Origin of the sequence: Microbacterium aurantiacum (assembly GCF_031625015.1) — a bacterium.
Classification (GTDB): domain Bacteria; phylum Actinomycetota; class Actinomycetes; order Actinomycetales; family Microbacteriaceae; genus Microbacterium; species Microbacterium aurantiacum.
Genome location: NZ_JAHWXH010000004.1, coordinates 1 through 56349, shown reverse-complemented (window position 1 = coordinate 56349; position 56349 = coordinate 1). Strand labels below are relative to the sequence as shown.

General features: G+C 70.2%; 57 protein-coding genes and 1 pseudogene. 48 read left to right on the top strand and 10 right to left on the bottom strand.

Annotated features, from left to right (window positions below; translation table 11 throughout):
* Positions 1-19 precede the first annotated feature (19 nt).
* The 4 genes from KZC50_RS14350 to KZC50_RS14335 all read left to right on the top strand — a co-directional run bounded on the left by KZC50_RS14350 (position 20) and on the right by KZC50_RS14335 (position 4657).
* Entirely contained in the window at positions 20-1654 is a 1635-nt protein-coding gene (locus KZC50_RS14350; RefSeq protein ID WP_310892111.1) for a hypothetical protein, read from the top strand.
* A complete protein-coding gene (locus KZC50_RS14345) occupies positions 1651-2322 on the top strand; it encodes an ABC transporter ATP-binding protein (protein ID WP_301132702.1) in 672 nt (223 codons plus the stop codon). Before KZC50_RS14350 ends, KZC50_RS14345 begins: the two co-directional genes overlap by 4 nt.
* Positions 2322-3620 (top strand): ABC transporter permease, encoded by a 1299-nt coding sequence (locus KZC50_RS14340; protein WP_310892211.1) that lies wholly within the window; start codon positions 2322-2324, stop codon positions 3618-3620. The genes KZC50_RS14345 and KZC50_RS14340 overlap by 1 nt, the downstream gene beginning before the upstream one ends.
* 92 nt (positions 3621-3712) lie before the next feature.
* Positions 3713-4657 (top strand): hypothetical protein, encoded by a 945-nt coding sequence (locus KZC50_RS14335; RefSeq protein WP_310892110.1) that lies wholly within the window; start codon positions 3713-3715, stop codon positions 4655-4657.
* Here KZC50_RS14335 and KZC50_RS14330 read toward each other — a convergent pair whose 3' ends face one another.
* From KZC50_RS14330 to KZC50_RS14315, 4 genes are all read right to left on the bottom strand, one after another.
* A complete protein-coding gene (locus KZC50_RS14330; protein ID WP_310892109.1) occupies positions 4658-5566 on the bottom strand; it encodes a TIGR01777 family oxidoreductase in 909 nt (302 codons plus the stop codon).
* Positions 5559-5984 (bottom strand): OsmC family protein, encoded by a 426-nt coding sequence (locus KZC50_RS14325; RefSeq protein ID WP_310892108.1) that lies wholly within the window; start codon positions 5982-5984, stop codon positions 5559-5561. Before KZC50_RS14325 ends, KZC50_RS14330 begins: the two co-directional genes overlap by 8 nt.
* A gap of 98 nt (positions 5985-6082) precedes the next feature.
* Entirely contained in the window at positions 6083-6601 is a 519-nt protein-coding gene (locus KZC50_RS14320; RefSeq protein WP_053547560.1) for a DUF4395 domain-containing protein, read from the bottom strand.
* A complete protein-coding gene (locus KZC50_RS14315; protein ID WP_053547559.1) occupies positions 6594-7031 on the bottom strand; it encodes a TlpA family protein disulfide reductase in 438 nt (145 codons plus the stop codon). The genes KZC50_RS14320 and KZC50_RS14315 overlap by 8 nt, the downstream gene beginning before the upstream one ends.
* A 76-nt stretch (positions 7032-7107) precedes the next feature.
* Between KZC50_RS14315 and KZC50_RS14310 the strand changes: the two genes are divergently transcribed.
* From KZC50_RS14310 to dapF, 18 genes are all read left to right on the top strand, one after another.
* Positions 7108-7917 (top strand): thymidylate synthase, encoded by an 810-nt coding sequence (locus KZC50_RS14310; RefSeq protein ID WP_301132711.1) that lies wholly within the window; start codon positions 7108-7110, stop codon positions 7915-7917.
* A complete protein-coding gene (locus KZC50_RS14305) occupies positions 7914-8444 on the top strand; it encodes a dihydrofolate reductase (RefSeq protein WP_310892107.1) in 531 nt (176 codons plus the stop codon). The genes KZC50_RS14310 and KZC50_RS14305 overlap by 4 nt, the downstream gene beginning before the upstream one ends.
* Position 8445: 1 nt before the next feature.
* Complete coding sequence (locus tag KZC50_RS14300) at positions 8446-9207, top strand: SDR family NAD(P)-dependent oxidoreductase (RefSeq protein WP_301132715.1); 762 nt, start codon at positions 8446-8448, stop codon at positions 9205-9207.
* A gap of 41 nt (positions 9208-9248) precedes the next feature.
* Positions 9249-10226, top strand: coding sequence for a 4-hydroxy-tetrahydrodipicolinate synthase (gene dapA, locus KZC50_RS14295; RefSeq protein ID WP_053547556.1), 978 nt, complete (start codon positions 9249-9251; stop codon positions 10224-10226).
* A gap of 66 nt (positions 10227-10292) precedes the next feature.
* Entirely contained in the window at positions 10293-11969 is a 1677-nt protein-coding gene (locus KZC50_RS14290) for a ribonuclease J (RefSeq protein WP_236968390.1), read from the top strand.
* An 18-nt stretch (positions 11970-11987) separates the two neighbouring features.
* On the top strand, positions 11988-12482 hold the full coding sequence (locus tag KZC50_RS14285; protein WP_310892106.1) for a GNAT family N-acetyltransferase: 495 nt from the start codon (positions 11988-11990) through the stop codon (positions 12480-12482).
* A 60-nt stretch (positions 12483-12542) separates the two neighbouring features.
* A complete protein-coding gene (locus KZC50_RS14280; protein ID WP_310892105.1) occupies positions 12543-15239 on the top strand; it encodes an FtsK/SpoIIIE family DNA translocase in 2697 nt (898 codons plus the stop codon).
* Between the two features lie 32 nt (positions 15240-15271).
* Positions 15272-15838: a CDP-diacylglycerol--glycerol-3-phosphate 3-phosphatidyltransferase gene (gene pgsA, locus KZC50_RS14275; RefSeq protein ID WP_053547552.1), complete on the top strand. Its 567-nt coding sequence runs from the start codon at positions 15272-15274 to the stop codon at positions 15836-15838.
* Positions 15835-16320, top strand: a complete 486-nt coding sequence (locus KZC50_RS14270) for a CinA family protein (protein WP_310892210.1) — start codon at positions 15835-15837, stop codon at positions 16318-16320. Before pgsA ends, KZC50_RS14270 begins: the two co-directional genes overlap by 4 nt.
* Positions 16321-16453: 133 nt before the next feature.
* Positions 16454-16762 (top strand): helix-turn-helix domain-containing protein, encoded by a 309-nt coding sequence (locus tag KZC50_RS14265; RefSeq protein WP_053547550.1) that lies wholly within the window; start codon positions 16454-16456, stop codon positions 16760-16762.
* 15 nt (positions 16763-16777) lie between these two features.
* On the top strand, positions 16778-16996 hold the full coding sequence (locus KZC50_RS14260; protein ID WP_310892104.1) for a DUF3046 domain-containing protein: 219 nt from the start codon (positions 16778-16780) through the stop codon (positions 16994-16996).
* A 240-nt stretch (positions 16997-17236) separates the two neighbouring features.
* Complete coding sequence (gene recA / locus KZC50_RS14255) at positions 17237-18286, top strand: recombinase RecA (RefSeq protein WP_053547548.1); 1050 nt, start codon at positions 17237-17239, stop codon at positions 18284-18286.
* Positions 18287-18317: 31 nt separating this feature from the next.
* Positions 18318-18992, top strand: a complete 675-nt coding sequence (locus tag KZC50_RS14250; RefSeq protein ID WP_310892103.1) for a regulatory protein RecX — start codon at positions 18318-18320, stop codon at positions 18990-18992.
* 61 nt (positions 18993-19053) lie between these two features.
* Complete coding sequence (locus KZC50_RS14245) at positions 19054-19980, top strand: ABC transporter ATP-binding protein (RefSeq protein WP_310892102.1); 927 nt, start codon at positions 19054-19056, stop codon at positions 19978-19980.
* Positions 19977-20855 (top strand): ABC transporter permease, encoded by an 879-nt coding sequence (locus KZC50_RS14240; protein ID WP_301132732.1) that lies wholly within the window; start codon positions 19977-19979, stop codon positions 20853-20855. The genes KZC50_RS14245 and KZC50_RS14240 overlap by 4 nt, the downstream gene beginning before the upstream one ends.
* 64 nt (positions 20856-20919) lie before the next feature.
* Complete coding sequence (gene miaB / locus KZC50_RS14235) at positions 20920-22461, top strand: tRNA (N6-isopentenyl adenosine(37)-C2)-methylthiotransferase MiaB (RefSeq protein ID WP_310892101.1); 1542 nt, start codon at positions 20920-20922, stop codon at positions 22459-22461.
* A complete protein-coding gene (gene miaA / locus KZC50_RS14230) occupies positions 22458-23408 on the top strand; it encodes a tRNA (adenosine(37)-N6)-dimethylallyltransferase MiaA (RefSeq protein ID WP_310892100.1) in 951 nt (316 codons plus the stop codon). Before miaB ends, miaA begins: the two co-directional genes overlap by 4 nt.
* A 10-nt stretch (positions 23409-23418) precedes the next feature.
* A complete protein-coding gene (gene dapF / locus KZC50_RS14225) occupies positions 23419-24291 on the top strand; it encodes a diaminopimelate epimerase (protein ID WP_301132736.1) in 873 nt (290 codons plus the stop codon).
* Positions 24292-24312: 21 nt separating this feature from the next.
* Here dapF and KZC50_RS14220 read toward each other — a convergent pair.
* Positions 24313-24951: pseudogene (locus tag KZC50_RS14220) on the bottom strand (class I SAM-dependent methyltransferase); the annotation flags it as partial.
* An 85-nt stretch (positions 24952-25036) separates the two neighbouring features.
* Here KZC50_RS14220 and hflX point away from each other — a divergent pair.
* Positions 25037-26557 carry a GTPase HflX gene (hflX, locus tag KZC50_RS14215; protein ID WP_053547543.1) on the top strand — a complete coding sequence of 507 codons (1521 nt, stop codon included), beginning with the start codon at positions 25037-25039 and terminating at the stop codon, positions 26555-26557.
* Here hflX and KZC50_RS14210 read toward each other — a convergent pair.
* The 3 genes from KZC50_RS14210 to lexA all read right to left on the bottom strand — a co-directional run bounded on the left by KZC50_RS14210 (position 26554) and on the right by lexA (position 30629).
* The gene (locus KZC50_RS14210; protein WP_310892099.1) at positions 26554-28515 is read right to left on the bottom strand and encodes a S9 family peptidase; all 1962 of its coding nucleotides are present in this window, start codon (positions 28513-28515) and stop codon (positions 26554-26556) included. The genes hflX and KZC50_RS14210 overlap by 4 nt on opposite strands.
* 36 nt (positions 28516-28551) lie before the next feature.
* Positions 28552-29877 carry a hypothetical protein gene (locus KZC50_RS14205; RefSeq protein ID WP_310892098.1) on the bottom strand — a complete coding sequence of 442 codons (1326 nt, stop codon included), beginning with the start codon at positions 29875-29877 and terminating at the stop codon, positions 28552-28554.
* Between the two features lie 71 nt (positions 29878-29948).
* Positions 29949-30629 (bottom strand): transcriptional repressor LexA, encoded by a 681-nt coding sequence (gene lexA / locus KZC50_RS14200; protein ID WP_053547540.1) that lies wholly within the window; start codon positions 30627-30629, stop codon positions 29949-29951.
* 277 nt (positions 30630-30906) lie between these two features.
* On the opposite strand from lexA, the gene KZC50_RS14195 reads away from it, so the two are divergent.
* From KZC50_RS14195 to KZC50_RS14170, 6 genes are read left to right on the top strand one after another with little or no spacing between them, the layout of a single operon-like run.
* Positions 30907-31275, top strand: coding sequence for a LysM peptidoglycan-binding domain-containing protein (locus KZC50_RS14195; protein WP_310892097.1), 369 nt, complete (start codon positions 30907-30909; stop codon positions 31273-31275).
* A gap of 28 nt (positions 31276-31303) precedes the next feature.
* Positions 31304-32398, top strand: coding sequence for a histidinol-phosphate transaminase (locus KZC50_RS14190; protein ID WP_310892096.1), 1095 nt, complete (start codon positions 31304-31306; stop codon positions 32396-32398).
* Positions 32395-33000, top strand: a complete 606-nt coding sequence (gene hisB, locus KZC50_RS14185) for an imidazoleglycerol-phosphate dehydratase HisB (RefSeq protein WP_053547537.1) — start codon at positions 32395-32397, stop codon at positions 32998-33000. The genes KZC50_RS14190 and hisB overlap by 4 nt, the downstream gene beginning before the upstream one ends.
* Positions 32997-33656: an imidazole glycerol phosphate synthase subunit HisH gene (hisH, locus tag KZC50_RS14180; RefSeq protein WP_053547536.1), complete on the top strand. Its 660-nt coding sequence runs from the start codon at positions 32997-32999 to the stop codon at positions 33654-33656. Before hisB ends, hisH begins: the two co-directional genes overlap by 4 nt.
* Positions 33657-33710: 54 nt before the next feature.
* Positions 33711-34457 (top strand): bifunctional 1-(5-phosphoribosyl)-5-((5-phosphoribosylamino)methylideneamino)imidazole-4-carboxamide isomerase/phosphoribosylanthranilate isomerase PriA, encoded by a 747-nt coding sequence (priA, locus tag KZC50_RS14175; RefSeq protein ID WP_053547535.1) that lies wholly within the window; start codon positions 33711-33713, stop codon positions 34455-34457.
* Positions 34441-35217, top strand: coding sequence for an SseB family protein (locus KZC50_RS14170; protein WP_301132750.1), 777 nt, complete (start codon positions 34441-34443; stop codon positions 35215-35217). Before priA ends, KZC50_RS14170 begins: the two co-directional genes overlap by 17 nt.
* 6 nt (positions 35218-35223) lie before the next feature.
* On the opposite strand, the gene KZC50_RS14165 is transcribed toward KZC50_RS14170, so the two are convergent.
* Positions 35224-35610 carry a DUF1844 domain-containing protein gene (locus KZC50_RS14165; RefSeq protein WP_053547533.1) on the bottom strand — a complete coding sequence of 129 codons (387 nt, stop codon included), beginning with the start codon at positions 35608-35610 and terminating at the stop codon, positions 35224-35226.
* 292 nt (positions 35611-35902) lie between these two features.
* Here KZC50_RS14165 and infC point away from each other — a divergent pair, with 292 nt between their 5' ends.
* From infC to KZC50_RS14075, 18 genes are all read left to right on the top strand, one after another.
* Positions 35903-36496 carry a translation initiation factor IF-3 gene (infC, locus tag KZC50_RS14160; protein WP_375294613.1) on the top strand — a complete coding sequence of 198 codons (594 nt, stop codon included), beginning with the start codon at positions 35903-35905 and terminating at the stop codon, positions 36494-36496.
* A gap of 70 nt (positions 36497-36566) precedes the next feature.
* Positions 36567-36761, top strand: coding sequence for a 50S ribosomal protein L35 (rpmI, locus tag KZC50_RS14155; protein WP_053547532.1), 195 nt, complete (start codon positions 36567-36569; stop codon positions 36759-36761).
* Between the two features lie 29 nt (positions 36762-36790).
* Positions 36791-37174: a 50S ribosomal protein L20 gene (rplT, locus tag KZC50_RS14150; protein WP_053547531.1), complete on the top strand. Its 384-nt coding sequence runs from the start codon at positions 36791-36793 to the stop codon at positions 37172-37174.
* Positions 37175-37278: 104 nt separating this feature from the next.
* The gene (locus tag KZC50_RS14145; protein ID WP_310892095.1) at positions 37279-38079 is read left to right on the top strand and encodes a TrmH family RNA methyltransferase; all 801 of its coding nucleotides are present in this window, start codon (positions 37279-37281) and stop codon (positions 38077-38079) included.
* Positions 38080-38171: 92 nt separating this feature from the next.
* Positions 38172-38966 carry an amino acid ABC transporter ATP-binding protein gene (locus KZC50_RS14140; RefSeq protein ID WP_053547529.1) on the top strand — a complete coding sequence of 265 codons (795 nt, stop codon included), beginning with the start codon at positions 38172-38174 and terminating at the stop codon, positions 38964-38966.
* A gap of 79 nt (positions 38967-39045) precedes the next feature.
* The gene (locus tag KZC50_RS14135; protein ID WP_310892094.1) at positions 39046-39918 is read left to right on the top strand and encodes a glutamate ABC transporter substrate-binding protein; all 873 of its coding nucleotides are present in this window, start codon (positions 39046-39048) and stop codon (positions 39916-39918) included.
* A 78-nt stretch (positions 39919-39996) separates the two neighbouring features.
* Positions 39997-40644, top strand: a complete 648-nt coding sequence (locus KZC50_RS14130) for an amino acid ABC transporter permease (protein WP_053547527.1) — start codon at positions 39997-39999, stop codon at positions 40642-40644.
* Positions 40641-41576, top strand: coding sequence for an amino acid ABC transporter permease (locus tag KZC50_RS14125; RefSeq protein WP_310892093.1), 936 nt, complete (start codon positions 40641-40643; stop codon positions 41574-41576). The genes KZC50_RS14130 and KZC50_RS14125 overlap by 4 nt, the downstream gene beginning before the upstream one ends.
* A 41-nt stretch (positions 41577-41617) precedes the next feature.
* Positions 41618-42682, top strand: a complete 1065-nt coding sequence (gene pheS / locus KZC50_RS14120) for a phenylalanine--tRNA ligase subunit alpha (protein ID WP_053547525.1) — start codon at positions 41618-41620, stop codon at positions 42680-42682.
* A complete protein-coding gene (gene pheT, locus KZC50_RS14115; RefSeq protein ID WP_310892092.1) occupies positions 42682-45189 on the top strand; it encodes a phenylalanine--tRNA ligase subunit beta in 2508 nt (835 codons plus the stop codon). Before pheS ends, pheT begins: the two co-directional genes overlap by 1 nt.
* A 266-nt stretch (positions 45190-45455) precedes the next feature.
* Positions 45456-46523: an N-acetyl-gamma-glutamyl-phosphate reductase gene (gene argC / locus KZC50_RS14110; RefSeq protein WP_310892091.1), complete on the top strand. Its 1068-nt coding sequence runs from the start codon at positions 45456-45458 to the stop codon at positions 46521-46523.
* Positions 46520-47677, top strand: coding sequence for a bifunctional glutamate N-acetyltransferase/amino-acid acetyltransferase ArgJ (argJ, locus tag KZC50_RS14105; protein WP_301135697.1), 1158 nt, complete (start codon positions 46520-46522; stop codon positions 47675-47677). Before argC ends, argJ begins: the two co-directional genes overlap by 4 nt.
* Positions 47674-48573: an acetylglutamate kinase gene (argB, locus tag KZC50_RS14100; RefSeq protein WP_310892090.1), complete on the top strand. Its 900-nt coding sequence runs from the start codon at positions 47674-47676 to the stop codon at positions 48571-48573. The genes argJ and argB overlap by 4 nt, the downstream gene beginning before the upstream one ends.
* Positions 48570-49802 carry an acetylornithine transaminase gene (locus KZC50_RS14095; RefSeq protein WP_301135696.1) on the top strand — a complete coding sequence of 411 codons (1233 nt, stop codon included), beginning with the start codon at positions 48570-48572 and terminating at the stop codon, positions 49800-49802. Before argB ends, KZC50_RS14095 begins: the two co-directional genes overlap by 4 nt.
* A complete protein-coding gene (gene argF, locus KZC50_RS14090) occupies positions 49799-50728 on the top strand; it encodes an ornithine carbamoyltransferase (RefSeq protein WP_301135694.1) in 930 nt (309 codons plus the stop codon). The genes KZC50_RS14095 and argF overlap by 4 nt, the downstream gene beginning before the upstream one ends.
* On the top strand, positions 50701-51813 hold the full coding sequence (locus tag KZC50_RS14085; protein ID WP_310892089.1) for a heparan-alpha-glucosaminide N-acetyltransferase domain-containing protein: 1113 nt from the start codon (positions 50701-50703) through the stop codon (positions 51811-51813). Before argF ends, KZC50_RS14085 begins: the two co-directional genes overlap by 28 nt.
* Positions 51814-51822: 9 nt before the next feature.
* Positions 51823-53253: an argininosuccinate lyase gene (argH, locus tag KZC50_RS14080; protein WP_053547517.1), complete on the top strand. Its 1431-nt coding sequence runs from the start codon at positions 51823-51825 to the stop codon at positions 53251-53253.
* A gap of 54 nt (positions 53254-53307) precedes the next feature.
* A complete protein-coding gene (locus KZC50_RS14075; protein WP_053547516.1) occupies positions 53308-53952 on the top strand; it encodes a SatD family protein in 645 nt (214 codons plus the stop codon).
* A gap of 1 nt (position 53953) precedes the next feature.
* Here KZC50_RS14075 and KZC50_RS14070 read toward each other — a convergent pair whose 3' ends face one another.
* Positions 53954-54553: a hypothetical protein gene (locus tag KZC50_RS14070; protein WP_301135690.1), complete on the bottom strand. Its 600-nt coding sequence runs from the start codon at positions 54551-54553 to the stop codon at positions 53954-53956.
* A gap of 57 nt (positions 54554-54610) precedes the next feature.
* On the opposite strand from KZC50_RS14070, the gene tyrS reads away from it, so the two are divergent.
* Positions 54611-55954 (top strand): tyrosine--tRNA ligase, encoded by a 1344-nt coding sequence (gene tyrS, locus KZC50_RS14065; protein WP_375294612.1) that lies wholly within the window; start codon positions 54611-54613, stop codon positions 55952-55954.
* Positions 55955-56349 lie beyond the last annotated feature (395 nt).

Sequence of the window (56349 nt, the reverse complement as noted above, 5' to 3'; positions counted from 1 at the left end):
CACCGGCGAACGAGCACCGATGAGCGCCCGCGACGAGGTCGGCGACGCTCCCGCCCACGAGGGCGGCGACGAGCCCGTGATCGTGGACGAGGGGATGGACGACCTCCTGAGCGCTCCCGGCGACGAGGCGGCGACGCGTCGGAACGGCTGGATGCGGGTGCTCCGGTCCAACCGACCGCTGTGGATCGTGGCCGCGGCCGCGATCGTCGCCCTCGTCGCAGGTCTCCTCATCGGCCGCTTCGTCGTGCCGGCGGATACGGCGACCGCCGACGCTCCGGCACCGGGCCTGGTCACGGTGCCGGTGGAGTTCGGCGTGCTCAGCAACGACGTGACGATCCGGGGCGATGTGGGGTACGCGGACGCGGTCGAGGTCACCATCGACACCGCCTCCCTCGGCGGTCCTGCCGTGGTCACCGGTGCCGTGCCCGAGGTGGGGACGGAGTTGGAAGCCCTTTCGGTCGCGCTCGCCGTGGCGGGACGGCCCGTCATCGTCCTGCCCGGCGAGCTGCCCGCCTATCGGACGCTGGTGTTCGGGATGTCGGGACCGGATGTGACGCAGTTCAAGCAGGCCATGGCCTCCGTCGGCATCGACGCCGGCGATCCGGCGTCGGACGTGTTCGATGCGGCCGCCGCCGCTGCGGTGACGGAGCTGTATTCGCGGATCGGGTACCCCGCACCGCCCCTGCCGGAGGGGGCGGCGGAGGGGCTGGATGGCGCACAGGACGCGGTGGCCGCGGGCGAGCAGTCCGTCGCCGCGGCCGAGGCGGAACTCGGTCGCGCATCGTCGGGCCCCAGCGCGGTGGAGATCCGGCAGGCGGACAACGCCGTCGCCAGCGCGCACCGGGCGCTCGACAGTGCGCGTGCCGCGCGTCCTGCACCGCCGGACGACTCTCCCGCCGCGGTCGCCCAGTGGCAGGCATCCGTCGGGGACGCCGAAGATGCGCTGGCGCTGGCGCAGCTGCAGCGGGATCAGCTGGGCGCGGGCGCGGACGTGTCGGCGCAGCGTGCGGCCGTCGATGCCGCGCGAGGTCAGCTCGCCGATGCGCGCGCGGCCCTCGAGAGGGCGCAGCAGGCCGCGCTCCCGACGCTCCCTTCCGGCGAGGTCCTCTACCTCACCGATCTCCCGCGCCGGGTGGACGCGGTGAACGTGGCGCGCGGTCAGGTTCTGCAGGGGGCCGCGATGGTGGTCTCGGGGGCCTCCACGACGATCGTCGGCGGGGTGGCGGCGGCGGACGCGTCACTGCTGAGCGTCGGCGACACCGCCACCTTCGATCTCCCCGACGGTGGGCTCCACGAGGCCGAGGTCACGGCACTGACTCCGGGCGCGGACGCGGGCGCCCGCTGGACGGTCACCCTCGAGCCGGCGCCGCTGGATCCGGATCAGGCCGTCCAGGTGCAGGGGCGCAACGTCCGCGTGACCATTCCGGTCGGCGCCACGGGAGGAGACGTGCTGTTCGTCCCGATCGTGGCGCTCACCGCAGGGCCGGGCGGCGAATCCCGGGTCGAGGTCGTCGACGGCGACCCGCGCGACGGGGAGGACGCGGAAACGCGGCTGGTCGTGGTCGAGACGGGCTTGGCCGCCGGGGGTCAGGTGGAGGTGACGGCGACGGAAGGCGAGCTGGACGAGGGTGACCTCGTGGTGGTGGGTCGATGAGTCTGATCGAGCTGCGCGACGTCACGCGCTCCTTCCCCGGCGTCCCCGAGGTTCAGGCTCTGAAGGCCGTCAATCTCACCGTCGAGGCGGGGGACTACGTCTCCATCGTCGGCCCGAGCGGCTCGGGTAAGTCCACGATGCTGAATCTGCTGGGTCTCCTGGATCGTCCGACGGTGGGGGAGTACCGGATCGACGGGGTGGTGACCGGCGTCCTCGACGACGACCAGCGTGCGCGGGTGCGGGCGCAGTGGATCGGATTCGTCTTCCAGGCGTTCCACCTCATGCCGCGCCGGACGGTGCTGGAGAACGTCATGATGCCAATGCTCTACAGCGGCGTGCCGCGCGAGGAGCGAGAAGGACGCGCGCGGGCGGTGCTCGATCGGGTGGGTCTCGGGCATCGCATGGGGTTCCATCCGCCGACCCTGTCCGGCGGGGAGCGGCAGCGCGTCGCGGTGGCGCGGGCGGTGGTCAGCACCCCGCGCATCCTCCTCGCCGACGAACCGACCGGCAACCTCGACGAGGCGACGAGCGCGGAGGTGATGGAGCTGTTCGACGACCTCCGTGCCGACGGCCTCACGCTGGTGGTCATCACCCACGATCTCGCGGTCGCGGAGCGCGCCGAGCGGCGCGTACGGATCTCCGACGGTCGCATCTCGGAGCTCGCGTGATGCGCCTCCTTCCTCGGCTGCGGAGGTCGACCACGGATGCCGCGCCCGAGCCCGTTCTGACCGCACCGGTCGCCCGCGCCGACCGGTTCACCTTCCAGGACCTCGTCGTGGAGGCCACCGCCGACATCGGTTCGCGGCCGGCGCGGCTGGTCATGACCGTCATCGGCACGGTCCTCGGCGTGGGGGCGCTCGTGGCGACCATCGGCTTCTCCCAGACCGCGGCCACCCAGATCCAACGGCAGTTCGACGCCGTGCGCGGCACCCAGGTGGTGGTGGCGCCCGGTAGCGCGCAGTCGCAGTCCGGCGACGCGGTCGCCACCGCGCGCCTGCCGTGGGATGCGGCCGAACGCGTGGAGCGCTTGGTCGGAGTGGAGGCGGCGACGACGATCGCCGAGTTGGGGACCGATGGTGAGGATGCGATCACCGCCGTCCCCGTGAACGATCCGGCAGCCCCTGCGGTGGCCTCGCCGCGACTCGTGGCGGCGGGACCGGCGCTCCTGGACGTCCTCGGGGGCGAGTTCGTCACGGGCCGGATGTTCGACGGCGGGCACGAGGCGCGGGGTGACCGGGTGGTGGTGCTCGGGGAGCGCGCCGCCGAGCGGCTGGGCGTGAACCGCGTCGACAGTCAACCCTCCGTGTTCATCGGCGACACCGCCTACGCGGTGATGGGCATCTACGCCGGACTGCAATCGCGAGGGGAGCTGTCGGACGCCGTGGTCATGCCGGTCGGGACCGCACGCGTGGAGCGGGCCCTCGCGGCGCCCGGCGATCTGCAGATCCGGATCCTGCCGGGAACCGGCGCCCAGGTCGGCACGCAGGCGGCACTGACCCTGCTGCCGGACGGCCCCGACCGACTGGAGGTGTCGGCCCCGAGCTCGGGGTCGGAGCTGGGGTCGAACGTCCAGGCGGACGTGAACGTCATCTTCCTCATCCTCGGCGGCATCGTCCTCCTCGCCGGCGCACTCGGTATCGCGAACGTCACGATGCTGAACGTCTCCGAGCGGGTGCCGGAGATCGGCCTCCGCCGCGCCCTCGGCGCGACCCGCCGCCAGATCGGCGCGCAGTTCGTCGTCGAGTCCGTCGTCATCGGCCTGCTGGGAGGCCTCGTCGGCGCGGCGCTCGCGGTCCTCGGCATCGTCGTGTTCGCGCTGGCGCAGCAGTGGACACCCGTGGTCGACGGCCTGGTCGCCGTGGGCGGGATCGTGCTCGGGGCACTCGTCGGACTCGGAGCGGGCTGGTTCCCCGCCCGGCGTGCGTCGTCGATCGAACCCGTGTCGGCGCTCCGCGGTGGAGGCTGACCTTCCCTTGTCGGGACAGGTCGTCTAAACTGGGCGCTGGGAGCGCTCCCATGGATGCTCACCCGTGTCGGCTCGTCATCGAAGGAGATCCCATGAGCTCGCAGAACCGATTCCGCGCGGCCGTGGTGCTCACCGGCATCCTGCTCCTGAGCGGATGCACGGCCCCCACCGGAGGCGAGGCGCGGGCGGTCTCGCCGATCGATGAGTACCTGCTCGCAGCGGAGGGCACCGGGATGAGCGCGCAGGAGCGCCGCGAGGAGGGGGACGCGCGGCTCCTGGCCCGGGAAGAGGTCATCGCCGAGTGCATGAAGGAGCAGGGCTTCGACTACATCCCGGCGCCGCCCACCCCCCTCGGCTTCGACTTCAACACGTGGGGGTCGCCCGAGCTCGACGACCCCGCGTGGATCGAGCGGTGGGGATACGGTATCGTCGACGGGCCCGATCAGGTGCAGGTCACGATCCCCGAGGACCCGAACCAGGCGATCGTCGACGGGCTCTCCGACTCCGAGCGCACCGCCTACTACGAAGCGCTCGTCGGATCCGTGGACGCGTTCGACGCGGACGGGGTGTACGACCCGAGCAAGGGCGGATGCTTCGGCCACGCCGAGATCGTCGACGCGGCCGATGACCCGCTCAGAGGCGACCGGTTCCGAGCCCTGAACGATGCCGTGATGGCGTTCTACACCGAGCTGAACGAGCAGCAGGACATCGTCGCGCTGAATGCGCGGTGGGCCGCCTGCATGGCCGACGAGGGCGAAGACGGCTTCACGTCTCCGCTGGACCCCGTCTCCGAGATCAACGTCTCCCTGCAGGAGCTGGTGAAGGCGGGCGGCGAGACGGCGTGGGACGACCCGGACATCGAACGTCTCCGGGAGCGTGAGATCGCTCTGGCGCAGATCGATGCGCGCTGCCGGGAATCGGTCGACTACCGCGCGACGGAGGAAGAGGTGAGGTTCGAGGCGGAAGAGCGGTTCGTCGCCGACAACCTGGCCGAACTCGAGGCCTACCGTGCCGCCGCCGAGGGAGCCGGCTCCTGATCAGCCGACGGCGGCGGCGACCGCCTCCTCCACCGTGGGATGGGTGAAGCGGTAGCCGGAGTCCGACAGGACCGCGGGCGCGACATCCGCATCGCAGGTCAGGAGTGCTTCCGTGGCGTCCCGCCCCAGTCCCAGACGCAGCGCCCACTCCGGTGCGCGGAGCACGAACGGGCGATTCATCCGGACGGCGAGGGCGAATCCCAGGTCGTTCGCGGTGGCCCGCGTCGGGCCGGTGAGGTTGACGGGACCGCTCAGCTGCGCGTCGAGGACGTGGAGGATCGCCCCGATCTCGTCGTCCAGCGAGATCCACGGCCAGGCCTGGGTGCCCCGCCCGATCGGGCCTCCGAGTCCGAACCGCGTGAGCAGCATCATGGGCTTGAGCACACCGTCCCGATGGACGACGGGGGCGGTGCGCAGCAGAGCGACCCGAGCGCGGGGACCGGAGCTCTGGGCGGCCGCCTCCCACTCGCCGCAGACATCCGCGAGGAAGGTCTCGCCTCGGGGTGAGGACTCGTCCAGGCGCACCCCGGGGGCGGAACCGTAGTACCCGACGGCGGAGGCGCTCACGAAGGCCGGCGCATCGTCGCCGAGAGACTTCACGGCACCCGCGATCGCCCGCGTCGGCGTGACCCGGGAGAACAGGAGGGTGTTCTTGTACCGCGGTGTCCAGGGGAAGCGACCGATGCTGGCGCCGTTGAGGCCGATGACGGCGTCGGCTCCGGCGAGGACATCGGGATCGAGGGAGTCGTCGTCGACGAGCCAGGACACCTCGTCGGGACCGGAAACGGGGCGCCGCACGAGGGAGGTCACCCGGACGCCACGGGCGATCAGCGCAGCGCGCAGCGCCCGGCCGATCAGTCCCGAGGCTCCGGCCACGACCACGTGGGAGAGCAGGCGGTCCTCAGGCAAGCGTCGCCTCGAGGGTGATCTCGATCCCGGCGAGCGCCTGGGAGACGGGGCACCCGGACTTCGCGTCCTCGGCGATCCGGTCGAAGTCCTCCGCGGAGAGCCCGGGGACGACCGCGTTGACGTTCAGGTGGCTGCCCGAGATGCCGGTGCCCGGGACGAAGGTCACCGACGCGGTGGTCTCGATCGACTCCGGCGGGGTGCCGTTCTGGCCGAGGGCGTGGGAGAGGGCCATCGAGAAGCAGGACGCGTGGGCCGCGGCGATCAGTTCCTCGGGCGTGGTGACGGATGTGGAGCCCTCGCTGCGCGCCTTCCAGTTGACCGGGTAGGCGCCCAGTCCGGACGAGACGAAGGAGACGTCGCCGGAGCCTTCGGCGAGCGTGCCCTTCCACGACGTGGTGGCTTCGCTGGTGACGGTCATGGCGACCTCCCTGTCCTGTGCGCCCGCGGATCGGGCGTCGTGCGGTCAGCCTAACGTCGCGGTCGCCCCGGCGGGCGGGCTTGCGCGCGGACGGGCTGTCAGGGAAGGCGGGGCCGCGCTCGTCCCACGAGGCCGGCGCGCTGGAGGACCAGATACATCTGACATCCCAGGCACAGCCCGAAGACGGCGTTCAGGAACGCGGCGACGAACGCGGCCGCGGCGGCGGCGGTGAGGCCCCACGGAACCCCGGCGAGCTGCAGGAGGAGACCGGTGAGACTCACGACGAGACCGACGCCCTGGGCGAATCGGGGAGGCCGCGGATCTTCGCGCTCCGCCGGCGGTGACAGGCGCGGCGCGATCACCGTGCGGAAGAGGACGCCCCAGGGAGCGGTGCGCGGCGAGAGCACGCCCCACAAGAAGAGGAAGGCGATGGCGCCGAGGAGCAGGAACGCCGGATCCTGCATCCGCTCGGACACACTCGCCGCCGGCAGCGCGGCCGACGAGGCGAGACCCGTCAGCGCGAGGAAGACGTCCACGAGAAGCAGGAGCGAGGTGATCCCCGCGGCGACGCGCGGACCCCGAGGGTCGATCCCGTGCGCCGGCGAGCGCTCAGGCATGGGCGGTCGCTCCGGTCAGACGCGTCAGCTCGAGGTCGAGCACCTCGCGTCCGGGGACGCCGCCGAGGCGGGTGCGGATCACGCCGTCACGGTCCAGCACCAGCGTCGTCGGCGTCTGCAGGACGTGGAAGTGGCGCGCGATGTCGGGCCGATGCGTCAGGTCGACATCGAGGTGGAGGACGCCGGGGTGCGCCGCGGCCGTCTGGGCCAGCATCCGGTGCACGCCGGGGCACCGCGTGCACATCTCGGTGGAGAACTGCAGGAGTGTCGCGGATTCGCCGAGCGATTCCGCGCCGAGGCGCCGGGGGTCGACGACCTCGTGCGACACGTCACGGCGGACGCGCTTCGGACGCCGCTGGACGTAGACGCCGATGCCCGCGGTCGCCGCGACCAGGACGACGAGACCGATGAGCGCACTGAGGGTGTCCACGACAGGAGATCGTATCCCGGCTCGAGAGGGTCGCGGCGTCTGTGGCGGGAGATGACGCCGGGGTATCGTGACCGATGTGACCACGCCGAATCCGACGCCCTATGAAGATCTCCTCCGCGACGTCCTCGACAACGGCACGCACAAGGACGACCGGACGGGGACGGGCACCACCAGCGTCTTCGGCCGTCAGATCCGTTTCGACCTGTCCCGGGGTTTCCCGCTCATCACGACCAAGCGCGTGCATTTCCGCTCGATCGCGTACGAGCTCCTCTGGTTCCTCCGCGGGGAATCGAACGTCCGTTGGCTGCAGGATGCCGGCGTGACGATCTGGGACGAATGGGCGGACGCCGACGGCGAGCTGGGCCCGGTCTACGGTGTGCAGTGGCGCTCATGGCCCACCCGCGACGGAGGATCGATCGACCAGATCACCGACGTCGTCGAGAAGATCCGCACCGATCCGGACTCGCGCCGGCTGGTGGTGTCGGCGTGGAATCCGGCCGACATCCCGGACATGGCCTTGGCACCCTGTCACGCGCTCTTCCAGTTCGCCGTCGCGGACGGGAAGCTGTCGTGCCAGCTGTATCAGCGCAGCGCGGACATGTTCCTCGGGGTCCCCTTCAACATCGCCTCCTACGCGCTGCTCACCACGATGATCGCCCAGCAGACCGACCTCGAGGTCGGCGACTTCGTCTGGACGGGCGGAGACTGCCACATCTACGACAACCATCGCGAGCAGGTGCGCGAGCAGTTGAGCCGCGAGGCGTACCCGCTGCCGACGCTGCGCCTGGACCGTCGTCCCGCGTCGATCCTCGACTACCGCTACGAAGACTTCGCCGTGGAGGGCTACCGGCATCACCCGGCGATCCGCGGTGCGGTGGCCGTGTGAGCGACCCGTCCGCTCCGCGACCGCGTCTGGGGCTGATCTGGGCGGAGGCGCGCGACCGCGTCATCGGCGACGCGGGAGGGATGCCGTGGCACGTCCCGGAGGATCTCGCCCGGTTCCGCCGGCTGACCACCGGACATCCCGTCATCATGGGTCGTCGCACATGGGAATCCTTCCCGGAGCGCTTCCGTCCCCTTCCCTCGCGGACGAACATCGTCCTGACCGGCGACGGGGCGTTCTCGGCCGAGGGCGCCACTGTCGTCCCGTCGATCGATGCGGCGCTCACCGCGGCGGCGTCCGCGCCGGGGTCCAACCTCGTGTGGATCATCGGCGGGGGGCGGTTGTACCGGGAGACGATCGCGCGGGCGGATCTGCTCGAGGTCACCGAGCTCGACCTCGCCGTGGCCGGAGACACCCGGGCACCCGAGCGGACGGGGTGGGCGCCGGTCGCCGCCGACCCCGAGACCGGCTGGCACACCTCTTCAGGCGGAGTCCGATACCGCTTCCTGACCCTGCGTCGGGAGGGCTGACATGCCGACCGCACTGATCACCGGCGCGAGCTCGGGCCTCGGTGCCGAGTACGCCCGTCGGCTGGCTGCGCGCGGCGCCGACGTCGTGCTCGTCGCGCGCGACGGTGCGGCCCTCGACGCGCTCGCGGCCGACATCCGATCCCGAGACGGGGTCCATGTCGAGGTGCTCGTGGCAGACCTCCTCGACGCGGGAGCGCGGGCGGCCGTCGAGTCCCGCCTGCGTGCGACGGAGGCGCCGATCGAGGTGCTCGTCAACAACGCGGGGTTCGGTCTTCCCCTGGACTTCGAGCGGAACGACATCGAGGCGGAGGCCGCCCACCTGGCCCTGCACGTGGAGGTGCCGATGCGTCTGATGCACGCTGCTCTCGAGGGCATGTGCGCGCGCGGGCGGGGGCGCATCCTCAACGTCGCCTCGGTCGCCGCCTTCATCCCGCGGTCCACGTACGGCGCCGCCAAGGGGTGGCTCGTCAGCTTCAGTCGCTGGGCGAACGCGAGGTACGCCCCGCGCGGGGTCACCGTCACGGCGGTGTGCCCGGGGTTCACGCACACCGACTTCCATCGCCGCATGGGCCTGGAGGCGGGCGCCGAGGGCGTTCCCGCGGGCCTGTGGCTGAATGCGCCGTTCGTCGTCGACGCCTCGTTGCGCGACGCCGCGCGCGGGCGGGCGGTCAGCATCCCGTCGCTCCGATACCGGCTTCTGGTCGCGCTGACACGGGTCGTCCCGCCGACGATCGCGGCCCGCGTCGGCGAGCAGGGTCGCTGAGAGGGACGTGCGGGCCGGGTGAACCCCGATACCCTGAGAGCATGACGCATTCGGGCAACCCCTTCGGACAGGTGCTCGTCGCGCTGGTCACCCCGATGACCGCCGACGGCGAGGTCGACTGGCCCGCGGTCGAGAAGCACATCGACGACGTCATCAGCGCCGGCGCCGACGGCATCGTCGTCACCGGCACCACGGGTGAGACCTCCACGCTGACGGATGCCGAGAAGCTGCGCCTCGTCGAGGTGGGCAAGGACGTCGCGGCGGGACGCGCCGCGATCATCACCGGCGGCGGTTCGAACGAGACCGCCCACGCCATCGAGCTCTACAAGGCCAGCGAGCGCGCCGGTGCCGACGGCATCATGATCGTCACGCCCTACTACAACAAGCCGACGCAGGCCGGGATCCTGACCCACTTCCGTCTCGTCGCGGACGCCACCGACCTCCCGGTCATCCTCTACGACATCCCGGGTCGCACCGGCGTCCCCATCCGCTACGAGACGATCCTGCGTCTGGCCAAGCACCCCAACATCCTCGCCATCAAGGATGCCAAGGGCGACTTCAGCGAGGTCAGCCGCGTGCTGAACCAGACCGACCTGATGTACTTCTCCGGTGACGACGCCAACGTGCTGCCGCACCTGTCGATCGGGGCGACCGGCCTCATCGGCGTGACGGCGAACATCGCCCCGCAGCCGTACCGCGAGATCGTCGACGCGGTGAACCGCGGCGACCTGCAGGCGGCCACCGCCGCGCATCGCGGACTCGAGCCCCTGGTGCGCGCGGTCATGACCCACGTGCCCGGCACCGTGTCGGCGAAGTACATCCTCCACGGTCTCGGCCGCATCGGGAGTCCTCGCGTGCGGCTGCCCCTGGTCGGACCCGAGGAATGGGAGGCCGCCGTCATCGAAGACGAGCTCGCCCTCGTCCGCGACGTCCCCGGGGTCGATTTCTCCAACTTCCGTCCCGACCGCAACGCCGCCGCCGGCGGCGCCCTCCCCAGGGTGTCGGGCACCACCAGATGAAAGCCTCCGCGCCGGCGGACGCGGAGTGAATGAGGGGATGCTGCGGCATCCCGAGGAGGCGAACGCATGCCCACCACCGTTTACGACCCGCCCGCGCTTCCCGAGGGCACCCTGCGGGTGTTCCCGCTCGGCGGCCTCGGCGAAGTCGGCCGGAACATGACCGTCTTCGAGTACGCCGGGAAGCTGCTCATCATCGACTGCGGCGTGCTCTTCCCGGAGGAGCACCAGCCCGGCGTCGACCTGATCCTCCCCGACTTCGAGCCCATCCGGCACCGGCTGGACGACGTCGTCGGGGTCGTCCTGACCCACGGGCACGAGGACCACATCGGCGCCGTCCCGTATCTGTTGAAGATCAAGAACGACATCCCCATCGTCGGCTCCGGTCTCACGCTCGCCCTCACCGAGGCCAAGCTGAAGGAGCACCGCGTCCGGCCCTACAGCCTCACGGTGCGGGAAGGGCAGATCGAGCAGCTCGGGCCGTTCGAGCTCGAGTTCATCGCGGTGAACCACTCGATCCCCGACGCGCTCGCCGTCGCCGTCCGCACACCCGCGGGCGTGGTCCTGGCCACCGGCGACTTCAAGATGGACCAGCTGCCCTTGGACGGCCGGCTGACGGATCTGCGTGCCTTCTCGCGCCTCGGCGAGGAGGGCGTCGACCTCTTCCTCGTCGACTCGACCAACGCCGACGTGCCGGGGTTCACCCCGCTGGAGCGCGAGATCGGTCCCGTCCTCGAGCAGGTGATCGCCCGCGCGCCGCGCCGCGTCATCGTGGCGAGCTTCTCCAGCCACGTCCACCGCGTGCAGCAGGTCCTCGACGCCGCTCACGCCCACGGCCGCCGCGTGGCGCTCCTCGGGCGCAGCATGGTCCGGAATATGGGGATCGCGGCCGACCTCGGCTACCTCACCGTCCCCGAGGGCGTGCTGATCGACTACAAGAAGGCGCGCGACCTCCCCGACGACAGGATCGTGTACATGTCCACCGGCTCGCAGGGCGAGCCGATGGCGGTGCTGTCGCGGATGGCGAACCTGGATCACGAGATCGAACCCGGGCCCGGTGACACCGTCATCCTCGCCTCCAGCCAGATCCCCGGCAACGAGAACGCGATCTATCGCGTCATCGACGGCCTCACCAAGCTCGGAGCGAACGTCGTGCACAAGGGCAACGCCAAGGTGCACGTGTCCGGGCACGCCGCGGCGGGGGAGCTGCTGTACTGCTACAACATCCTCAAGCCCCGCAACGTCCTCCCCGTCCACGGCGAGTACCGGCATCTGATGGCCAACGCGCGGCTCGCCCAGGACACCGGCATCCCGGCCGAGCGGACGATCCTCGCCGAGAACGGCACGGTCGTGGACCTCAAGGACGGTCACGCGCAGGTGGTCGGTCAGCTCGACATCGGATTCGTCTACGTCGACGGGTCCACCGTGGGAGAGATCACCGACGCCGATCTGAAGGACCGCCGGATCCTCGGCGAGGAGGGGTTCATCTCCGTCATCGTCGTGGTGGACGCCGCCACCGGCAAGGTGGTCTCGGGGCCCGAGATCCACGCGCGCGGCTTCGCCGAGGACGACAAGGTGTTCGACGGCGTCAAGCCGAAGATCGCCGCGGCGCTCGCCGAGGCGGCGCAGTCGGGCGTGCGCGACAGTCACGCGCTCTCCCAGGTCGTGCGTCGCACCATCGGCCGCTGGGTCAACCAGAGCCTCCGCCGGCGGCCCATGATCGTGCCCCTCGTGATCGAGGCCTGAGTCCCGGGGGATCACGCCATGGCCGAGAGCTTCCGCATCCGCCCCGCCGTGCAGGCGGACGGCGGGTTCCTCGGCGACATGGTGGTGGAGGCCGCGAACTGGCGCGGTGGGGGAGCACGGCCGCGGCACGAGGTGATCTCGTCTGCGGAGCACAGCCGCTACCTCACCGGGTGGATGCGGCCGGGCGACACCGGCTTCGTCGCGGAGGATCTCCGCGGCGAGCCGGTCGGCGCGGCCTGGTATCGGATGTTGCCGCGCAGCGAGCCGGGATTCGGGTGGGTCGGCACCGGGGTGCCGGAGCTCATCATCGGGGTCCGGCCCATCTGGCGCGCGCACGGCGTCGGGCGGGCGCTGCTGCAGCGGCTCTGCGAGAGCGCTCGCGCGCAGGGATTCGCCCGCTTGAGCCTCAGCGTCGAGCGGGACAACTTCGCCGTCACCCTCTACCGCAGTGAAGGCTTCGCGGTGACGCAGAGCGGTCTCGGCCGGGACACGATGGTCAAGCGCCTGCGCTGACCCGCGCGAAGCGCCGCGTGGTTGCCCGCGGTTGTCGACGCGGCGGCTTACCGTGGGGGGATGCCCAAGAGCTCCGCCGCGCCCACGAGAGGACGCGCTTCCTCTCGCTCCTCGTCCTCGCGCGCTTCGAAGCCCGAGCCGGCACCGAAGCGCTACGTCGACGACGTCGATCGTCCGCCGGTCGCCGTCCGGGCCTGGCTCGGCGTCGCGCACGCCGTGGGCGGGCTCTTCCGCGCCTTCGGGCCCGAGACGCTCGAGAAGGACCAGCGCCGTGACGGGTTCCCGCTGCTGCTCGTGCTGCTCGCCGTGCTCGGCGCGGTGGTCGAATGGTTCCTCATCGGCACCGAGGCCGCGCGCCTCATCAGTGCCTACTCGGTCGGCGCCCTCGTGGGGCGCGAGGCGTTCATCCTTCCGGTCCTCCTCCTTCTCCTCGCGGGGTGGATGTTCCGGCATCCGTCGTCGGTGCACGACAACGGGCGCATCGGGATCGGATTCGGTCTGTTCGTCCTCGCTGTCGCAGGGTTCTGCCATGTCGCCGGTGGTCGTCCGCAGCCGAGCACGGGTCTGCCCGCCCTGAGCGAGGCGGGCGGCCTCTTCGGCTGGATGATCGCTGAACCTCTGGCGATCGTGCTCACGGACGTGGGCGCCTACATCGTGCTCGGCATCCTCGCGACACTGAGCCTCCTGATCATCACCAAGACCCCGCCGAACCGCATCGGTCGGAGGCTGGGGGAGCTGTACGCCTGGATGTTCGGCGCGGACCTCGAAGAGGATGCGGAGCGCCGGCGCTCCGCGCGGTCCGCGGCCGACGCCGACGCCGAGACCGACGACGACGCCGATCCCGCTCTGCCGTGGTGGCGTCGCAACCGCACCGGCCGCGAGAAGGATCCGGACGAGGGCCTCGGCACCCACGACCTGACCGCTCTGCTGAACCCCGGAGGCGGGGAGGGCGGATTCGAGCAGGCCATCACCCCGCCGGTGCCGCCGCTTCCCGCCGCCCCCGCCGACGCCGTCACCGAGGTCATCGATCCGGCGGTGATGGCCGGCGCATCCCGCGCGGCTCAGCGTTCCGCGACGGGGCTCCGCGACGACGCGGCCTCGGATGCCGCCGAGGACGGTGAGCTCCCCGGGCTCGACGGCATAGCGACGCAGGACGAACCCGTCGGCGGAGCGTCCTACCGACTCCCCTCGGTCGTCGCGCTGGCCGCGGGCACACCGCACAAGGCGCGCTCCGAGGCCAACGACGCCGTCGTGCGGGCCATCACGAACGTCTTCGAGCAGTTCCAGGTCGACGCGAGGGTCACCGGCTTCTCGCGCGGTCCGACCGTCACCCAATACGAGATCGAAGTCGGCCACGGAGTGAAGGTCGAGCGCATCACGGCGCTGACGAACAACATCGCCTACGCCGTGGCCTCGAACGAGGTCCGCATCCTCGCCCCGATCCCGGGCAAGAGTGCCATCGGTGTGGAGATCCCGAACTCCGATCGCGAGATCGTGACGCTCGGCGACGTGCTCCGGTCGCAGGCTGCCACGCAGTCCACGCACCCGATGACGATCGGTGTGGGCAAGGACGTCGGCGGCGGCTACATCGTGGCCAACCTCGCCAAGATGCCCCACCTGCTCGTGGCGGGCTCGACGGGTTCCGGCAAGTCGAGCTTCGTGAACTCGATGATCACGAGTCTGCTGATGCGCGCCAAGCCTGCCGACGTGCGCATGGTCCTCATCGACCCGAAGCGCGTGGAACTGACCTCCTACGCCGGTGTCCCGCATCTCATCACTCCCATCATCACGAACCCCAAGAAGGCCGCCGAGGCGCTCCAGTGGGTCGTGAAGGAGATGGACATGCGGTACGACGACCTCGCGTCGTTCGGATTCCGCCACATCGACGACTTCAACAAGGCCGTCGTGGCGGGCGAGGTGAACCTCCCGCCGGGGAGCGAGCGGGTCCTGAAGCCCTACCCGTACCTCCTCGTCGTCGTCGACGAGCTCGCCGACCTGATGATGGTCGCGCCGCGCGACGTCGAGGACTCGATCGTCCGCATCACCCAGCTCGCCCGAGCGAGCGGCATCCACCTGGTCCTCGCCACCCAGCGACCCTCGGTCGATGTGGTGACGGGTCTCATCAAGGCCAACGTGCCCTCGCGCCTCGCCTTCGCCGTGACCAGCGTCACGGACTCCCGCGTCATCCTGGACCAGCCGGGCGCCGACCGTCTGATCGGGCAGGGCGACGGTCTGTTCCTGCCGATGGGGACGTCCAAGGCGCTGCGCGTGCAGGGCGCCTGGGTCAGCGAGAAGGAGATCGAGGCGGTCGTCGCCCACGTCACGGCGCAGGCCCGACCCGAGTACCGCTCCGACGTCCAGGCGGCGGCGGAGAAGAAGGAGATCGACGCCGACATCGGTGACGATCTCGAGCTGCTCCTCGCGGCGGCCGAGCTCGTCGTGTCCACGCAGTTCGGTTCGACCTCGATGCTGCAGCGGAAGCTGCGCGTCGGGTTCGCCAAGGCCGGCCGTCTCATGGATCTGCTCGAATCCCGCGAGATCGTCGGTCCGTCCGAGGGCTCCAAGGCCCGCGACGTGCTCGTCACCGGCGAGCAGCTCCCATCCGTGCTGGCTCGACTTCGCGGAGACGACGTGCCCGCGGACGCGGAGACCGACCCCTACGGGCCGGACGCGGTCGACGCCCAGTACGACGGCATCCCGGTGGTCGAGGGGGACGAGGGGTCGGAGGACGCGTGGGGCCTCACGGGCAGGGACTGATCCGCGCGCGGCGCGGACGATAGGCTCGGCGCGTGACCATTCCCCGTCAGCTGCCGAACGTGATCACCGTCGTACGGATCCTCTGTGCGCCGGTGTTCGTCTGGATGCTGCTGGCGGACGGCGGCGACGCGGGGCCGTTGCGGTGGTGGGCTGCGGTCCTGTTCATCGTCGCCATCGCGACCGACGGCCTCGACGGCTACCTCGCCCGTCGCTACGAGATCGTCACCGATCTCGGAAAGCTCCTCGATCCGATCGCCGACAAGGTGTTGACGGGCGCGGCCTTCGTGGGACTGTCGATCCTCGGGGAGCTCCCCTGGTGGATCACCATCGTCGTCCTGGTCCGTGAGATCGGCATCACGGTCTACCGGTTCATCGTCGTCAGCGACCACGTCCTCGCCGCCGCGTGGATGGGCAAGCTGAAGACGATGGCGCAGGCGGTCGCGCTCTCCCTGGCGCTCCTCCCGCTGTGGACGATCGTGGGCGAGTGGATCTTCTGGCTCAACGGCATCACGATGGCGGCGGCGGTCGTCCTCACGATCGCCAGCGGCATCGACTACATCGTGACCGAGGTGCGCGGGGCGCGTCGCCGCACCCCCTGACCGTGACGGATGCCGCCGAGCTCCTCGCCGCGCTGAGAAGACGCGGGTGGTCGGTGGCGTGCGCGGAGTCCCTCACCGGCGGACTCGTCTGCGCGGAGCTGACCGCGGTCCCGGGCGCCTCCGCCACCGTGCGGGGCGGCGTCGTGGCGTATGCGACGGACTGCAAGGTGTCCGTCCTCGGCGTCGACCCCGCGCTGACGGCTCGTGTCGGCGCCGTGGACCCGGATGTCGCCGACCAGATGGCCGAGGGGGTGCGGCGTCTCTTCGACGCAGAGGTCGGGATCGCGACCACGGGAGTGGCCGGCCCCGATCCTCAAGACGGGCAGCCCGTCGGTACGGTCCACGTCAGCGTGGCGACCCCGGCCGGCATCGTCCGCCGACGTCTGGCCCTCGGCGGGACGCGGGAGGAGATCCGCACGGAGACCGTCCGTTCCGCCGTCGTCCTCGCCGCGGACGCGGCGGCTCGGAATCCGAGGGAATAGCCGTGTTGCGCCCGCGTTACATTCCGTGATTCCCACCCATTCCCCAGTCCCGGGGGATTAGATTGGCATCGTTCGTGATGTACCGTTGTCCACCCGGACGGCGGCGGAGTCAGCAGTGAGGAGGGGGCCCGAAATGATCCTGGTACGTCAAGAGATCGGCGAAGTCCTTCGCGATCTCCGTCAGCAGAAGGGCCGCACCCTTCGTCAGGTCGCCAGCCGTGCGAGCGTCGCCCTCGGATACCTCAGCGAGGTCGAGCGCGGTCAGAAGGAAGCGTCCAGCGAGATCCTCGCCGCGGTTGCCGAAGCACTCGATGTGCCGATCTCGGCGATCATGCGTCAGGTGGGTGACCGCATCTCGGTGCTGGAGGGCATCCAGACCTTCCCCGACGTCGTTCCCGACGACCTCGTCGCCTCGGTGGACGCCGAACTCTCGCTCCGCTGAACCGAACGATCCTCCGTGCGTCGCAGCGAGTTCGATCGTGCGGTCGACGATGAATTCGGTCCGCAGGGTCGTGTCCTCGTCGATGACCTGATCCTCCCGCCGTGGCAGATGACCGCGCGGGAGGTCTTGAAGATCGGCGAGCCGCCGCGCGCGGTCTGGCTGGCGCTGTGCGCCGAGGCGGACGTTCCCGACGCGCGGCGTCACGGCGTGGGGCGACGCGAACCGAAGCGCTGAGATCGAACGCCGTTTCCCGGCGTGTCATCGAAGAAGTGTTCGACGTCGGCGTATGCTCCTCCACAGCGGGTGTCGTGGGACCGTCTGTCCACCGAACGAGCGGAGCCGGCGATGGATGTCGGAACCCCTCCCTAGCGTGTACAGCGTCGAAGGACACCCCCGCCTTGTCGCAGCATCCCTCCCGTCGGGAGGGGGCGCGACAGCCTACAGGCGACGGATCACCAGCAGAAGGAGCACGTCATGCCCTCACCCGTTGACCGCGAGAAGGCCCTCGAATCGGCCCTCGCCCAGATCGACCGGCAGTTCGGAAAGGGCTCGGTCATGCGGCTGGGCAGCGACGAGCGTGCTCCCGTGGAAGTGGTGCCGACCGGATCGATCGCGCTGGATGTCGCCCTCGGCATCGGCGGGCTCCCGCGCGGCCGCATCATCGAGATCTACGGCCCGGAATCCTCCGGAAAGACGACGCTGACCCTCCACGCGATCGCCAACGTCCAGCGCGCCGGCGGGATCGCCGCCTTCATCGACGCGGAGCACGCCCTCGACCCCGACTACGCCCAGAAGCTGGGCGTCGACATCGACGCGCTTCTCGTCTCCCAGCCCGACACCGGTGAGCAGGCTCTCGAGATCGCCGACATGCTCGTCCGATCGGGTGCGATCGACCTCGTCGTTATCGACTCCGTCGCGGCGCTCGTGCCGAAGGCCGAGATCGAAGGCGAGATGGGCGACTCGCACGTCGGTCTGCAGGCGCGACTGATGTCGCAGGCACTGCGGAAGCTGACCGGTGGTCTGAACCAGACGAACACCACGATGATCTTCATCAACCAGCTGCGCGAGAAGATCGGTGTCTTCTTCGGCTCTCCCGAGACGACCGCCGGTGGCAAGGCGCTGAAGTTCTACGCCTCCGTCCGCCTCGACATCCGTCGCATCGAGACGCTGAAGGACGGCACGGAGGCGGTGGGAAACCGCACTCGCGTGAAGGTCGTGAAGAACAAGATGGCGCCGCCCTTCAAGCAGGCGGAGTTCGACATCCTGTACGGCGTCGGGATCTCGCGCGAGGGCAGCCTGATCGATTTCGGCGTCGAACATGCGATCGTCAAGAAATCCGGTGCGTGGTACACGTACGACGGAGAACAGTTGGGGCAGGGCAAGGAGAACGCCCGCAACTTCCTCCTCAAGAACCCGGAGACGGCCGCCGACATCGAGACGAAGATCAAGGACAAGCTCGGAATCGGCGGAGCGCGGACGGACGGGCCGGTCTCCGACGAACTCGCCGCGCGTCGTCCCGCGTGACGCACGCCCACGTGACGGTCGCGAGGGTCCGATGACGGAACAACCTCACAGCGGTGCCGGGTCGGCGGCGGAACCCGCCGACCTCGCACCGGTGATCTCGCTCTTCGGACACCGCGAGCGGACCGCGGACGATGTCGCCTCCGCGCAGGAGACCCCATCGTGGCACCCTGCGTGGGTCGCCGATCCCCTCGAACGGGCGGAAGACGACGACGAAGCGGTGGAAGCCGCGGAGCGGGCGTTGATCAAGCGGCTCCGTGCGCGACAGCTCTCCTGCCGCGAGGCACGCGGGTTCCTGTCCGAACAGGAGATCGCGGGCGACGCGATCGACCGCATCATGGACGTGTGCGTCGCGCGCGGCTACCTCGACGACATGCGTCTGGCAGAGCAGATCCTGCACGTCGGGTTGGATCGCAAGAAGCAGGGCCGTCGCGCGATCAGCCAGGCGATGACCGCCCGTGGTCTCCCGCGCGACGTGGTCGACGAGGCGATGGCGGTCCTCGACGAGGACGACGAGCTCGAGCGCGCGCACGAGTTCGCACGCACGAAAGCGCGGTCGCTGCAGAACGTCGAACGGGACGCCGCGCTTCGCCGCCTCATGGGTCAGCTCGCGCGCCGCGGGTTCAGCGGGGCGGTCGTCGGCACCGCGGCACGCGTCGCACTGGACGAGCTCGCGTCACCGCAGAAGGTGCGTTTCCTGGAGAGCTGACCCGAAGGCGTCCGGTCTCCGCGGGGTGTGCCAGACTCGATCCGACCCGCGGGAGGGGTACATGGCGATTCGCGTCGAGCGGCTGAGCAAGAGCTACCGCGCTGTCCGCGCCGTCGACGACATCTCCTTCAGCGTCGGGGCGGGCGAGGTCTTCGCCTTCCTCGGCAGCAACGGAGCGGGGAAGTCGACGACCATCGCGTGTCTGACCACGCTGAAGCCCTTCGACAGCGGCTCCGTCGTCGTGGCGGGGCATGACGTGCGATCGGAGTCCCGACGCGCGCGTCAGGCGATCGGTGTGGTGTTCCAGTCGTCGATCCTGGACGCCGAGCTCACGGTGCGGGAGAACCTGACGCTTCGCGCGCGGCTCGCGCATCTGTCCCGTGCGAGCGCCCAGCAGCGCATCGCCGAGCTGTCCGCGCTCCTCGAACTCGAGGAGTTCCTCGATCGCCGATACGGCCGACTGTCCGGTGGGCAGAAGCGCCGTGCCGACATCGCCCGCGCGCTCCTGCACGAGCCGGAGATCCTCTTCCTGGACGAGCCGACGGCAGGCCTCGATCCCGCGAGCCGCACCTCGGTGTGGGCCACCATCCAGACCCTTCGTCGTCAGCGAGGGCTCACCGTGTTCCTCACCACCCACTACATGGAGGAGACCGAGGAGGCGGATCGCGTGTGCGTCATCGACCACGGTCGGATCGTCGCCGAGGGCACCCCGACCCAGCTGCGCGCGCTGCACAGCCGGAGTGTCCTGCGCATCACCTCGACGGCGCCGCGCCGACTCGCGGCGCTGGCGGGCGCCCGCGGTCTCGAGGTCGAGCAGGACGGCGATGTCAGCGTCCTCGCGGTACCGGGGGCGGCGGAGGCGATGGAGATCCTCCGCGCGCACGAGGGGGACGTCACCGACTTCGAGTTCCGTCACGGGCGGATGGACGACGTCTTCCTCGCCCTCACCGGCCGCTCGGGTACCGCTGACGGGGAGGACCGTTCGTGAGCATCGTCGGGGCCCTCGTCGGGCGGAACCTCCGGGTCTTCTTCCGGGACCGGATGAACGTCTTCTTCTCCCTCCTGAGCGGGCTGATCCTGTTCGTCCTGTACACCCTCTTCCTGGCCCGGCTGCAGACCGACGGCCTGGAACAGCAGTTCCCCCAGGCGACCCCCGAGGAGGTGACGGCCTTCATCAACACCTGGATGTTCGCCGGCATCATCCTCCTCACGACCATCACCACCGGGCTCGGCGCGCTATCCGCCCTCGTCGAGGACGGCCAGACCGGACGCTTCGGGGATTTCCTCGTCGCGCCGATCCGTCGCAGCGACATCGTGCTGGGTTATCTCCTCGCGGCGATCGCGGTGGCGCTGATCATGTCGTCGATCGTGCTCATCGTGAGCCTGCTGTATCTGGGACTGGTCGACGGCACCTGGCTGGGTCTCGAAGAGATCGGCGCTCTGGTCGCAGTGATGGTGCTGTGCTGCACGGCGTTCACCGCGCTGTCCGCCTTCGCGGCGTCGTTCGTCCGCAGCACGAGCGCGTTCTCCGCGCTGTCGACTGTGGTCGGAACGGCGATCGGCTTCATCGCGGGCGCGTACATTCCCGTGGGGTCCCTGCCGGCGTCCGTCGTGGACGTCATCAACGTGCTGCCGTTCTCACAGGCGGCGATGCTGCTGCGGCGGCCCTTCACCGAGGACTCCCTCGCCGTGCTCGCCGACGGCAACAGCACCGCCGGGGAGAGCCTGCGAGAGTTCTACGGGGTGGATCTCTTCGTCGGCGAGACGCAGCTGACCGTCGGCATCGCGATCGCCGTCCTCGTGGTCGTGGCGGTCGGATTCACGGCACTGGCGGCGGCGCGCATCCGCGCCGTCGTGCGCTGAGCCCACCCGCCGGCCGCGGCGCCTCGCGACGCCCTCAGCTGCGGATCGTAGAATATCGGCCATCATGTCTTCCCCTTCCTCCGCGCCGACCGTCATCGCGCCGTCGCCCGCGGCCCGCGCCGCAGACGGCCGCATCCGCACCTACGAAGTACGCACCTTCGGCTGTCAGATGAACGTCCATGATTCCGAGCGCCTGTCGGGTTCGCTCGAGAGCGCGGGCTACGTCCCTGCGGACGCCGGCAGCGAGGCCGACGTGATCGTGATCAACACCTGCGCGGTCCGCGACAACGCCGCCGGCAAGCTCTACGGAACGCTCGGGCACCTCAAGTCGCGCAAAGACAAGCACGAGGGGATGCAGATCGCCGTCGGCGGCTGCATGGCGCAGATGGACAAGGATGCCGTCCTCGACAAGGCTCCCTGGGTGGACGTCGTCTTCGGCACACACAACATGGGCTCTCTCCCCGGCCTGCTCGAGCGTGCGCGGCACAACCAGGCGGCGGAGCTGGAGATCCTCGAGGCTCTGGACGTGTTCCCCTCGACGCTTCCGACCAAGCGCGACTCCGTGCACAGCGGTTGGGTGTCGATCTCGGTGGGATGCAACAACACCTGCACGTTCTGCATCGTGCCGAGCCTGCGCGGCAAGGAGAAGGATCGGCGTCCGGGCGACATCCTGAATGAGATCCGTCTCCTCGTCGAGGACGGTGCGGTGGAGGTGACGCTGCTCGGGCAGAACGTCAACTCCTACGGAGTCGAGTTCGGCGACCGGCACGCCTTCGGGAAGCTGCTGCGGGCTGCGGGGGAGATCCCCGGACTCGAGCGAATCCGGTTCACCAGCCCGCACCCGGCGGCGTTCACCGACGACGTGATCGACGCGATGGCGGAGACCCCGTCGGTGATGCCGCAGCTGCACATGCCGCTGCAGTCGGGTAGCGACCGGATCCTCAAGGCCATGCGGCGCTCGTACCGCAGTGAGCGGTTCCTCGGCATCCTCGAGCGGGTGCGCGCGCGGATGCCGCACGCGGCGATCTCCACGGACATCATCGTCGGCTTCCCCGGCGAGACGGAGGAGGACTTCCAGGACACCCTGCGCGTCGTGGAGCAGGCGCGATTCGCCAGTGCCTTCACCTTCCAGTATTCGATCCGCGAGGGAACACCGGCGGCGACCATGCCGGACCAGGTCCCCAAGGAGGTCGTCCAGGAACGCTACGAGCGCCTCATCGCGCTGCAGGAGCGGATCTCGCTGGAGGAGAACCAGGCGCAGCTCGGGCGTGAGGTCGAGGTGCTCGTGTCCGCAGGCGAGGGGAAGAAGGATGCCGCGACCCGGCGTCTCACCGGCCGCGCCGAGGACAACCGGCTGGTGCACTTCGAGGTGCCGGAGGGCTCCGAGCTCCCGCGACCCGGCGACGCCGTGCGCGTGGTCATCACCCACGCCGCGCCCTTCCACCTCCTGGCGGACGCGCCTGTCGGCGGTTCCCTGCGGATCCGGCGGACGAGATCCGGCGACGCGTGGGACCGCACGCAGGCGGAGTCCTGCGGCGTGCCGGCGCCCGCCGGTGCTCCGCGCGCGGTGTCGCTCGGCCTTCCCCTGCGCCGCGTCGAGGGGTGATCGCCACCGGAGTGCCCGGAACGCGACTCTGGGTGGTCGTCGGAGCCACCGGGACGGGGAAGTCCGCCTTCTCCCTGGACCTCGCCGAAGCGCTCGCACGGACCGGCCCCGGGGCCGAGATCGTGAACGCCGACGCGATGCAGGTGTATCGCGGGATGGACATCGGCACGGCGAAGATCTCCGTCGACGCGCGGCGCGGCATCCCGCACCACCTCTTCGACGAGCTGGACGTGACCGAGGATGCCGCCGTGGCGTGGTACCAGCCGCGCGCGAGGCAGCTGATCTCGGAGATCTCCGCGCGAGGCCACGACGCGATCCTCGTCGGAGGGTCGGGTCTCTACGTCTCGAGCGTCATCCACGACTTCCGCTTTCCACCTCGCGACGACGCCGCGCGCGCACGATGGGAGGCGGAGCTCGATCGATCCGGTCCGGGCTCGCTGTATGCGCGCTTGCGAGATCGCGATCCGGACACGGCCGCGCGGATCGACCCGAAGAACGGACGACGGATCGTCCGTGCGCTGGAGATTCTGGACCAGGGTCAGGCGACCCACGGGGCGAGCCTGCCCGACGCGCCCACCCTGTGGCATGAGGACACGCGCCTCATTGGGCTGTCGAGTCCGAGGGATGAGCTCGTCGCGCGTCTCGACACGCGCGTCCAGCAGATGTGGCGGGACGGCCTCCTCGACGAGGTTCGGGCCCTCCGCGCACGCGGATGGGATCGAGGGACGACCGCCCGACGGGCGATCGGCTACGCGCAGGCCGCCGAGGAATTGGACGGACTGCTCACGCGCGACGAGGCGATCGCGCGGACCCAGGCGCTGACCCGTCGTTACGCCCGACGCCAGGTGTCATGGTTCCGGCGCTACGAGGGGCTGCGCTGGCAGGAGCAGGGGGTCGACGCATCCGTCCTCCTCGACGACTCCGGGGCTCACGGGTCGCCCGCCTAGACTGGTGCGCATGCCGCAGACCGTCCCGTTCACCAAAGGCCACGGCACGGGGAACGACTTCGTGATCGTCCCCGATCCGGACGGAGCGCTCCACCTCTCCGACGATCAGGTGGCGGTGCTGTGCGACCGACGATTCGGCATCGGCGGCGACGGCATCCTCCGCGTCGTTCGTGCCCGAAGCCTCGCTGAGGGCGAGGAAGCCGCCGCGGCGGGTGTCGAGTGGTTCATGGACTACCGCAACGCCGACGGCTCTGCGGCGGAGATGTGCGGCAACGGCATCCGCGTTTTCGCCCGTTATCTGGCGGACGTCGGATGGGCCGACCCGGATGCCGGTCCCGTGCGGATCGGCACGCGCGCCGGGATCAAGGCCGTCACGCGTCACGAGCGAGGGTTCGAGGTCGACCTCGGGCCGTGGCGCGTGGAGTCCGGAGACGTCCTCGTCCGCGTCCGTGGGGGCGGTGCACCCCGACCGGGTCTCGGGATCGACGTGGGCAACCCCCACGTCGTGGTGGCCCTCCCCGATGAGCGCGAACTCGAGGAGCTCGATCTCACGGCGGTGCCCCAGCTGCACCCGACGCCCCGCCACGGAGCCAACGTCGAGTTCGTCGTCCCCGGTGATCCGCTGGTCCGCGACGGGGTCGGGATGATCCGGATGCGGGTGTTCGAACGGGGAGTGGGAGAGACGCTCAGCTGCGGAACCGGCGTGGCCGCCTCAGCGCTCGCCGTGCGGCACTGGGCGGGCCCGGCAGCCCCGGACCGATGGAACGTGGAGGTTCCGGGCGGTTCCCTGGGCGTCCGGACCGTCGACCTGGACGGCACGCTTCACGTGCTCCTGTCGGGACCGGCCTCCCTGGTCTTCTCGGGGGAGATCTCGCTGGCCTGACTCATCTCGCCGGTCTGGCTCAGGGAGCGCGATGGGCTCCGTCGGCGGTGATCCGTGACGGCGCACGCGCAGCACTCGGAAACCCCGGCTCGTCGCGGCGCGGTGCACGCTGTAGCCGCGCTCGAACGTCGCTGCCAACCAGCGTTGCAGGGAGTCGGAGCCGAGGTTCCGCTGCACCACCAGCCAGGCGTCGGATCGCTCGTCCAAACGCGGGATCCACTTCTCCAGCAGACCGTGCAGCTCGTTCTTCCCGACGCGGATCGGGGGATTCGAGCGGATCGATCGGAACACGATGTCGTCGGGAACATCCTCGGGTCGCACGGCGTTGACGTGGGGGAGTCCGAGGCTCTCCGCATTGCGACGAACCAGATCCAGGGCGCGCTCGTTCACATCGACAGCCCAGATCGTCGCGTGCGGCGACGCCATCGCAAGGGACAGCGATATCGGCCCCCACCCGGAGCCGATGTCGAGCAGGTGTCCCCCCGCGGGGGGAGGGGGCGTGTTCGCCAGGAGCACCGCGGTGCCCGAGTCGACGTGATCGGGGCTGAACACGCCGCCGGCGGTCATGACCTCGACCTCCCGTCCCTGGAGTACCACGCGGATACGCCGCAGGTTCTCCGGACTGGCGGGGGAAGCACTGAAGTAGTGGTCGCTTCCCATGGCTCACGAGCGTAGCGGAGGACGCCGCCTGCGCGGGAGGCTAGAATTCACGGATGCCCGGGCCCCGGCATCCCGGAAGGAACTGATGACGCACCACACCACACCGCCCACCGCCGACGAGCAGCCGGTGGACCCGGTGGATCGCGTGCTGTCGCACGCCGACACCGGATCCGGTGCGCGCGTGTTCGGGAACGCACAGGCGCTCCAGGACGCGTCCACCGCGTACGGTGCGGACAGCGACGGCGATCAGTGGGATCGTGAGGAGCGCGCCGCCCTCCGGCGCGTCCCCGGGCTGTCGACCGAGCTCGAGGACGTCACCGAGGTCGAGTACCGCCAGCTGCGTCTGGAGAACGTCGTCCTGGTGGGTGTGCATCCGCAGGGCGCGACCGAGGACGCCGAGAACTCGCTGCGCGAGCTCGCCGCGTTGGCCGAGACGGCCGGTGCCGTGGTGCTCGACGGCGTGCTGCAGCGGCGGCCGCACCCCGACCCGGCGACGTACGTGGGGCGGGGCAAGGCGGAGGAGCTCCGTGACATCGTCGCCGCCGTCGGCGCCGACACCGTGATCGCCGACACCGAACTCGCCCCGAGCCAGCGGCGTGCCCTCGAGGACGTGGTGAAGGTGAAGGTCATCGACCGCACCACGGTCATCCTCGACATCTTCAGCCAGCACGCCAAGAGTCGCGAGGGCAAAGCCCAGGTCGAGCTCGCCCAGCTGGAGTACCTCCTCCCGCGTCTGCGCGGGTGGGGCGACTCGATGTCACGCCAGGCGGGCGGCCAGGTCGGCGCCGGTGGTGCCGGCATGGGCTCCCGCGGTCCGGGTGAGACGAAGATCGAGCTCGACCGTCGTCGTATCCGCACCCGCATGGCGCAGCTGCGTCGTCAGATCCGCGACTTCGCGCCGGCGCGGGACGCCAAACGCGCGGAGCGCAGGCGCAACACGATTCCGTCGGTCGCGATCGCGGGGTACACCAACGCGGGCAAATCCAGCCTTCTGAACCGGCTCACCAGCGCGGGCGTGCTGGTGGAGAACGCCCTGTTCGCGACGCTCGACGCGACGGTCCGCCGCGCCGAGGCCGAGGACGGTCGGGTGTACACGCTCACGGACACGGTCGGATTCGTGCGGAACCTGCCTCACCAGCTCGTCGAAGCCTTCCGTTCCACGCTCGAAGAGGTGGGACAGGCCGACGTCATCGTCCACGTGGTGGACGGCGCCCATCCCGACCCGGCGGCGCAGCTGGCGACCGTCCGCGATGTGATCGGCGATGTCGGCGCGCGGGATCTTCCCGAGATCGTGGTGTTCAACAAGGCCGATCTCCTGGACGACGACGCGCGTCTCCTGCTGCGCGGGCTGCAGCCGGACGCCGTCTTCGCTTCTTCCCGCACCGGCGAGGGCGTTGCGGAGCTTCGGGCGACGATCGAGGCGGCGCTTCCGCTCCCCGCTGTCGAGGTGCACGCGCTCGTGCCCTACGACCGCGGAGAGCTGGTGTCGGCGATCCACGAGCACGGCATGATCCTCGCCGAAGAGCACGAGGAGGAGGGCACCGCGGTGCATGCGCGGGTCGGTGAGCACCTGGCGGCACGCCTGGCGCCGTTCCTCCGGAACTAGTCCAGCGTCAGCGGCGGGATTCCCGGAGGAGTGAAGCCGAAGACCAGCCCGAGGAAGGCGAGCTCCGCCTCGAGGGCGCGCTCGATGGTCTCCGCCCGGCGGAATCCGTGCCCCTCACCGTCGAAGAGCAGATAGGCGTGGGGCACGCCCGCCGCGGTGAGGGCGTCGCGGACGGCTTCGGACTGCGACGGCGGGACGACGGCATCCTCCGAACCCTGCTCGATCAGGAGCGGCGTGCGGAAGTCCTCCGGTCGCGTGAGCGGGGACAGCTCGACGTAGCGCGCCTCGGCCTCGGGGAGCGGCCCGACGAGCCCGTCGAGGTAGCGGGACTCGAAGTCCTCGGTCTCCGCGGCGAGGAGGCGCAGATCCGCGACGCCGTAGCGGCTGATCCCGGCGGCGAAGACATCGGTGCCGGTGACCGCGCGGAGCACGGTCCAGCCGCCGGCCGACCCGCCCGCGATGGCCACGCGGTCCGGGTCTAGCCGCCCCTCCGCGGCCAGCGCGCTGACCACCGCGACGATGTCGTCGACGTCGACGATGCCCCAGGCGCCGCGGAGCCGCTCGCGGTAGGGGCGGCCGTAGCCCGTGGAGCCGCCGTAGTTGACGTCGAGTACACCGATGCCTCGGCTGGTGAGATAGGCGATCTTGCCGGATGCTGCGCCGCCGACGTGCGCGGTCGGACCGCCGTGGACGAACACGACGTACGGCGAAGCCGTGCTCGCGTCCGCGCGGTCGCGCGCCGGAACCGGGACGTCGGGGTTGGTCGGAGGGAAGTCGAAGGCGTGGACGGGGCCGTGCGGTCCGTTCACCGTGACCTCGCGGGCGGTGGGGGTGAACGCCGCCGGCCAGGGCGGAACGTCGCCGGCGATCCGGACCACGTCTTCGGGCTTGTCGACGTCGACGTCCACGAGCCGGAGCGCCGGCATGCCGTGGGCCGTCGTGCCGCTGACGAGCACCCGCGCTCCCGCGGCGTCCTCGATCGCCGCGGTCGCGATGACATCCACCGGAAGGCGCCGTGCACCCCCGTCCGGCGAGAGGAGGACGATCTCGTCGCTCCCGCGGGTGCGCACCGCGACGATCCGGCCGTCGTCGAGAGGGCGGAACCAGCGCGTGCCGAGGACCCAGAGCGGACCCCCGGTGTCGGCGTCGGCCGGGGCGACGGAGGTGCGGGTCCCGGTGCGGAGATCGTGACGCCAGAGGTTCCACCGTCCGTCGGGATCGTCGGAGTAGAGGAGTGTGTCGTCGTCGAGCCAGACCGGTTGCACCGGCGAGGACCCGCCTCCGGCGATCGCGCGCCCCTCGTTCCCGGGTATGCGGATCTCCGCGACCCGCACCTCCGCCCGGTCCCAGGGCATGTCGGGGTGGTTCCAGGCGATCCAGGCGATCCGCCCGCCGTCGGGGGAGAGTGCCGGGTGGGCGACGAAATCGCTTCCGGTGGCCAGGACAGTCGGCGGGGTGCCGGCATCGCCGTTCCAGGGGATCTCCACGATGTCGCGCCGCACGGGTGCGCCGAGGGTCTCGCGGACGGCGAGGAGCCGCCCGCTTTGAACGCTCAGGCCTCCGAAGCGGACGTCCGGGTCCTCCGCGGTGAGGGCGGTCGGCGCCGAGCCGGGAGCGAGGGCGTAGACCCGCTGGTCGGTCTTCTCCACGAACACCAGGAGGTCCTCGTGCGCCGCCCACGCGCCCCCGCCGTACTCATGGACGCGCGAGCGGGCGTTCCAGGGCGTGGGCAGGAGTGTCCGGACATCGCCGTCCGCGCTGCGTGCCCGGACGGCGATGCGGCCGCCCTCGTCGGGAAGCGATTCACCCCACCAGATCTCGTCGCGCGCCGGCCCGGCGAAGCATGCGCCCTCGAGGCGAGGCGACGAACGGGCGACCGATCGCGCGTCCAGGGGTGACGGCCATGCGCCCCAGGCGGGGGCGGACGCGGGAGCGTTGTGTTCCGAGGGGGTGGTCACCCCCTCCACGCTAGAGCGAAACCGTCGGAAGCGCCGCTACCGGGCTGTTTCGACCTCGGCCTGTCGGATCTGCAGGACCTCGAGGATGAGCGCGACGCCGAGGGTCGTCAGGATCACGGCGACGATGTCGCCGATGCTGAGGGGGCGCAGCGCGAACAGCCACAGGACGGCGCCCGCGGCCAGGAGCACGCGGACGAGGACGCGACGTGTCCCGAGCCAGCGGCCGAAGCGACCGGTGTCCACCCCCCACACGGCGACGCGGGCGCGCGCGGCCGCGCCGGCGCGTCCGCCGGCGGCGCGCAGAGCGCGAGCGGGACGGGAGCGGCCGAGCATCCACCCGGCGACGGCGACGAGGACGCCGAGGAGCGCGAGGACGGCGGCGGAGTGCGCCATCGCCCCGACCATCTGTGCGTAGATCACTTCCAGCGCCGACGGCGAGAGGCCGGCGTCCTGCGCGACCGCGCCGACCCCGGCGCCGCCGACGGCGAACCCGGCCGCGAGTGAACCGGCGCCGAGTGCCAACGCCACGCCGGTTCCGAGGACGGCGACACTGCGGCGCCGGGCGAGGAGGATGCCGAGGCCGAAGAGCGCGAGCGTCACGACGGGGAGCCACCACCCGCCCACGGCGGCGGCGGCATAGCCGGTGCGCAAGAGCGCCAGGTTCTGCCCGTCTCCGAGGATGATCACCCGGTCGACGGCCGGGATGAGGGTCGCGACGCCGATCCCGCGATCCTGCAGGTTCCCCTTGACCCGTTCGACGACGGCTCCCAGCTGGATGCCGACCCCGTCGTCGGTGCGGACGACCAGACCGCCCCCGTCGGAGGTGGCCGCCGCGGTCAACGCGCGATGGGCCGCTCGCGTCGTCGTCGCCCAGACATCGGTGAAGGCGTCGGAGGCCACCACGCGGGTGACCGTGGTCTGCACGAGGCTCTCGAGTCCGGCCGCTGCCGGCCGCTGGAGCAGCTCCAGGGCGGATGCCGCACGCGGGGGGAGGCCGAGATCGGTGACGGCCGAGAACACCTCGGCCGTGAGGGCGTCGAAGTCGACCTGGTCGGTGATCGCCTCCATCGTCTCGTCGACGATGAGCGCCTGCACGGACGGGTCGGTCGACAGCGGCGCGAGCGTCGACACGAACGCGTCCTCGTCGACGAGCTGGACGCGGGTCCAGGCGGACACGATCGACACGGGGACGAGGACAGCCGCGATGATGATGCACACCGCGGAGGCGAGGCTGCGGATCCGACCCCGGCCGGATCGCGGTGCGGGCTCGTCATCCTGGCGGACGGACAGTCGGGCGTTCTCCGCTTCCAGCTCGCGGATGCGCGCCTCGAGCGCGGCGTGATCGGAGGACTCCATGGTCATGGGGCCATCATGGTGCACCCGCCGCGGTCGGCGTCGGAGGATCACCCCCGGCGGGTGAGCCCCCCGGGGAGTCAGACGCTGCGGAGGACGGCGACGACTTTGCCGAGGACGACGGCGTCGTCGCCGAGGATGGGTTCGAAGGCCGAGTTGCGCGGAAGCAGCCACGTATGGCCGTCCCTCTGACGGAAGGTCTTCACGGTCGCTTCGCCGTCGAGCATCGCGGCGACGATGTCGCCGTTGTCGGCGCTCGGCTGAGAACGCACGACGACCCAGTCGCCGTCGCAGATGGCGGCGTCGATCATCGACTCCCCGGTGACCTTGAGCATGAACAGGTCGCCCTTGCCGACGAGCTGTCGGGGCAGGGGGAAGATCTCGTCGATCTGCTGGTCGGCGGTGATGGGGACGCCGGCTGCGATGCGCCCCACCAGCGGCACGAGGGCGGCGTCGCCGACCGTGGGGGAGGCGTCCACGGGGCTCTCGGTGGCCGTGCCGGGCAGATCGATGAGCACCTCCATCGCGCGGGTCTTGCCGGCGTCGCGCCGGAGGTATCCGCTGAGTTCGAGCTGGTTGAGCTGGTGCGTGACGCTGGACAGCGACTTCAGCCCTACCGCATCGCCGATCTCGCGCATGCTCGGCGGGTATCCGTGGCGGGCGATCGACCGCTGGATGACTTCCAGGATCGCCAGCTGCTTCTCGCTCAGGCTCTTGCGGCGCCGGGTGTGCGGCTTCTGAGATCCGGTGACGTCGCTCATCTCGGCTCCTGTCTCGCCCTGTGTCGCAGAGCGGTCTTCGAATGTCGGAGGTCCGTGGTGTGGTTCCGCTATCGAAACCGTATCCGCACCTTCGGACCATCGCCGGGATCGGAGGGGCGTGTCGCTTTCGACAGTGTCGGTCCGATCCCGGCATTTGACATCCACCATAGTCGAAGATAGCTTCGGAAGAGAAGTTCGCGTGCGGCTCCTCTGGCCGGGGGTCGCATGCGAACTCCCGAACAGAGAACGGCTCCGACCGATCTCAGAGGAGAAGAACATGACCACCATCGACACCACCTGGTACCCCCGTCCGATCGCCCCGCGGACGCGGCTTCGATTGACAACGCGGGGGCGCCGCGCGCTGGCGTTCGTGGTGGCGCTGCCGGTGTCCGTCGCCATGGTGCTCGCGGTGATCAGCGGCGGCAGCGCTCTGGCGGGACGCGAGGGGGGCGCGCCGGAGGGCACGTTCTCGGCGGTCGTCGTCGCGCCGGGGGATTCGCTCTGGTCCATCGCTGAGCGGGTCGCGCCGGGCGCGGATCCGCGCGACGTGGTCGATGCCATCGTGCGGCTCAACGCCCTCGACGGCGCCGGTCTGCAGGCGGGTCAGAGCCTCGCGATCCCGACGGACTACGCGCCCGGTCGGTGATCGGCCCGGGCGGGCGGGGCGCCCTACGATGGGAGGGGTGACCACCCGCTTGGAAGACCTTCCCCTGCGCGATGACCTCCGGGGGATGACACCGTACGGCGCGCCTCAGGCCGCCCTCCCCGTCGCGCTCAACGTCAACGAGAACACCCACCCGGTTCCGGAAGAGGTCGCCGACGACATCCTCGACGCGGTGGCGCTCGCGCTCCGCGAGGTCAATCGGTACCCGGACCGTGAGTTCACCGGTCTGCGCGAGGGGTTCGCGCAGTACCTCGGCCACGGCCTCGAAGCGGCCAACATCTGGGCCGCGAACGGGTCGAACGAGGTTCTCCAACACATGCTTCAGGCGTTCGGCGGGCCGGGTCGGCGCGCGTTCGGGTTCGCCCCCACCTACTCGATGTATCCGATCCTCACGCGCGCGACGGGCGCGGAATGGGTCGCCGGCAGACGTCGCGAGGACTTCACCGTCGATCCGGAGGATGCCGCTCGGCAGGTCGCCGACGCCGGGGCGGACGTCGTCTTCCTCTGCGCGCCGAACAACCCCACCGGCACGCCGATGGGCCTGGACGCCATCCGCGCGGTGTACGACGCCACGGACGGCGTCGTCATCGTCGACGAGGCCTATCAGGAGTTCGCCCCGCGGGAAGAGCCGTCCGCACTCACGCTGCTCCCCGGCCGCGAGCGGCTCGTGGTCTCGCGCACGATGAGCAAGGCCTTCGCCTTCGCGGGCGCGCGGGTCGGATATCTCGCGGCGGATCCCGCCGTCGTCGACGCGTTGCGCCTGGTGCGCCTTCCATACCACCTCAGCGCGCTCACGCAGGCGGCGGCGACCGCCGCGCTGCAGCACGCCCCGACCATGCTCCGGATGGTCGACGACATCGTCGCCCAGCGCGACCGCATCTCAGCGACGCTGCAGGCACTGGGATACCGCCCCTACGAATCCTGGACCAACTTCGTGCTCTTCGGCGGTGTCGACGATCCCCGCGCCGTCTGGGACGGGCTCTACGAGCGCGGCGTCCTCATCCGGGACGTCGGGATCCCGCACCACCTTCGTGTGACGGCGGGGACCGAGGAGGAGACGACGGCGTTCCTCGACGCGTTGGCCTCGGTAGGATCGGGCGCATGAGCGCCGCCCGTACCGCCTCCCTCTCGCGTGCGACCAGTGAGTCACGCGTCGAACTGGAGCTCGACCTCGACGGCACCGGCCGCAGCCGCATCCAGACGACCGTGCCGTTCTTCGACCACATGCTCACCGCGTTCGCGAAGCACTCCCTGACCGACCTCACGGTCCGCGCCGAGGGCGACACCGACATCGACGCGCACCACACGGTCGAGGACGTGTCGATCGTGCTGGGGCAGGCGATCCGCGAGGCGCTCGGCGACAAGTCCGGGATCGCGCGGTACGGTGATGCGCTCGTGCCGCTCGACGAGGCGCTCGCGCAGGCGGTCGTCGACATCAGCGGCCGACCCTACCTGGTCCACTCGGGCGAGCCCGTCGGATTCGAGCACCACCTCATCGGCGGGCACTTCACCGGCTCCCTCGTCCGGCACAGCTTCGAAGCGATCAGCGTCCACGCCGCCCTGACCGTCCACGTGCGCGTCCTCGGCGGCCGCGACCCCCATCACATCGCCGAGGCCGAGTACAAGGCCTTCGCGCGGGCGTTCCGCCAGGCGAAGGCCTTGGATCCTCTCGTCGAGGGCATCCCGAGCACGAAGGGTGCTCTGTGACAGAGGCGCCTCCCCGCCCGACCGTCGCCGTCCTGGACTACGGGTCGGGCAACGTCCACTCCGCCGTCAAGGCGCTGATCGCGGCAGGCGCCGATGCGCGGCTCACCTCGGATGCCGGGTTCGTCCGGGACGCGGACGGGCTCGTGGTGCCGGGCGTCGGGGCCTTCCACGCGGTGATGGCGGCGCTGCGCGCCCAGCGCGGAGACCAGCTCATCGAGCGCCGTCTCGCCGGGGGACGCCCGGTGCTCGGCATCTGTGTCGGGATGCAGGTCATGTTCGATCTCGGCGTGGAGCGGGGGAACGACACGGAGGGTCTGGGCGAATGGCCCGGGACCGTCACGCAGCTCGACGCGCCCGTCCTGCCGCACATGGGGTGGAACACCGTCACTCCGGGTGAGGGAACGGTGTTGTTCCGCGGCCTCGAGCAGGAGCGCTTCTACTTCGTGCACTCGTTCGCCGCTCAGAGCTGGCCCATGGTCCGCCAGGACCCTTTCCGCGAGCCCGTCCTCACGTGGAGCACCTACGGCTCCTCGTTCCTCGCCGCGGTCGAGAACGGTCCGCTGTCGGCCACTCAGTTCCACCCGGAGAAGTCGGGGGAGGCGGGCATCCGGCTGCTGTCCAATTGGATCGGCGGCCTCGCCGGGGCTACTCTCTGAGATCGTGCCCCGCAGCGGGTCCGTTCCCGCCCCACCCGTCACGCACGAGGAACCATGAACGATTTCGCGTCCACGCCCACGCTGACCCTTCTGCCCGCCGTCGACGTCGCCGATGGCAAGGCCGTCCGGCTGACCCAGGGGGAGGCCGGCACCGAGACCAGCTACGGCGACCCCATCGACGCCGCACACGAGTGGGCCCGCCAGGGTGCGCAGTGGATCCACCTCGTCGACCTCGACGCGGCGTTCGGCCGCGGCAACAACGCCTCCATCCTCCGCAAGGTGATCAAGTCCGTGCGCGGCGTCCAGGTCGAATTGTCCGGCGGCATCCGTGACGATCGCACGCTGGAGGCGGCGCTGGAGAGCGGTGCCGCCCGCATCAACCTCGGCACGGCCGCGCTCGAGAACCCGGAGTGGGCCGCGGATGTCATCGGACGCTACGGAGACGTCATCGCCGTCGGCCTCGACGTGCGCGGCACGACCCTCGCCGCACGCGGGTGGACCCGTGAAGGCGGAGACCTGTGGACCGTCCTGGACCGGCTCGAAGACGCCGGATGCAGTCGGTACGTCGTCACCGATGTGACCAAGGACGGCACCCTGCAGGGGCCGAACCTCGAGCTCCTGCGCGAACTCACCGCGCGCACCCCGAAGCCGGTCGTCGCCTCCGGCGGCGTGTCGAACCTCGATGACATCGCCGCCCTCCGCGAGCTCGTGCCGCTGGGCGTCGAGGGGGCCATCGTCGGCAAAGCGCTGTACGCCGGGGCGTTCACGCTGGCGGAGGCCCTGGATGTCGCCGGGCGCTGACGGAGCACATCCCGCCGATTCGGCGGGCGTCCCCTGGGAGGGGCGGGAGTTCCGTGCGAACCCGCACGCGGCTGACGACGGCTCGGCAGATCCTGCGCTCCTCGACGCCCTGCGCCGCTTCCACGCGGGGGAGGGCTCACCCGTCGAGGTGATCCGGGCCTACCGCGCCGCGCGCCTGCTCATCCCGCTCGTGGCGGAGAAGGGCGACGAGGGGATCGGTCCGCACGGACTGGCCGTCGACAAGACCCAGGAGCTGTCGATCGTGACGGTCGCGGCTCCCGATGGTCGACGCGTCCTCCCGGTGTTCTCGAGCGTCGCGGCGATGCAGAAGTGGGACGCCTCCGCACGGCCGGTGCCGGCGGACGGAGTGCGGACGGCACTGGCCGCCGTGCAGGACGGAACCGATCTGATCGTGCTGGATCCGACCTCGCCCACCGAGTTCGTCGTGCGGCGCCCGGCGGTCTGGGCCATCGCCCGCGGCGAGGAATGGGAACCGAGCTACGCGTCCCCGGAGGTCTTCTCCGGTCTTCAGGAGAGTGTCGGCGGAGAGCTGGCGGTCCTCGACCTCTCTGTCGCCCCGGGTGACCCGGCCGGAACCCTGCGCGGACCGGAGCTGGTCGTCCGACTGGAGCTCATCGCCGGCCTGGACAGTGCCGAGCTCGACACGGTCCTGAAGAGGCTCGCCGCACGCTGGGCGGCCGATGACCGGATCGCGACCCTCGTGGATTCGCTCTCCGTCGCGCTCGTCCGTGGCGCCTGAGACCGGTCAGGTGACGGGGCCGGTCCACTTCTCGCCGGGGCCCTTGCCGATCGGGTCCGGAATCGCGGAGGCTTCGCGGAAGGCCAGCTGAAGCGAACGCAGGCCGTCGCGCAGCGAGCGGGCGTGCATGTCGCTGATCTCCGGAGCGCCCGCGGTGATCAAGCCCGCCAGGGCGTTGATGAGTTTGCGCGCTTCGTCGAGGTCGATCTGCTGCGCGGGGTCGTCGGCGAGGCCGACCTTCACGGCGGCGGCGCTCATCAGGTGGACGGATGTCGTCGTGATCACCTCGACGGCGGGGACATCGGCGATGTCGCGCGTGGCGGAGGCGGCGTGACGCTCCTGCTCCTCCCACTGCGCGTGTCGGTCGTCGGCGGGGCTCGGAATCGTGGTCACGTCATTCTCTCTGCTAGACTTCAGCGGGCTCCGGGGCATCCTGCTCCGGAACGAAAGAGGATTTGATCCCACCCGCGCTTGCCGCTCCAGGCTACCGGGTCATGCACTCCGCCTCGGACGTCTCGTCAGAGGTCGTCCCTCATCGGGTTCGGGTGCGAGAAAGCCGGCGCCGGTGCGCCGTGCGGGTGGAAGCGAACTCCTCTTTCCGCCGCGAGGACACTCGCGGTGGCTGTCACCCGTCACGTCAGAGGAGTTCCGCATCAGCGATCCCCGCACCAATGAGCGCATTCGCGTGCCCGAGGTCCGACTCGTCGGTCCCGGCGGCGAACAGGTCGGCGTCGTCCGCATCGAAGTCGCCATGCGACTGGCTCAGGAGGCCGATCTCGACCTGGTCGAGGTGGCGCCCAACTCCAAGCCGCCCGTCGTCAAGATCATGGACTACGGGAAGTTCAAGTACGAGGCCGCTCAGAAGGCCAAGGAAGCGCGTCGCAACCAGGCGAACACGGTTCTCAAAGAGGTCCGGTTCCGTCTGAAGATCGAGGCGCACGACTACATCACCAAGCTCAAGCGCGCGGAGGGCTTCCTCCAGGCCGGCGACAAGGTCAAGGCGATGATCCTCTTCCGCGGTCGCGAGCAGTCGCGTCCGGAGCAGGGCGTGCGTCTGCTGCGCAAGTTCGCCGAGGACGTCGCGGAGTTCGGCACCGTCGAGTCGAACCCGACCATCGACGGCCGCAACATGGTGATGGTGGTCGCCCCGCACAAGAACAAGTCCGAGGTCAAGACGGAGCAGAACGCCCAGCGTGCGGCGAACAAGGAAGCGGCGCGCTCCGCGCGGCATGCGGACGACGACGACGTCGACGACGCCGCCACGGACGACGACGAATAGGCCCCCAGACTCCCGCACCGCGGGACCCAGACTCCCGCCCGCGCGGGATGCGATAACGAAGGAAGAACAGATGCCGAAGCAGAAGACCCACTCGGGTGCCAAGAAGCGCTTCAAGCTGACCGGGAGCGGAAAGCTGATGAAGCAGCAGGCCGGTATGCGCCACAACCTCGAGGGCAAGTCGTCGCGCCGGACGCGCCGTCTGAACCAGGAGCAGGTTCTGGCCCCGGGCGACGCCAAGGTCGCCAAGAAGCTCCTCGGCCACTGAGCGCTTTCGCACGATAGGAAACAGAAGAAATGGCAAGAGTAAAGCGGGCGGTCAACGCCCACAAGAAGCGTCGCGTCATCCTCGAACGCGCCTCCGGCTACCGCGGGCAGCGCTCGCGTCTGTACCGCAAGGCCAAGGAGCAGGTCACGCACTCGCTGGTCTACGCGTACCGTGACCGTCGTAAGCGCAAGGGCGACTTCCGTCGCCTGTGGATCCAGCGCATCAACGCCGCGAGCCGCCAGAACGGTCTGACCTACAACCGCTTCATGCAGGGCCTCGGCCTCGCGGGCGTGCAGGTCGACCGTCGGATGCTCGCCGAGCTCGCGGTCAACGAGCCGGCGACCTTCGCCTCGCTCGTCGCGACGGCCAAGGCGGCTCTCCCGGAGAACGTCAACGCCCCCAAGGGTGCGTGAGCGGCATCCGCTGACAGAACGGGCGCTTCCCCTCGGGGAGGCGCCCGTTCTCCTGTTCCGGGCGGTGTCGGATGCCGGCGCCCACGGTCCCTAGGATGAGAGACGTGCTGGAGAATCCGCGATCGCCGCGCGTACGCGCCGTCGCGAAGCTGACCAAGCGGCCCGCGCGCGCGGAGACCGGGCTGTTCCTCCTCGAGGGACCGCAGGCCGCGCGCGAAGCACTCACGCACCGCCCCGACATCGTGGTCGAGGTCTTCGCGACTCCGTCCGCGCTGGAGCGGCACGCCGACATCCGCGCCGCCGCCGACGCGGCGGGTGTCGAGGTGGTGCTCGCGACCGAAAGCGTGGTCGACGCGATGGCCGACACGGTCACCCCGCAGGGAATCGTCGCCGTCGCGCGGCAGGCCCCGACATCCGTGCGGGACATCTTCGCCGGAACGCCCCGACTCGTCGCCATCTGCGAAGAGGTCCGCGACCCCGGCAATCTCGGGACCATCATCCGCGCGGCGGACGCCGCCGGCGCGGACGCCGTCGTCCTCACCGGCCGAACCGTCGATCCGTTCAACCCCAAGGTGGTGCGCTCCACCACGGGCTCTCTGTTCCACCTCCCCGTCGCCGTCGGTGTGGACCTGGCCGATGCGGTCCGGCGGGCACGCGCGGCCGGCGTGCGCGTCATCGCCGCGGACGTCGGGGGAGGGGACTTCCTGGGTGCGCGCGATCTCCTCGCCGAACCGACCGCCTGGCTCTTCGGAAACGAGGCCCGCGGTCTCGAGGATGAGGCGCTCGCGCTCGCCGATCTCTCCCTGCGTCTGCCGATCTACGGGTCGGCGGAGTCGTTGAACCTCGCCACCGCCGCGAGCGTCTGCCTCTATGAGAGCGCATTCGCGCAGCGCGCCGCGCGCTGATCCGCGTCCGGTCTGCCCGCCGTGCATCACGGCCCGGTAAAGGTTGGTGTGGATAACCTGCGTGAGCGTTGAGGTGTGCCTAAGCTTGCCGGATGACCAGCTCAGCGGACGAAAGCGCCCCCGCGACGTCGAACATCTCGGTGCGGCGCGGTGAGCCGCTCGTGGTCGTGGAGCACGTCGACAAGCACTTCGGCGAGCTGCACGTCCTCCAAGACATCAACACGGTGGTCAACCGAGGGGAGGTCGTCGTCGTGATCGGGCCCTCGGGATCCGGAAAATCGACCCTCTGCCGCGCGATCAATCGCCTCGAGACGATCGACTCCGGCTCGATCTCGATCGACGGCGTCCCGCTGCCCGAGGAGGGGGCGGGACTGGCGCGTCTTCGCGCCGACGTCGGCATGGTATTCCAGTCGTTCAATCTCTTCGCGCACAAGACGGTCCTCGAGAACGTGACCCTCGGGCCGATCAAAGTGCGGAAGATGTCGAAGAAGGACGCCGAGACCGAGGCGATGCGGCTCCTCGAGCGTGTCGGCGTCGCCAATCAGGCCAAGAAGATGCCGGCGCAGCTCTCCGGCGGTCAGCAGCAGCGTGTGGCGATCGCCCGTTCCCTCGCGATGAACCCGAAGGTCATCCTCATGGATGAGCCGACGAGTGCGCTCGACCCCGAGATGATCAACGAAGTACTCGACGTCATGATCGGACTCGCGTCGGATGGAATGACGATGATCGTCGTGACCCACGAGATGGGCTTCGCGCGGAAGGCCGCCGATCGCGTGCTCTTCATGGCCGACGGCGCGATCGTCGAGGAGGCTACGCCCGAACAGTTCTTCACGAACCCACAGAGCGCGAGGGCGCAGGACTTCCTGTCCAAGATCCTCGAGCACTGACGCAGACCAGGGCACCACGAGTGCGCCGGACCCGGAGGAGAGTCGCCACGCGCGACCGCACACAGCAAAGGACGAAGACATGAAGCGAACGAGAATTCCCCTGATTGCCCTTGCGGCCGTGAGCGCGCTCGCCCTCTCGGCGTGCGCGGGTGGCACCGACGACGCCGGGGGCGATACCAGCGCGCCGCCCGTCGAAGAGGTCACCTTCGAAGAGGGCACGACGATGGCGGAGCTCGCCGACGCCGGCACGATCACGATCGGCACCAAGTTCGACCAGCCCCTGTTCGGCCTCATGGGCCCGTCGGGTACTCCCGAAGGCTTCGACGTCGAGATCGGCAAGATCATCGCGGCGCAGCTCGGCATCTCGGAGGACAACATCGAGTGGGTCGAGACCGTTTCGGCGAACCGCGAGCCTTTCATCGAGAACGGCCAGGTCGATATCGTCATCGCCACCTACACGATCAACGACACCCGTAAGGAAGTCGTCTCCTTCGCCGGCCCGTACTACATGGCGGGTCAGTCGATCCTCGTCCTCGCCGACAACGAAGACATCCAGAGCGAGGAGGACCTCGTCGGTCAGCCGGTGTGCTCGGTCACTGGTTCCACGCCTGCGGAGAACCTCGCCGAGCTCGGTGCGGAACCTGTCCTGACCGACACGTACTCGAATTGCCTCGAGCCGCTGCGGACCGGTGCCGTGGTGGCGGTGTCGACGGACAACGTGATCCTCGCCGGTCTCGCCGCGCAGAACGAGGGGGAGTTCAAGGTCGTGGGTGAGCCGTTCACGGATGAGCCCTACGGCATCGGTCTCGCGCTCGATGACACCGACTTCCGCATGTGGATCAACGACGTGCTCGAAGCGTCCTACGAGGACGGCACCTACGAGGCGGCGTGGAACAGCACGGCCGGCACGATCCTGCCGTTCGTCGACCCGCCGGCACCGGACCGCTACTGATATCGGGGATGCCTCGAGCCGGTGCCCCGCGCCGGCTCGAGGCATCCGACGTCTCGTTGACGTGAGAGAGGAGGGGAAATGGAGCAGTACCTCAGTCTGTGGCCCACCTTCTGGGAGGGCTTCCGAGTCACGCTGCTGTTGTTGGCCGTGTCGGGTGTGCTCTCGCTGATCCTCGGCACGATCATCGCGGCGATGCGCATCTCGCCTATCGGGTCTTTGCGCCTGTTCGCCGCGTTCTGGACGGAGATCGCGCGCAACACCCCACTCACCCTGGTCTTCTTCTTCTTCGCGGTCGTCGTTCCCTTCCTGGGAGTGCGGGTGCCGTACATCCCGCTCGCCATCGCTGCGCTGGCCTACTACACGTCGCCGTTCGTGGCGGAGGCGTTGCGTTCCGGCATCAATGGGGTCCCGGTGGGACAGGCTGAGGCGGCCCGCAGCATCGGTCTCGGCTTCGGCCAGACGGTGTCGCTCGTCGTTCTGCCGCAAGCGTTCCGCATGACGATTCCGCCGCTGATCAACGTGTTCATCGCCCTGACGAAGAACACGTCCGTCGCGGGGGGCTTCTTCGTGGTCGAACTGTTCGCGGCCACCCGGGCGCTTGCGAACGGGAACGGGAACATGGTCATCCTGATCCTCCTCACCGCCGCGGCGCTGTATCTGGCCGTCACCATTCCGCTGGGGCTCCTGGCGGGACAGATCGAGCGACGGGTGGTGGTGCAGCGATGAGCGCTCCCAGCGTCCTCTTCGACGCCCCCGGCCCGCGGGCCCGGCGGCTCTCACGTATCGCGTCGATCATCGGCGCCATCGTCATCCTGGCTGCGCTCGCGTGGCTCGTCTGGATCCTGGCGACACCTCGGGTGTCCGGCGGGGTTCCCGTGCCGGCGATCCTCGATCCGGTGCGGTGGGATATCTTCACGGACCCCGAGGTGTGGGGAGCGATCGGCCGTGGCGTCGTCGCGACCCTGCAGGCTGCGGCGGTGGCGGCCGTCGGCGCGATCGTGCTCGGCGTCGCCCTCTCCCTCATGCGCAGTTCGACCATCGCGTGGGTGCGCCTGCCGACCGCGTGGCTCATCGAGTTCCTCCGCGGGATGCCGGTCCTGTTGATGATGCTGTTCATCCTCCTCGTTGCTTCGACCGGCGCCTTCTGGGCTGTCGTGATCGCCCTCATCCTCTATAACGGGACGCTTATCGGGGAGGCGCTGCGCGCGGGGCTGGCCGCGCTCCCGCGGGGACAGCGAGAGGCGGCGCTGAGCGTCGGGATGCGTGATTTCCAGTCCAAGATGCTTGTGGAGTTCCCTCAGGCATTCCGACAGATGCTCCCGATCATCGTCGCCCAGCTCGTCGTGCTTCTGAAGGACACATCTCTCGGATTCATCGTCGGTTACAACGAGATCATCCGCACGATGATGAACAACCTGGCCAGCTTCTACGGGAACCGTTACCTGTTCTCCTTGTTCTTCGTGTGCCTCGCGATCTACCTCGTGATCAACCTGTTGCTGTCGTGGTTCGCTCGGTGGCTTTCCCGGCGCACAGCGAGCGGTGGGCGGAGAGCGAAGCAGCAGGAACCGTCCCCCGGGCTCGCCGACCCCACGTCCGCCATCCGTCTGGCGGATGCTCAGATACCGGATCGCCGCACGGGCGGTGACGCCGGGAACTGAATGGACACGTCGGACCGGTCGCATCGGTAGACTCGCTTCTCGTGTCTGAAGCGCGCGAGAATCCGCCGGCCGCCCCTCCCGCCATCACCCCCGAGGCGGTGGATGCCGCGGTCGAGGCCGCGCTGACGGCCGTCACCGACGCCGGCGACACCGCCGCACTCAAGGCCGCGCGTTCGGCCCACGCGGCCGAGGGCTCCACGCTGGCGGCGTTGAACGCCCGGCTGCGGAACGTCCCCGCCGATCAGAAGGCCGCGCTCGGCAAGCTCGTCGGTCAGGCGCGCGGGCGCGTTTCGTCCGCGTTCGCCGCGCGCGAGAAGGAGCTCGCCGAGGCGGAGACGGCCGCGGCGCTCGAAGCCGAGCGCGTGGACATCACCGCGCTCGCCGGCCGCGCACGCGTCGGGGCACGGCATCCGCTCACGCTCCTCCAGGAGCAGATCGGCGACATCTTCGTCGGCATGGGGTGGGAGGTCGCGGAGGGCCCCGAGCTCGAACACGAGTGGTACAACTTCGACGCCCTGAACCTCGACCCGGATCACCCGGCGCGGCAGATGCAGGACACCTTCTACGTCGATCCGGTCGAACGGCACCTGGTTCTTCGCACCCAGACCTCTCCCGTCCAGATGCGGACGATGCTCACCCGTGAGCTGCCGGTCTACGTGATCTCACCCGGCCGGGTGTACCGCACCGACGAGTTCGACGCGACGCACCTGCCGGTCTTCAGCCAGTTCGAAGGCCTCGTCATCGACAAGGGCATCACGATGGCCCACCTCAAGGGCACCCTCGACCACGTCGCGCGCGCCCTGTTCGGCGCCGAGGCGAAGACCCGGTTCCGGGCCAACTACTTCCCGTTCACGGAGCCGTCCGCCGAGCTCGACCTGTGGCACCCCACCTTCACCGGCGGTGCCCGGTGGATCGAGTGGGGCGGCTGCGGCATGGTGAACCCGAACGTCCTCCGCGCGGCGGGCATCGACCCCGAGGAGTACTCCGGGTTCGCGTTCGGCATGGGAATCGAGCGGACCCTGATGTTCCGCAGCGACGTCAAGGACATGCGCGACATGGCCGAGGGCGATGTCCGCTTCAGCGAGCAGTTCGGAATGGTGGTCTGATGCGCGTCCCGCTCTCATGGCTTCGCGAGTTCGTCGACGTCCCGATGTCGGCCACCGGCGAAGACGTCCTCGCCGACCTCGTCCGGGTCGGTTTCGAAGAGGAGGAGGTCCTCGGCTTCGAGCTCACCGGGCCCATCGTCGTGGGCGAGGTCCGCGAGTTCGTCGAGGAACCCCAGTCCAACGGCAAGACGATCCGCTGGTGTCAGGTCGACGTCGGCGATGCCCTCGGCGGCGTCCGCGGGATCGTCTGTGGCGCCCGCAACTTCTTCGCCGGTGACAAGGTCGTCGTCACCCTGCCCGGCGCGGTCCTTCCGGGGCCGTTCCCGATCGCCGCGCGCAAGACCTACGGGCACGTGTCCGACGGCATGATCGCGTCGGCCAAGGAGCTGGGTCTCGGCGACGAGCACTCCGGCATCCTCCGCCTGGTCGATCTCGGGATCGACGCCCCCGTCGGCACCGACGCCATCGCGCTGCTCGGCCTCGACGACGTCGCGGTGGACGTGAACGTCACGCCCGACCGCGGGTACGCGCTGTCGATCCGCGGGATCGCACGGGAGTACTCCCACGCCACCGGCGCGGCGTTCCGTGACCCCGGCGCGAAGGTCTGGGGCGAGGTGAACCTGCACGACGAGACCGCCTTCGCGGTGGCGGTGGAGGACGACGCGCCCATCCGCGGCCGAGTGGGTGCGTCCGAGTTCGTCGCACGCATCGTCCGGGACGTCGACCCGACCAAGCCGACCCCGCCCTGGATGATCGCACGGCTGACGCTCGCCGGCATCCGGTCGCTCGGCATCCTGATCGACATCACCAACTACGTCATGATCGAGCTCGGGCAGCCGATCCACGGCTACGACCTCGACCGGCTTCAGGGCGGCATCACCGTGCGCCGCGCCGCTGCGGGCGAGACGCTGCAGACCCTCGACGGCAAGACCCGGACGCTGCATCCCGAAGACCTGCTGATCGCGGACGCGTCGGGCCCGATCGGCCTGGCGGGGGTGATGGGCGGCGGGACGACCGAGATGACGGACGCGACGCGGAACGTGCTCATCGAAGCGGCGACGTTCGACACCGTCACGATCGCGCGTACGGCTCGACGACACAAGCTCCCCAGCGAAGCATCGCGTCGGTTCGAGCGCGGCGTGGACCCCGCGATCGCGTTCGTCGCGGCCGCCCGGGTCGCCGAGCTCATGGAGCGCTACGCCGGCGGGACGGACACCCGCGCCGGTGGGGCGATCAACGCCACCCGTGTCGACACGATGATCGAGCTGCCGCGGGACTTCGTCTCGGGCCTCATCGGGGTGGACTACACCGCCGACGAGATCGTCTCTTCGCTGGAGATGATCGGAGCGACGGTACGCGAGACGGCCGCCGGCTGGGTCGTGGCGGCGCCGTCCTGGCGACCGGACCTCACCGACAAGTGGACGCTGGCCGAGGAGGTCGCCCGGATCACGGGGTATGACCGCATCCCCTCGGTCCTGCCGATCCCCCCGGCCGGACGCGGTTTCACCGCGGCTCAGCACGGGCGTCGGCGCGTCGCGAACGCGCTCGCCGCGGCCGGGTACGTCGAGACGCCGTCGTTCCCGTTCGTCGCCGAGGCCGACAATCGGCTCCACGGCTCGGCCGGGGGAGGAGAGGTCGCCTCGGTGCGACTCGCGAACCCGTTGGACGGACAGCACCCGTTCCTCCGCCGCTCGCTCGTTCCCGGTCTGCTGCAGGTCGCGCACCGCAACGTCTCGCGCGGCCTGCTGGACCTGGCGCTGTTCGAGTCCGGAGTGGTCTTCCGCCCCGCCATCGGGCAGGCCTACGGCACCCCCTTCGTCCCGCCGCCGGCGGTTCGACCGGATGCCGCGACGCTCGCCGAGCTCGATGCGGCCATCCCGCCGCAGCCTCGCCACATCGCGGTCCTCGTCACCGGCAACCGCGTCGCCAAGCAGCCGGGCGCACCGGCCGAGTCGTTCGAGCTCCTCGACGTCCTCGACGCCGTCCGCACGATCGCCGGTGCCGCCGGCGTGCGCATCGACGTCTCCCAGACGCAGCGCGCGGCTCTTCATCCCGGGCGCGCCGGAGCGCTGTCGGTGGACGGCGTCGAGGTCGGCTACGTCGGGGAGGTCCTCCCGACCGTCGCGGCGGCGGCGGACCTGCCGGGACGCGTGTACGTCGCCGAACTCGACCTCGACCGCGTACTGGATGCCGCGCGGACGGTGACGGCCGTGACGCTGTCGGGCTACCCGGCCGCGACCCAGGACGTCTCGCTCGTGGTCGCCGAAGATGTCGCGGCGGCGACGCTCCGCGATGCGCTCGTCGAGGGCGCCGGCCCGCTGTTGGAGGCCGTGCGGCTCGTCGACGACTATCGCGGCGCAGGCGTGCCCGAGGGCAGCAAGAGCCTCACCTTCGCGCTCCGGTTCCGCGCGCCCGACCGCACGCTGACCGCGGCCGAGGCGACGGAGGCCAAGCTCGCCGGCGTCGCGCGCGCGCAAGAGCGGTGCGGCGCCTCGATCCGAGACTGACCGCGTCCTTCCCGCGGGGAAGGACGCGCCGGGTCCGCCCCGCCGATTTGGTGTGGCGGACCCGGCCTCGATATCGTCTCGGCATGCCCACCGCCGCATCGGGAACCTGCTCCGCGCTTTCGCGCGTCGTTCCCGCGCGCCGACGCCGCGACGGACGCCGACTCTAGGCGACGCCGCGTTCCACCCGTCGCCGGGTGCCGACGGGGTCGTCGCCGCTCCCGGCCCGCCGCGCTCGCCGCGGCATCCGACTCTCTAAGGTGGAACCCATGACGTATTCGGTCGCCGTCTCCGGCGCATCGGGCTATGCCGGCGGCGAGATCCTGCGCCTTCTCGCAGCGCATCCCGACGTCGAGATCCGCACCGTGACCGCGCACTCGAACGCGGGGTCACCGCTCATCGAGCATCAGCCGCACCTGCGCTCGCTCGCGCGTCTCGACCTGCAGCCGACCACCCCCGACGTGCTCGCCGGGCACGATGTCGTCGTCCTCGCCCTCCCGCACGGCCAGTCCGGCGCGATCACGGAGTCGCTGTCGGATGCCGCGCTCGTCATCGACGCGGGCGCGGACCATCGGCTGCAGTCGGTCGCGGACTGGGATCGGTTCTACGGCGGCGACTTCCACGAGCCGTGGGCCTACGGCGTCCCGGAGCTCCCCGTGCGGGGCGGAAAGCAGCGGCAGCACCTGGTCGGCGCGCGCCGGATCGCCGCCCCGGGGTGCAACGCCTCGACCGTGAGCCTGAGTCTCGCGCCGGGCGTCGCCGCCGGCGTCATCGACCCGCGCGACATCGTCTCCGTTCTCGCGGTGGGGCCCTCGGGGGCGGGGAAGTCGCTGAAGACGAATCTGCTCGCCTCCGAGCTCCTCGGCTCGGCGAATCCCTATGCCGTCGGCGGCACCCACCGGCACATCCCCGAGATCCGCCAGGCGCTCGCCGCCGCGTCGCCGTCGGCGGCCGGTGTGAGCGCGGACGAGGGCATCCGGATCTCCTTCACGCCGGTCCTGGTGCCGATGTCGCGCGGCATCCTCGCCACGTCGTCTGCGCCGATCGTCCCCGGGGCGACCGATGCGCAGATCCGTGCGGCGTGGGAGGACGCCTACGCCGAGGAAACGTTCGTCACACTGCTCCCCGAAGGCGTGTTCCCGCGCACGGCGGACGTCGTCGGGGCGAACACCGCCCTGCTCGGTCTCGCCATCGACCGACCTGCGGGTCGGGTGACCGTCGTCGCCGCCGTCGACAACCTCGTCAAGGGCACCGCGGGCGCCGCGGTGCAGTCCATGAACATCGCGCTGGGGCTCCCCGAGGGCACCGCGCTGACCGTGAACGGAGTCGCGCCGTGAGCGTCACCGCACCCCGAGGGTTCGAGGCGGCCGGTGTCGCCGCGGGTCTGAAATCCACCGGCGCGAAAGACGTGGCGGTCGTGGTCAATCGTGGTCCGCTGAAGGTCGGCGCAGCGGTGTTCACATCCAACCGCGCCAAGGCGAATCCGATCCTCTGGTCGCAGCAGGCGATCGCCGACGGCGTCGTCGAGGCCGTCGTGCTCAATTCCGGCGGCGCGAACTGCTTCACCGGCAGCTTCGGGTTCCAGACGACGCACCAGACGGCGGAGAAGGCCGCCGAGCTGCTCGGCGTCGGTGCCGGCGATGTCCAGGTGTGCTCGACCGGGCTGATCGGCACGGGAGACGAGGTCTTCCGCGCGAAGGTCCTCGCCGGGACGGAAGCGGCGATCGACGGTCTCGACCGCGACGGCGGGATCGCGGCATCCGAGGCGATCATGACCACCGATTCCCGGGCCAAGCGCGCCGTCCATGAGGGCGCGGGCTGGACGATCGGCGGAATGGCGAAGGGCGCCGGCATGCTCGCGCCGGGGCTGGCGACGATGCTCGTGGTGCTCACCACGGACGCGGTGCTCGACTCCGCGCAGGCGGATGCGGCGCTGCGCGCTGCGACCAGACGCAGCTTCGATCGCCTCGACTCGGACGGCTGCATGTCGACCAACGATCAGGTGACCCTGCTCGTGAGCGGAGCGAGTGGCGTCACCCCGAGCCCGGACGAGTTCACCGCCGCCCTCGCTTCGGTATGCCTCGACCTCGCGGAGCAGCTGCAGGGGGACGCCGAAGGCGCCGCCCACGACATCACCATCGAGGTGCGCCACGCCGCCTCCGAGGACGACGCGGTCGAGGTGGGGCGCTCGGTCGCCCGCAACAACCTCTTCAAGGCCGCGATCTTCGGCAACGACCCCAACTGGGGCCGCGTGCTCGCCGCGATCGGAACGACCGACGCGACGTTCGACCCCTACGACGTGGACGTGTGGATGAACGGTGTCCGCGTGTGCACCGCGGGCGGGCCGGACCGTCCGCGCGAGGACGTCGATCTCACCCCCCGCGCGACCGACATCGTGATCGACCTCAAGGTCGGCGACGAGACCGCGACGATCCTCACCAACGACCTGACGCACGACTACGTCCACGAGAACAGCGCGTACTCCTCATGACCGATCTCCAAGACACCGATCCCGCCGAGGCGAGCGCGCGCGCGACGACCCTCATCGAATCCCTCCCGTGGCTGCGTCGCTTCCGCGACCAGATCGTGGTGGTCAAGTACGGCGGCAACGCCATGGTGAGCGAAGAGCTCCAGGACGCCTTCGCCGCCGACATCGCATACCTCCGCTACGTCGGCGTCAAGCCCGTCGTCGTGCACGGCGGTGGACCGCAGATCTCCTCGATGCTGGATCGCCTGGCCATCCCGAGCGAATTCAAGGGCGGCTACCGCGTGACCTCGACCGAGGCGATCAGCGTCGTGCGCATGGTCCTGACCGGTCAGATCAACCCCCAGCTGGTCGGGAAGATCAACGCGCACGGCCCCGTGGCCACGGGACTCTCGGGCGAGGACGCCGGACTCTTCGGCGGACGGCGTCGCGGCGTCGTGATCGAGGGGGTCGAGCACGACCTCGGTCGTGTCGGCGACGTGGTGGAGGTCGATCCGCGCCCGATCCACGATCAGCTCGATGCCGGCCGCATCCCGGTCGTCTCGAGCATCGCCCCCGATCTCGACCACCCGGGACACTCGCTGAACGTCAACGCGGATGCCGCGGCATCCGCCCTCGCGGTGGCTCTCGGGGCGGCGAAGCTCGTCGTCCTCACCGACGTCCCCGGGCTCTACGCCGACTGGCCCCGCCGCGACTCGCTCGTTTCGCACCTGACCTCGACCGAGCTGAGGGCGATGATGCCGCGGCTGGAGTCGGGCATGATCCCGAAGATGACGGCGTGTCTCGAAGCGGTCGAAGGCGGAGTCGAGACCGCCGCCATCATCGACGGCCGAGTGCCGCACTCGGTGCTGGTGGAGCTGTTCACCAGCAAGGGAATCGGAACAGAGGTGGTGCGCGGATGACGTGGCAGGACGATGCGGGACGGGACCTGGTCCGCAGCTTCGGACCCCGGATGGCGATGTTCGTCCGAGGCGAAGGGGCCTATGTGTGGGATGCGGACGGCCGTCGGCACCTCGATTTCCTCGCGGGCATCGCCGTCAACTCCCTCGGCCACGCCCACCCGGTGTTCGTCGAGGCGCTCACCCGACAGGCGGCGACCCTCGCCCACGTCTCCAACTACTTCGCCACCCCGCCCCAGCTCGAACTCGCGGCGCGCCTGAAGCGTCTCGCCGGGACAGGGGACGAGGGGCGCGTCTACTTCGCCAACTCCGGGGCGGAGGCCAACGAGGCGGCCTTCAAACTCGCACGCCTGCACGGCGGTGCCGATCGTCCGCGGATCCTGGCGCTGACGGATGCCTTCCATGGACGCACGATGGGAACCCTCGCGCTCACCGGGAAGCCGGCGATGCAGGAGCCTTTCCTGCCCATGACGCCCGGGGTGGAGTTCCTGCCCTCGACGATCGCCGCCCTCGAGGCCGCCGTCGACGACCGCGTCGCCGCCCTCATCGTCGAGCCGATCAAGGGCGAAGCCGGGGTCGTGGACCTGCCGGAGGGATACCTCGCCGCGGCGCGCGAGATCACCGCCCGCCACGGCGCGCTGCTCATCGTCGATGAGATCCAGACGGGTGCGGGACGTACGGGGGAGTGGTTCGCCTTCCAGCACGAGGGCATCACCCCGGATGCCGTCACCGTCGCCAAGGGCATCGGGGGAGGATTCCCGATCGGCGCGCTCATCACCTTCGGCTCCGCCAGCGACCTGTTCTACCCGGGCACGCACGGGTCGACCTTCGGCGGGAACGCCCTCGGCACCGCCGTCGCCTCGGCCGTCCTCGCCGAGATCGAACGCGCCGACCTCGTTGCGGCGGCATCGGCCCGAGGGGCGCAGATCCGCGACGGCGTGGAGGCCCTCGGCTCGGAGCTGGTGTCGGGAACCCGCGGGCGCGGGCTGCTGATCGGCATCGCCCTGACCCGGCCGGTGGCCAAGGCGGTCGTCGCCGCGGCCGCTGAGCACGGTCTCGTCATCAACGCGCCGAACGACGACACGATCCGCGTGGTCCCGCCGCTGACGATCGGCGACATCGAGGTCGACGAGTTCCTCGCGCTCCTCGCCGCATCCCTGCGCACGGTGCAGGACGCGCTCCTGCTCGACGGCTCCCCGCATCCCGCATCCCCCTCGGAGGTTCCCGCATGACCCGCCATCTGCTCCGCGACGACGATCTGACCCCGGCCGAGCAGGCCGAGATCCTCGAGCTCGCCCTGGAGCTGAAGAAAGATCGCTGGAAGCTCAAGCCCCTCGAAGGACCGCAGACCGTCGCGGTCATCTTCGACAAGTCCTCCACGCGGACCCGGGTCTCCTTCGCGGTCGGCATCGCCGACCTCGGCGGAACGCCGTTGATCATCTCGACGGCCAACAGCCAGCTCGGCGGCAAGGAGACCCCCTCCGACACCGCCCGGGTGCTGGAGCGCCAGGTCGCCGCGATCGTCTGGCGCACGTACGCCCAGTCGGGTCTCGAGGAGATGGCGCGCGACACGCGGGTGCCGGTCGTGAACGCGCTCAGCGACGACTTCCACCCCTGCCAGTTGCTCGCGGATCTTCTGACGATCACCGAACACAAGGGCCCGCTCGCCGGACTCACGCTCGCCTTCTTCGGCGACGGGATGTCGAACATGGCGCACTCGTACGTCCTGGCGGGGGTGACGGCGGGCATGCACGTGCGCGTCGCCTCGCCGGAGGACTACGCGCCCCGCTCCGATGTGATCGCCGATGCGGACCGCCGCGCCACCGAGACCGGCGGGTCCGTGACGCTGTTCACGGACCCGATCGAGGCGGCCGCCGGGGCGGACGTGATCGTCACCGACACGTGGGTGTCGATGGGCAAGGAGGAGGAGAAGCTCGCCCGCCTGCGCGATCTCGGCCAATACAAGGTGACGGGGGAGCTGATGCAGCTCGCCCAGGATGACGCGATCTTCATCCACTGCCTTCCCGCCGATCGCGGCTACGAGGTCGACGCGGCCGTCATCGACGGTCCGCAGAGCGTGGTCTGGGATGAGGCCGAGAACCGGCTGCACGCCCAGAAGGCGCTGCTGGTGTGGCTTCTGCGCCAGAGCGCCGCGTGACGGTCGCCGCGAACGTCTCGCGGCTCAACGCCCGCGGTCGCGTCACCGGGCTCGACCTCGCGCGCGGGCTCGCGGTCGTGGGGATGCTCGCGGCCCACCTCCTGGTCATCTCCGACGCCTTCGTCTTCGCCGAGCCGGACACTTGGGTCGCCGTGGTCGACGGGCGCTCGTCCATCCTGTTCGCGACGCTCGCGGGGGTGTCGATCGGTCTCATGACCGGCGGGTCCGTGCCCCCGCGCGGCACCGACCTCACCTCGGCCCGCGTGCGCATCGCGATCCGCGCCGGGATCCTCTGGGTCATCGGCATCCTGCTCATCCTCACCGGCGTCCCGGTCTACGTCATCCTCCCCGCCTACGCGATCCTGTTCCTGATGACGCTGCCCGTCCTGACATGGGGCGCGCGCCGGCTGGCGGTCCTTGCCGCGATCCTGGGCGTGGTGATGCCTCTGCTCCAGGTGCTCCTCGACGAGCTTCCGATCTGGTCGACTCCGCTCGGCGGCGACCTCTCGCTCGCCATCGGATGGAACTACCCCTTCCCGACCTGGATCGCCTTCGTGCTGGCCGGGCTCGCGGTTGCGCGGGCCGACGTCCGTGCGACGGCGGTTCAGCTCCGCGTCCTCGCGGTTGGAGTCGCTCTGGCCCTCGTCGGCTACGGAGCCGACGCCGCCACGGGATACGGACCCGCAGCCGAGCAGGGGGGATGGTGGCCCGCGGTGTGGACCGCCCGCCCGCACTCGTCCGGCCTCCTCGAGGTCATCGGATCCGGGGGGTTCGCCCTCGCCGTCATCGCCGCCGCCGTGCTGCTCTGCCGTGTCACCGCGGTGATGTGGATCGTTCTCCCTTTGCGTGCGGTCGGCGCGATGCCGCTCACCGCGTACACGGTCCAGCTCGTCGTGTGGGCGCTCATCGCCGCCGTCGTCCTGGGAGACCCGAGCGACCTGTCGGGGTTCCGGGCGCTGGAGCCGTTCTGGCCCATGACCCTCGGAATCATCGTCCTCTGCACCGTCTGGGCGCTGTTCGTCGGACGCGGTCCGCTCGAGGGGCTGCTCGACCGCGCCTCCGGTGGGAGTCGAGCGCGCCGATAGGCTGGTGCGGTGAACGAGACCACGGCCGACGGAACCAACGAGGGCGCGCTCTGGGGCGCCCGCTTCGCCTCCGGACCCTCGCCGGAGCTGGCGGCGCTGAGCCGCTCGACCCACTTCGACTGGGACCTGGCCCTGTACGACATCGCCGGTTCGCGCGCTCATGCCGTGGCCCTGCACGACGCGGGGTATCTCAGCGATGACGAGCTCGCCGAGATGCGTGCGGGGCTGGATCGTCTCGCCGCCCGCATCTCGGACGGTTCGCTCCAGCCGGCGGAGGCCGACGAGGATGTCCACGGTGCTCTGGAACAGGCGCTGATCGCCGAGGTCGGTCCCGCGGTCGGGGGCAAGCTCCGGGCCGGCCGCAGTCGGAACGACCAGATCGCCACGCTGGTGCGGATGTTCCTCATCGATCACTCCCGGACCATCGCGCGCGACATCCTGGGGCTCATCGACGCCCTCGTCGCGCAGGCGGAGGCGCACCCCGACGCGATCCTTCCCGGTCGCACCCACCTTCAGCACGCGCAGCCCGTGTTGCTCGCCCATCACCTCCAGGCCCACGCGTGGCCGCTGGTGCGCGACCTCGAGCGGCTCCGGGACTGGACGGTGCGCGCGCGGGTGTCGCCGTACGGCGGCGGGGCGCTCGCCGGATCTTCGCTCGGGCTCGATCCCGTGCTCGTGGCGAGGGAGCTCGGTCTCGGCGACCCGGCCGAGAACTCCATCGACGGCACGTCCGCTCGGGACGTCGTGGCCGAGTTCGCGTTCATCGCGGCGATGATCGGCATCGACCTCTCCCGGTTCGCCGAGGAGATCATCCTCTGGAACACGCGGGAGTTCGGCTTCGTCACGCTGCACGACGGCTACTCGACGGGGTCGAGCATCATGCCGCAGAAGAAGAACCCCGACATCGCCGAACTCGCCCGTGGGAAGTCGGGCCGCCTCATCGGCAACCTCACCGGACTCCTCGCGACCCTCAAGGCGCTGCCGCTGGCCTACAACCGCGATCTGCAGGAGGACAAGGAGCCGGTGTTCGATTCGGTGCGGACCCTCGAGACCGTGCTGCCCGCGTTCACCGGGATGGTCGCGACGCTCACCTTCGACACCGCGCGCATGGCGGAGCTCGCCCCGCAGGGCTTCTCCCTCGCGACGGATGTCGCCGAGTGGCTCGTGACGCAGGGCGTGCCGTTCCGCGAGGCGCACGAGATCTCCGGATCACTGGTGCGGGCCTGCGAGGAGCGCGGGATCGGACTGGAGGAGGCAACCGACGACGTCCTGCAGGCGGTGTCCGCCCAACTGCGTCCGGAGGTCCGCTCCGTGCTCACCGTGGAGGGCTCCGTGGCGAGTCGCGCCGGCACAGGTGGCACGGCGCCGACGCGCGTGGCCGAGCAGAGGGCTGCGCTGGTGCATCGGGCGCAGGAGACGTTCCACGCGCTCGGCCTCTGAGTGAAAATCAGTGATTAACTGATATTTCTCGAATATCAGCGATAAGCTGATGATATGCCCGTCGTTCTGACAGCCGACATCGTCGGCTCGCGCCGTCTGCCCGACCGCGCCGGTGCGCAGCGCGCGATCGAGGACACGATCGCGCGGGTGTCCGCGGAGATCCCGGATGCGGTGACCGCGCCGATCGCGACGACCACGGGTGATGAGCTCCAGGGCGAGCTGGTGTCGGTCGAGGCGGCGCTGTCGTTCACACTGCTCGTCCGGCTCGCGCTCCCCGAGGGGATCGACCTGCGCTTCGGGATCGGCGTCGGCGACACGGTGCGTGTGCCGTCTGCCGGCGGTGACATCGCCGAGGGGTCGGCCTGGTGGGCGGCCCGCGAAGCGATCGATGCCGTCGATGCGCGCGCCCGCCGGGCCGTCCCGAGCGCGCGGACGGCGATCGCGGCCGCCCCCTCGGAGCCGCCCTCCGTTCACGGGATGATCCGGATGGCGTCGGCATACCTGCTCGCTCGCGACGAAGTGGTCACGACGATGTCGGACCGTGCCCGTCGCCTGACCTTCGGTCGATGCGTGGGCAGGACGCAACGGGAATTGGCGGGAGAGGAATCGATCACGCAGTCGGCGGTGTCGCAGGCCCTTGCCGCAGCGGGATCCGCGTCGCTCGTGGAGGGCTACCGGCGGCTGCGCGCAGGGTGGTGATTCACCAGATCACGAGCCGGATCAGCGCGCCGACGACGCTCGCCCAGAGGAGGCTGGCCAGGGTGCCGATGATGAAGCGTTCGCGCGCTTCGGCCGCAGCGAGCTCGGAGAAGCGACCGATGCCCTTCACGGCGACGACGACGGCGATCGCCTCCGGGTAGCCGGCGATCACGGCGATGACCACCGCCAGCCGCTCCAGATAGCCGATCGTCGTCCCCCCGCGAAGCAGGGCGACGGCGTCCGGCTCATCCGGCGCGCCGTCGACCCGGGGTGGGGCGACCAGAATGCCGCCGTCCCGCGTCTCGCGCACGCGTCCGCCGGTCGCCAGCTCCAACACCTGCCGGGTGATCGGGTTGCCGCCCACCGCGGCCACGGCCACGGCGAGGAGTGCGAGCATCGCGCCCATGAGCGTCGGAACGCCGACGGGGGAGACCGCCACCACGACGGTCGCCGCGACGACGAGCCCCGTGGCGACCGCGAGCGGCAACGTCGACGGCCGGCGCAGCGAGACCACGCAGAGCGCGAGGGCCGTCGCGAGGGCGAGGAAGACCAGGATCGACACGGCGGCCATCCACAGCGGCTCGGGCAGGAAGAGGGCCATGGGGGCAGTGTGCCACCGACCGCGGACGGCGCGGGGTCGCCGCGCCCCGCTGATAGCGTGGAAAGCGTGTCTGAAACCGTCGTGAGCGCCCTCGCGCCCGCCAACGACCCGACGTTCGACAACGTCTGGGATGAGCTGGTGTGGCGTGGCCTGGTGCATGTGTCCACAGATCAGGAGGCGCTGCGCGCCCTTCTCGGCGGGGATCCGATCACGTACTACTGCGGCTTCGATCCGACCGCCCCGAGCCTGCATCTCGGGAACCTCGTGCAGCTCCTGGTGATGCGTCGCCTTCAGCTCGCGGGCCACCGTCCTCTCGGGCTCGTCGGAGGATCGACCGGTCTGATCGGCGATCCGCGGCCGTCTTCGGAGCGCACACTCAACACGCGCGAGACCGTCGAGGAATGGGTCAGTTCCCTGCGTGCCCAGGTGGAGCGGTTCCTGAGTTTCGAGGGCGACAACGCCGCGCGCATCGTCAACAACCTCGACTGGACGGCCCCGCTGTCGGCGATCGACTTCCTCCGGGAGGTCGGGAAGCACTACCGCGTCGGGACGATGCTCAAGAAGGACGCGGTGGCGGCACGCCTGAACTCTGAGGCGGGCATCAGCTACACCGAGTTCAGCTACCAGATCCTGCAGGGAATGGACTTCCTCGAACTCCACCGTGCGTACGGCTGCGTCCTGCAGACGGGGGGCAGCGACCAATGGGGCAACCTCACCAGCGGCACGGATCTGATCCACCGTGTGGAGGGGGTGTCAGTGCACGCGATCGGTACGCCGCTGATCACGAACAGCGACGGCACCAAGTTCGGCAAGAGCGAGGGTAACGCGGTCTGGCTGGACGCGCGCATGTGCAGCCCGTACCGCATGTACCAGTTCTGGCTCAACACCGACGACGCCGACGTGATCTCGCGACTGAAGATCTTCACGTTCCTCACGCGCGAGGAGATCGTCGCCTACGAGCGCGCGGTCGCGGACGAGCCCTTCCGGAGGGCGGCGCAGAAGCGCCTCGCGCTCGAGGTCACCGCCTTCGTACATGGAGATGATGCCGCGCGTTCGGTGATCGCCGCGTCGGAGGCCCTTTTCGGGCGGGGAGATCTGACAGCGCTCGATGCGGACGTGCTCCGCTCGGCTCTGGAGGAGCTGCCCCACGCGACGGTGTCGCCCGGGACGACAGTCGTGCAGGCGCTCGTTCAGACCGGACTGGTCTCGAGCATGGGCGAAGCGCGGCGAGCGATCGCTCAGGGGGGAGTCTCGGTCGACGGCGAGAAGGTCACGTCCGAGGACGCGGTGGTCGCTGCGTCCCTGGCCGGTGACGCCGCGGTCCTCCGTCGGGGGAAGAAGACCCTCGCCGGCGTCTTCGTCCGCGGAATTCCGGGCGACACGCCCGGGGTGGACGCGTGATTTGCCGGGTTGCCGGATCCCACGTAAGTTATTACTTGTTCGCCCCACAGGGAAGAGCGAAGGCCGAAAGGCCCGGCCCCCTCAAGCGGTAGAACATCCCCCTCCTCCAGATCTTGCCACCACGGTGGCGTGTGTGTAGGATGGGGAGCCGGTCCACACGGACCGAGTCAGGGACCACTGCTCCATCTCTGTAGCGAAGCGCCGACTCGAATCGTGTGATCGGAACAAGAGAAGTTGCTTCATGGTGACGGCCGAGAGGTCCGATCGTGAACGCATCCGATCCTTGAGAACTCAACAGCGTGCACTTGTCAAATGCCAAATTATCCTCGTCGGTCTTCGGACTGGTGAGAATTCCTTTGGATCAAAGTCCAATCTCTTTTTGGAGGGGTTGGCAT

What these genes read in the sequence shown, in the direction of transcription:
- KZC50_RS14350 (WP_310892111.1), top strand. Translation starts at nt 20, where the DNA reads ATGAGCGCCCGCGACGAGGTCGGCGACGCTCCCGCCCACGAGGGCGGC.
- KZC50_RS14345 (WP_301132702.1), top strand. Translation starts at nt 1,651, where the DNA reads ATGAGTCTGATCGAGCTGCGCGACGTCACGCGCTCCTTCCCCGGCGTC.
- KZC50_RS14340 (WP_310892211.1), top strand. Translation starts at nt 2,322, where the DNA reads ATGCGCCTCCTTCCTCGGCTGCGGAGGTCGACCACGGATGCCGCGCCC.
- KZC50_RS14335 (WP_310892110.1), top strand. Translation starts at nt 3,713, where the DNA reads ATGAGCTCGCAGAACCGATTCCGCGCGGCCGTGGTGCTCACCGGCATC.
- KZC50_RS14325 (WP_310892108.1), bottom strand. Translation starts at nt 5,984, where the DNA reads ATGACCGTCACCAGCGAAGCCACCACGTCGTGGAAGGGCACGCTCGCC.
- KZC50_RS14320 (WP_053547560.1), bottom strand. Translation starts at nt 6,601, where the DNA reads ATGCCTGAGCGCTCGCCGGCGCACGGGATCGACCCTCGGGGTCCGCGC.
- KZC50_RS14300 (WP_301132715.1), top strand. Translation starts at nt 8,446, where the DNA reads ATGCCGACCGCACTGATCACCGGCGCGAGCTCGGGCCTCGGTGCCGAG.
- dapA (WP_053547556.1), top strand. Translation starts at nt 9,249, where the DNA reads ATGACGCATTCGGGCAACCCCTTCGGACAGGTGCTCGTCGCGCTGGTC.
- KZC50_RS14290 (WP_236968390.1), top strand. Translation starts at nt 10,293, where the DNA reads ATGCCCACCACCGTTTACGACCCGCCCGCGCTTCCCGAGGGCACCCTG.
- KZC50_RS14285 (WP_310892106.1), top strand. Translation starts at nt 11,988, where the DNA reads ATGGCCGAGAGCTTCCGCATCCGCCCCGCCGTGCAGGCGGACGGCGGG.
- KZC50_RS14280 (WP_310892105.1), top strand. Translation starts at nt 12,543, where the DNA reads ATGCCCAAGAGCTCCGCCGCGCCCACGAGAGGACGCGCTTCCTCTCGC.
- KZC50_RS14265 (WP_053547550.1), top strand. Translation starts at nt 16,454, where the DNA reads ATGATCCTGGTACGTCAAGAGATCGGCGAAGTCCTTCGCGATCTCCGT.
- recA (WP_053547548.1), top strand. Translation starts at nt 17,237, where the DNA reads ATGCCCTCACCCGTTGACCGCGAGAAGGCCCTCGAATCGGCCCTCGCC.
- KZC50_RS14250 (WP_310892103.1), top strand. Translation starts at nt 18,318, where the DNA reads ATGACGGAACAACCTCACAGCGGTGCCGGGTCGGCGGCGGAACCCGCC.
- KZC50_RS14245 (WP_310892102.1), top strand. Translation starts at nt 19,054, where the DNA reads ATGGCGATTCGCGTCGAGCGGCTGAGCAAGAGCTACCGCGCTGTCCGC.
- miaB (WP_310892101.1), top strand. Translation starts at nt 20,920, where the DNA reads ATGTCTTCCCCTTCCTCCGCGCCGACCGTCATCGCGCCGTCGCCCGCG.
- dapF (WP_301132736.1), top strand. Translation starts at nt 23,419, where the DNA reads ATGCCGCAGACCGTCCCGTTCACCAAAGGCCACGGCACGGGGAACGAC.
- hflX (WP_053547543.1), top strand. Translation starts at nt 25,037, where the DNA reads ATGACGCACCACACCACACCGCCCACCGCCGACGAGCAGCCGGTGGAC.
- KZC50_RS14205 (WP_310892098.1), bottom strand. Translation starts at nt 29,877, where the DNA reads ATGACCATGGAGTCCTCCGATCACGCCGCGCTCGAGGCGCGCATCCGC.
- lexA (WP_053547540.1), bottom strand. Translation starts at nt 30,629, where the DNA reads ATGAGCGACGTCACCGGATCTCAGAAGCCGCACACCCGGCGCCGCAAG.
- KZC50_RS14195 (WP_310892097.1), top strand. Translation starts at nt 30,907, where the DNA reads ATGACCACCATCGACACCACCTGGTACCCCCGTCCGATCGCCCCGCGG.
- KZC50_RS14190 (WP_310892096.1), top strand. Translation starts at nt 31,304, where the DNA reads ATGGGAGGGGTGACCACCCGCTTGGAAGACCTTCCCCTGCGCGATGAC.
- hisB (WP_053547537.1), top strand. Translation starts at nt 32,395, where the DNA reads ATGAGCGCCGCCCGTACCGCCTCCCTCTCGCGTGCGACCAGTGAGTCA.
- priA (WP_053547535.1), top strand. Translation starts at nt 33,711, where the DNA reads ATGAACGATTTCGCGTCCACGCCCACGCTGACCCTTCTGCCCGCCGTC.
- KZC50_RS14170 (WP_301132750.1), top strand. Translation starts at nt 34,441, where the DNA reads ATGTCGCCGGGCGCTGACGGAGCACATCCCGCCGATTCGGCGGGCGTC.
- rpmI (WP_053547532.1), top strand. Translation starts at nt 36,567, where the DNA reads ATGCCGAAGCAGAAGACCCACTCGGGTGCCAAGAAGCGCTTCAAGCTG.
- rplT (WP_053547531.1), top strand. Translation starts at nt 36,791, where the DNA reads ATGGCAAGAGTAAAGCGGGCGGTCAACGCCCACAAGAAGCGTCGCGTC.
- KZC50_RS14140 (WP_053547529.1), top strand. Translation starts at nt 38,172, where the DNA reads ATGACCAGCTCAGCGGACGAAAGCGCCCCCGCGACGTCGAACATCTCG.
- KZC50_RS14135 (WP_310892094.1), top strand. Translation starts at nt 39,046, where the DNA reads ATGAAGCGAACGAGAATTCCCCTGATTGCCCTTGCGGCCGTGAGCGCG.
- KZC50_RS14130 (WP_053547527.1), top strand. Translation starts at nt 39,997, where the DNA reads ATGGAGCAGTACCTCAGTCTGTGGCCCACCTTCTGGGAGGGCTTCCGA.
- KZC50_RS14125 (WP_310892093.1), top strand. Translation starts at nt 40,641, where the DNA reads ATGAGCGCTCCCAGCGTCCTCTTCGACGCCCCCGGCCCGCGGGCCCGG.
- pheT (WP_310892092.1), top strand. Translation starts at nt 42,682, where the DNA reads ATGCGCGTCCCGCTCTCATGGCTTCGCGAGTTCGTCGACGTCCCGATG.
- argC (WP_310892091.1), top strand. Translation starts at nt 45,456, where the DNA reads ATGACGTATTCGGTCGCCGTCTCCGGCGCATCGGGCTATGCCGGCGGC.
- argB (WP_310892090.1), top strand. Translation starts at nt 47,674, where the DNA reads ATGACCGATCTCCAAGACACCGATCCCGCCGAGGCGAGCGCGCGCGCG.
- KZC50_RS14095 (WP_301135696.1), top strand. Translation starts at nt 48,570, where the DNA reads ATGACGTGGCAGGACGATGCGGGACGGGACCTGGTCCGCAGCTTCGGA.
- argF (WP_301135694.1), top strand. Translation starts at nt 49,799, where the DNA reads ATGACCCGCCATCTGCTCCGCGACGACGATCTGACCCCGGCCGAGCAG.
- KZC50_RS14075 (WP_053547516.1), top strand. Translation starts at nt 53,308, where the DNA reads ATGCCCGTCGTTCTGACAGCCGACATCGTCGGCTCGCGCCGTCTGCCC.
- KZC50_RS14070 (WP_301135690.1), bottom strand. Translation starts at nt 54,553, where the DNA reads ATGGCCCTCTTCCTGCCCGAGCCGCTGTGGATGGCCGCCGTGTCGATC.